Source organism: Kribbella flavida DSM 17836 (genome assembly GCF_000024345.1).
GTDB classification, from domain to species: domain Bacteria; phylum Actinomycetota; class Actinomycetes; order Propionibacteriales; family Kribbellaceae; genus Kribbella; species Kribbella flavida.
This window is the reverse complement of the sequence record NC_013729.1, coordinates 7060646-7117260: the sequence shown is the minus strand read 5'-3', so window position 1 is coordinate 7117260 and position 56615 is coordinate 7060646. Positions and strand designations below refer to the sequence as shown.

Genomic DNA, 56615 nt, shown 5'->3' with positions numbered 1-56615 from the left:
CGCCGTCCGTAGCAACCACTGGAACCAGCTCCGCGCCGACGTGCTCGGCGTACCGGTGGAGCTTCCGGCCGCGGCGGACCCGGCGTACGGGATGGCGGTGCTGGCCGCCTCAGGCGGTACGTCGGTGGCCGGGACCGCGCGCAGGATGGTCCGGATCGACCGGGTGATCGAGCCGCGGCCCGCCGGACGGCTCGACGACCTGTACGCCGAGTTCGTGGCCGAGCTGGATCGCCGGGGGTACCGCCGATGAGGACCGTCGTCGTCCTGGCGCGGCACGGCCGGACCGAGTGGCACCACGGCAACCGATACACCGGGTCCACGGATCTGCCGATCGACTCGGTCGGCCGGCAGCAGGCGGGGTACCTGCGGGCCTGGGCGGAGGAGTTCCGGCCCGACGCGCTCTGGTCGTCGACCATGCTCCGGGCCCGGCAGACCGTCGCGCCGACGGCCCAGTCGCTCGGTCTGGAGCCGATCCTGGACGCCCGGCTGCGCGAGGTCGACTTCGGTACGGCCGAAGGCAAGATGCTGAGCGAGCTGCCGCCGGCGGTGTCCCGCGCGTTCGAGCTGGATCCGGTGGCGAACCCGTTCCCGGGCGGCGAGAACGTCGCGCACGCCGCGGACCGGGTGCACGAGGTGTTCCACGAGCTCGCCCGGCAGCACCAGGGCGGCAAGGTGCTCGTGGTCGCGCACAACACGCTCATCCGGCTGCTCACCTGCCGGGTGCTCGGGCTCGAGCTGCGCGACTACCGCCGGCTGCTGCCGGCCCTCGGACCGGCCGCGTTGGTGCGCTTGCGGTGGCAGGACGGCACAGTGGGTCTCGAAGCATTCAACGTCCCCGCTGTACGAACGGAGATCCCGGCATGACCGAAGACGGCGACAGCGCCGAACTGAGCCGCCCGGCCCGCCGCCAGGCCGAGATCGCGGCGTACGTCGTCCAGCACGGCTCGGTGTCCGCGAACGACCTGGTCGAGGCGTTCGGGGTGAGCGTGATGACCGTGCACCGCGACCTGGACGAGCTGGAGCGCCAGGGCGTGGTCCGCAAGTATCGCGGCGGGGTGAGTGCCCAGCCGACCAGCGTGTTCGAGAGCAACGTCGCCTACCGGCTGACCACGGCGCAGGCCGAGAAGTCGGCGATCGCGCGGCACGCCCGGGCGATGATCGAGCCGGGCATGTCGGTGATGCTCGACGACTCGACCAGCGCGCTGGCCCTGGTCGAGCTGCTCGAGGACATCACTCCGTTGACAGTGGCAACGAACTTCCTGCCGGCCATCACCCGGCTGACGGCACTGCGCGACGTCACGCTGCTGGCGCTGGGCGGCATCTACTCCGCGACGCACGACTCGTTCGGCGGCATGCCGTGCGCGGAGGCGGTCGAGGCGTTGCACACCGATCTGCTGTTCTGCAGCGTGTCGGCGATCTCGGCGACGCACGCGTTCCACCAGGAGCAGGAGATCGTGCTGGTGAAGCAGGCGATGCTGCGCTCGGCGGGCACGAAGGTGCTGCTGGTCGACCACGGCAAGTTGCAGCGGACGGCGCTGCACCGGCTCGCACCGCTCACCGACTTCGACGTGGTCGTGGTGGACGAGAAGACGCCGGAAGACCTGGTGCGCGGACTGCGGGACCACGGCGTGACGGTGGAGGTCGCACCGCTGTAGCAGCGCGGGACAGTCAGTGGGGCACGGACGAGGAGGCGCCGGATGGACGTAGGGGTGGATGTCGGAACAACCGTCACCAAGGCCGTCGCCTTCGACGAGGCGGGCCGGCAGGTCGCGGAGGCGTCCCGGCCGACCCGGCTGGTCCGTCCGGGGCCCGGCCGGTTCGAGCACGACACCGACGAGATCGTTGCCTCGGTCAATGAGGTGGTCGCGGAACTGGTCGCCGCCACCGGAGTGAACGACGGTCTGCTGGCCGTCACCGCGCAAGGCGACGGCCTGTGGCTGGTCGACGCGGCCGGCAAGCCGGTCCGGCCGGCGATCTCCTGGCTGGACGCTCGCAGCGGCGGGATCCTGGAGCGGTGGACCGCCGACGGCGTGGCCGAGCAGGTCTTCCGCCGGTCCGGGAACCGGATGTTCCCCGGCGCCTCGGGACCGTTGCTGGCCGCAGTGCTCGCCGAGGAGCCCGACGTCCTCGGGCGGGCGGCGACAGCGGCGTACTGCAAGGACGTGGTGATGCAGCGGCTCACCGGCGTACGGGCGACCGACGTCTCCGACGCCTCCGCTCCCTTCCTCGATCCCCGCACCGGCCAGTACGACGCGGAGGCGCTCGCCGCCTGCGGGCTCACCGACTGGCAGCCCCTGCTCGCTCCGGTCGCACCGGATGGCCCGGTCGGTGAGCTGATCGACACCACGATCGGTCTTCCCGCGGGCACCCGCGTCTCGGCCGGCCCGTACGACTTGCCGGCCGCCGCGATCGGCGCCGGCGTGACCGAGGTCGGCGACGCCCTGCTGACCGTGGGCACGACGCTCGCCTGCCAGGTGGTCACCCGCGATCTCCCCGTGCACGGCGAACCGGCCGGCCTCTTGCTCAGCACCTGGACGCCCGGTGTCCGGCTCCGCGCGATGCCCGCGATGGTCGGCACGGCGGCGCTCGACCAAGTCCTCAAGCTGATCGGTGCGACCACCTCCCAGTTGCAGCAACTGCTGACCGACAGCCCGCCGGGCGCCAACGGCGTCACCGTGCTGCCCTACCTGTCCGAAGCCGGCGAGCGAGCACCCTTCGTCGACACCCGGGCGCGCGGGACCTTCGACGGCATCTCGGTCGCGACCACCCAGGGCGACCTCGTCCGCGCGACCTGCGAAGGCATCGCGTACGCCGCGCGGCACTGCCTCGACGCGGCCGGCTGGACCGGCAGGGTGACCGTGTGCGGCGGCGGAGCCCGCAGCAGCGAGTGGACGCAGATTCTCGCGGACGTGCTCAACGCCCCGCTGCACACGGCGGAGGCCTCGCAGGTCGCCGCCCGGGGTGCGGTGATCGCGGCGAAGCGCGTGCTCGGCCCGGTCGGCGACGAGTGGATCGCCGAGACCCGGCAGATCGATCCCGACCCGCACCGCGCGGCGCAGTACGCCGAGGGCTACGCGCACTACCTGCGCCGGATCGAGGCCGCCCGGCCGCGCTGGGCGGACCCGGCTCCCGTGCACCGCCCGCCGGTCGCACCTGGGCCGGCGACGACTCCGACGACTGCTCCCGTGCCCCGCCCGACGACGTCAGGAGTTCGATGAGAACCGTCAAGACCCTGCTGGCCGGTGACCACTTCGTCCGCAACGACCTGCTCGCCGACGCGTTGTCCGCGCTGCCGGACGTCACCTTCGACTTCCGGGAGGTGACGCTGCCGTGGCCGCTCACGCCGTTCGGGCCGGTGGCCGAGGTGGACGAGGCGAGCGACGCGGAGGACGCGCTGATCGAGGCGCTGCCGGGGGTCGAGCTCGCGATCACCCAGATGGGTCCGTTCACCGAGCGGGTGCTGCAGGCCGCGCCCGACCTGCGCTTCCTGGTCTGCTGCCGGGGCGGTCCGGTCAACGTGAACGTGCCCGCGGCCACCGAACGCGGCATCACCGTCGCCTCCACCCCGGGCCGCAACGCGGTCGCCGCCGCCGAGCACGCGGTCGCCCTGATGATGGGGGCCCTGCGCAAGCTTCCGCAGCTGCAGCGCACCCTCGAGCAGGGCGCGTGGCGCAGCGACCTCTACGCCTACGACGAGTGCGGGTCCGAGCTCGACGGCGCGACCGTCGGCCTGATCGGGTACGGCGCGATCGGCCAGCGGGTGTCGCGGGTGATGCTGGCCTTCGGCGCGAAGGTGCTGGTCGTCGACCCGGCGTACGACGCGGCCTCGCCGCCCGAGGGCACCGAGGTGGTCGGGCTCGACGAGCTGCTCGGCCGGTCCGACGTCGTCAGCCTGCACGCGCGGCTCACCGAGCAGACCCGCGGCATGATCGGTGCCGACCAGCTCGCCCGGATGCGGCGCGGCGCCGTCCTGGTGAACACCGCGCGGGGCGGCCTGCTCGACTACGAGGCGACCGTGGACGCGTTGGAGTCGGGCCAGTTGGGTGCGGCGGCGTTCGACGTGTTCCCGGCCGAGCCGTTGCCGGCCGGCTCGCGCCTGCTGACGGCCCCGAACGTGGTGATGACGCCGCACTTGGCCGGCGCCACCCGGCAGACCGCGCGCCGGGCCGGCTCGATCGCCGCCGAGGCCGTCGCCGCCTACCTGGCCGGCCGCGCGCCGGTCCGCGTGTGATCATCACCGGACACCGGGGCTCGCTCGGATCCGAACCGGAGAACACGCTGCGCTCGTTCCGGCGCGCGGTCGCCGACGGCTGCGACGAGATCGAGCTGGACCTGCGGGTGACGGCCGACGACGAGCTGGTGGTGCTGCACGACGCCACGGTGGACCGGACCACGAACGGCAGTGGGCCGGTCGAGGAGCTGACCTTCGACGAGCTGCGCCAGCTCGACGCGGGGCAGGGCGAGCAGGTACCGACCTGGGCGGAGACCGTCGAGGCGGTCGACGTCCGGCTGCAGGCGGAGGTCAAAGCCGCCCGGGCGGTGCCGTTGCTGGTCGCCTCGTTGCAGGCCGATCCGGCGCTCGCCGCGCGCACGATGGTGACCTCGTCGCACGCCGAGATCCTGCTGGCGGTCCGGCGAGCGCTGCCGGACGCGTCGACCGGCCTGATCTTCGGCCGGACCCCCGACGTCGCGGACGTGCTCGCGCTGACCCGCGCCGCCGAAGCCGGCACGGCGTTGTGCGGCAGCGCCGGACTCACCGTGGACGGCGTCGCCGAGCTGCACCGGGCCGGCCTCGACGTCACCGCCTGGCCGGTCCCGGATGCCGCGACGTTCGCCCGGGCGGTCGAGCTCGGCGTCGACGCAATCACCACCGACCACCCGGAACGACTCCGGTCCGTCGTGTCCTCCTAGGGGCGTGGCGTGCGTCACACATTTCAACGTGCGGATTTGTTCTTTCGTGGAACAAAAATGTGTGATTGCCTGGAGCCATGAGCATCAGCATCGGCGTGGTCGGAGCCGGCCAGTTCGCCCCTTCGTTCCTGCGGTTGTGGACCGCGCACCCGGACGTCTCAGCGGTCTCGCTGACCGACGTGCTGCCGGACCGGTTGGCCGAGATGGCCGAGCGGCAGGGCATCGCGGTCACCTACCAGTCGTTCGAGGACATGCTCGCCTCCGACGTGGACGCGGTCGCGATCTTCACCCAGCGCTGGCTGCACGGCGAGATGGCGATCCGTGCGTTGGAGGCGGGCAAGCACGTCTACTCGACGGTGCCGATGGCGATCGAGGCCGACCAGATCGCCCGGATCATCGAGCTGGTCAAGGAGACCGGCCTGACCTACATGATGGGGGAGACCAGCTACTACTACCCGTCCTCGGTGTACTGCCGAGACCGGCTGGCCAAGGGCGACTTCGGCCGGGTCTTCTACTGCGAGGGCGACTACGTCCACGACATGGATCTCGGCTTCTACGCGGCGTACCAGTACAGCGGTGGCGAGGACTGGAAGAAGACCGCGTCGTTCCCGCCCATGCTCTACCCGACGCATGCCGTCGGCAACGTCTTGTCGGTGACCGGCCAGCACGCCACCCACGTGTCCTGCGTCGGGGTCAAGGACGACCGGGGCGACGGGGTCTTCGACCGGGAGATCAGCCAGTTCGGCAACGACTTCTCGAACGCCACCGCGCTGTTCACGCTGGCCGACGGCGGGGTGATGCGGACCAACGAGATGCGCCGGGTCGGCTACCCGTCCCACATCCGGGAGTCCCGGCTGCGGGTGTTCGGCACCGAGGGCAGCTTCGAGCAGCTGGCCACGACCACGGTCTGGCAGACCAAGGAGGGCGTGCAGGACATCAGCCACCTGATGGAGACCACGCCGAGCGGTTCGCTGGAGGACGACGACCTGGCGAACGTCGACCCGGCGCTGCGGGACGCGTTCCTGTCCGGCCTGTCGCCGGTGCACGACCGCGGCCGGCTGCCCGCCGAGTTCGCCGGCCTGCACAACGGCCACGAGGGTTCGCACCACTTCCTCGCCGACGACTTCGTGCGCGCGGTCGCCGACAAGACCCTGCCCCCGATCAACGCCTGGGTCGCCGCCCGCTACACCCTGCCCGGCATCTACGCCCACCAGTCCGCCCTGCAAGGCGGCGTCCAGCTGGAGATCCCTGACCACGGCGACGCCCCGGCCTGACCCCCGAAACCGGGCGCAGCTCCGCCTTCCCTGAACACCTGAACGCCGTCCGGGCTCGGTCCGGACGGCGTTCGTTGGTTGTTCTCAGCTGGCGAGCACGTGCGGATTGGCAGCGAGTTGGTGCAGCCGCCGGATGCGCTCGTCCATCGGTGGGTGGGTGGAGAACAGCGCCCCGATCCCGTGCCCGCTGAGCGGGTTGGCGATCATCAGATGGCTCTGCGTCGCCACACCTGACTCGGCCGGCAGCGGCAGAGCCGTCGTACCGCGGCTGATCTTGGCCAGCGCACTCGCCAGCGCCAGCGGGTCGCCCGACAGTTCGGCGCCGTCGTGGTCCGCCTCGTACTCACGGTTGCGGCTGATCGCCAGCTGGATCAGGCTCGCCGCGATCGGCGCGAACAACACCGTCAGCAGGGTGACCAGCGGGTTGGGCGCGTCGTCGTCGTCCGAGCTGCCGAAGGGCAGGAAGATCGCCAGGTTCGCCAGCATGGTGACGATTCCGGCCAGACCGGCCGCCACGCTGGAGGTCAGGATGTCGCGGTTGTAGACGTGCGCGAGCTCGTGCCCCAGCACTGCCCGCAGCTCCCGCGGGGACAGCAGCTGCAGGATCCCGGCGGTCACCGCGACCGCGGCGTGCTCGGGGTTCCGGCCGGTCGCGAACGCGTTCGGCTGGGCGATCGGGCTCACGTAGATCCGCGGCATCGGCTGCCCGGCGCGTTGCGACAGCTCCGCGACGACGGCGTACAGCTCCGGCGCCTCCTGCGGACTGACCTGCCGGGCGGCCATCGAGCGCAGCGCGAGCTTGTCGGAGTTGAAGTAGAGGTAGGCGTTCAGGCCGAGCGACAGCACCGTCGCCACGACCACACCCGTGGACCCGGCGACCAGGCCGCCCACGACGATGATGAGGGCGGTCAGCAGGGCCAGCAAGGCGGTGGTCTTGACGGCGTTACGCCCGCGTCGAAGACCGGTCATGCGCGATCACTCTCCAAGAGCTATCGAAGGTACATCTGCGAAAACACCCCGCTGACCTGCGGAATTCCCGGAAAGTCGTTGGTCGTTCACCGCCAGGTTCTTGCGGCCGGTAGACCGCTGACATAGGAAGGTGGCCATGACCTTCCGCCTTCGCCGCTCCGCGTCCGCGCTCGCTGTGGTGTCGCTCGCGGCCTTGCCCGCGGTGGCCGCGCAAGCCCAGTCGCAGGTCGCTGCGCCGGGCCTCCCGCTCGGGCCCGCCCACCTGCCCGAGAAGCGCGAGACCACCACCCTGCAGCCCGGTGTCACGCTGACCAAGATCACCCGGGGCCAAACCGGTCCAGGGTCGGTCTGGACGGTGGAAGTGGCGATCCCCTCGAGCTCGCCGGATCCCGACGCGCCGGCGACCGCGCTGTCCGACCAGGCGGGAGCCGAGGCCGCGGCGGCCAAGCTGCGCGCCGCCGGCCTGGAGCCCCGGGTCGAGGACGTACTGACCCCTCGCCTCGCCGACGCCGGCGGTGGTCACCTCGGGTACCGCGTGCGCCTGGGATCCCTGCCGACGAAGGCGGAGGCTGACGCCCTGCGAGCCAAGGTGATCGCCGCCGGGCTCAACGGTTCCAGCATCTACACCGGCTGGGACGGCGAGCCCGACGACCTCAGCGGTTCCACCGGTCCGTGGCAGGTCCAGGTGCTGACGATCGACCCGAAGAAGTTCCGCGGCACGCTCGACGCGTCGTACGGGCTCGATCTGGAGGCGCGGGAGACGACCAGCACGCTGGCGACGCTGACCGGGGCGACCGCCGCGGTGAACGCCGGCTTCTTCGTGCTCGACCCGAAGGCCGGGGCACCGGGCGATCCGGCCGGCGTCGCGGTGTACGACGGCCGGCTGGTCAGCGAGCCGACGGCCGGACGGCCCGCGCTGGTGGTCGGTGAGAACGCCCGCGGTACGTCGGTCGAGCGGTTCCGCTGGCGCGGTGAGATCCGGGGGACCGGGCGGCCGCTGCCGCTGGACGGGCTGAACCGCGTCCCCGGCCTGATCCGCAACTGCGGCGGCACCACCGACGACCTCCCGACCGCCGCACCGCTGCACGACGTGACCTGCACGGACGCCGACGAGCTGATCGCGTTCGACGCGGCGTACGGGGTGAGTACGCCGAGTGGTCCGGGCGCCGAGGTGATTGTCGACCGGCGTGGTGTCGTCACCGCGATTCGCCCGGCCACCCGCGGCGGTGCGATTCCGGAGGGCGGCCGGACGGTCCAGGCCACCGGCTCGCAGGTCGCGGCGCTGCTCGCGGCGGCGCAGGTCGGCCGGCGGCTGGAGATTCGCGCCGTACTGACCGACGCGCGCGGCCGTGACGTCCGGCTGTCACCGCGGACCTCGGTCGTCAACGGCGGTCCGGAGCTGGTCCGCGACGGCCGGCTGATGGCGACCCCGAAGGCCGACGGAATGGCCCCGGCCGGCAACCCGAACTTCTACTACGGCTGGGTGCACAAGCGGAACCCGCGCACGATCGCGGGCGTCGACGCGCAGGGGCGCACGGTGCTGATCACCGCCGACGGCCGCAACGTCAGCAGCCTCGGCCTGGGCATCGCGGAGGCCGCCGCGGTCGCCAAGTCCCTCGGGTTGCGTGAGGCGGTCAACCTCGACGGTGGCGGCTCCACCACGATGGTTGCCAACGGCAAGGTCGTCAACCAGCCCTCGGACGCGGCCGGTGAACGCCCGGTCGGTGACGCCCTGGTGATCACCCGCTGAGACCGGCCCTCGCGGTGTGCGGCAGCTCAGCCGACGACCACCGCGGGGGCGACCCGGGCGGACCCGATCAAGCCTGGGTCGCCGCCCGCTACCCCCTGCGGCCAGCAGGGCGGCGGTCTGGAGCTCAGCGGGTCGTGTCGGGACCGATGACAACGACCGTGACCACGGGATCCGGGGTGCGCTCTCCAGGGCGCGAGCTCAGCCCCGGCCGCCGCTACGGCCGGACGGCTGCTCCCGATCGTGCCGATAGGACCGGGCGCCGTCTCCACCGGTCTGCTGCCCGGAGCTCCTGCCCTGCCCCGCGCCGGTCGCCGTGAACTTCTGCACGAACTCGCCGAAATCCTTGCCGTTGCTCCGGCCCGCAGTCTGCTGCAGCGGACGGACGGCCACTTTGCCGCCCTCACCACGAGTGACCAGGTGCAGCGGCTTCGTCACGGGAACCTCTCTGTACGGCGGCTGCATCGGCAGCCCCGACGGCACGTTTCCCGCCCACGCAGCCGGGTCCAGTCCACCGTTGCGAAGCACCAACTGCTCGACGACGGTCCTGGCGTACGCCGGGTCGCGCTCGATCGCAGTCTGCAGGCTCGCCGCGACCGACGCCGGTAGGACCGCCTCGACGGCCAGCAGGTTTCCGTGCCGCCCGCTGGCCGGATCACGGTAGCCCGGAAGGCCGTTCGGGCTGCCACCGTGCTGATGAGGGTCGAAGGCGTAGCCGAACCGAACACCTGGCTCCGGTCCCCGCGGACCGTCGACCATCTTCGCTCGCCTGCCGTCCTGCACCTGCCTGGTCGCCGTCTCGGCCGGTCCGAACAGCCGCCGCTTGGTGACGTACTCCTCGGACCGGTAGGCGGGTTCAGTGGCGGGCACGAAAGCCACCCCTTCGTACATCGTCGGTCCGGCCTCCGCCCAGGCGTCCTGCAACTCCTTGGACGGCCGACTCGACGGGTTGTCGACTCCGTCCCCGAAGTTCTGGAACCCCGAAAGCTCGGACTTCGCCGGCCCGGACCGGTACCGCAACGGGGTTCCCGGGGACTGGCTGGTGTGCACGACCACCGAGCCCGCCGCGCTGCCGGTCACCCGATCCACGAGGTCTGCTCTGGCACCGTCGCGCGCCGGCTGCGGCGTTGCGGCGGTGGGCCGGCCCTGCGCGGCCCGTGCGGCGCCCGCCTCGACGAACCGGCGCGCGCGGTCAGGATCGTCGACCACGGAATCGAGTTGGTTGACGACCTCCGACAAGGCACGAAGCTGCCCGGGGGACAGATTGTGTTCCAGCTTCCACCGGTTGCTCGCCAGCAAGTCGACCGTCGCTCGGCCGGAGAGTCCGGCATAGTCCGGACGCCGCAGATGTTGCCCGACGGCCAGCAGGACCGCTCGGCTGTCCTGATCCCGCGTCCGCTCCAGCCGGGCGCGCACGAAGCCGACGAGTTCGTCACGAGACAGCGGTTCGTTCGGTGCGGCCACGGCCTCGACTCCCCGATTCGTGGTGATGCGGGTCGATTGCAGCTTCAGTAGCTCACCACCGTACCGTCCGACTGGATCACCATGATGGTTGCGAACAGCAACGCCGTCGGTCGGCCGTTCGCCGGGAAACGACGAAGGACCGTAGACGCCGGTGACGGTCCCGACCATCGTCTACGGCCTGCCCCAGCTGACCCGGCCCGCACCGCCGGCGATCTGATCGGCTGTGAAGGACATCACTCATCCCAGGTCGAGGCGGGCCAGGTCGCGGCGCGAGCCGACGCCCAGTTTGGGGTAGGCCTTGTAGAGATGGTGCTCGACGGTCCGGCGACTGAGGAACAGCTGGGCGGCGATCTCCCGGCTGCTCTGTCCGGCCGCCGCCAATCGCACCACCTGCAACTCCTGTGGAGTCAGCCGGTCGACCAGGTTGTCGGCGGTGGGTTTCGCCGTTGCCAGCACCTCTCCGGTCGCCAGAAGTTCCGCGCGTGCCCGCTCGGCCCAAGGCGCGGCCCGGAGCTGCTCGAACACGGCCAAAGCCGCTCTGAGCGGCTCCCGGGCGTGGCTGCGCCGGCGGGATCGACGCAACCACTCGCCGTACGCCAGTTCGGTCCGGGCTTGTTCGAAGGGTCGGCCGGAACCCTCGTGCAGCCGCAATGCTCCGGCGTACAAGTTGTCCGGGTCAACGTTGTCAAGGGCATCGACCTCGGCGAGCAGCGCTCGGCACCGCAGGACCACCGCCCGGCCCCAGCTGGTGCCGGCGGCGTGGGCCCAAGCGCTGAAGCGTTGCAAGGGCTCGGCGGCACGTTCTGGCTCGCCCAGCCGGACGGCCGCCTCGACCTGGTCGGCAGCCGCGGCCAGTGGCATCAGCGTGGCCTGCGGCCACCCGGCCGGTACGGCCTCCAGGCGCTCGAGCACCTTCTCGGTCCGTCCCAGACCGAGGTCCAGCAGGGCCAGTACGGCGGTGTGGGGCGGACCTTCGGACCCGGGAAGCCCTGCGGCCAGTGCTCGATCCTCGTCGCCTTGGACCGCGGCGATCCGGGCGCGGACCGTCGCCAGCCGGGCCAGCCGTCGGCGCAGACCGATGTCCCGGGCAATCTCCTCGGCTTCGGCGACAGCTGCCTTGGCCTCGCGGTAGCGGCCGGTCACCACCAGCACCTCCGCCCAGGCTTCCAGCGCCTGCGGCAGGCTGCCGATCAGCGCCTCTTCCCGGCATCGCGTCAGCTCGGCCTCGGCGACCCTCAGTGCAGCTTCGTCGTCGCCGAGTGCTCCGGCCGCGACCAGCAGGCGCGGCGGCAGAGTCGGGCACGCCGGCTGCTCACGGCCGTCACCGCCGCGAGCGAGGACCCTCCGCAGCCGCGCCAGTGCGTCGTCGTACTTCTCCTCCGTCAGAGCGGCCCAAGCGGTCGCAACCGAGTCGTCGGCTCCGAGGGCGTGCAGCTGACGGGCGGCGTCCCGCACCACCCCGGCGTCGCCGGCCTGCCAGGCCTGGTCGGCCGCTGTCCGCAGCAGGGAGGCAGCGTCGTCGGGCGACGCCTCCGCTGCGCGATGCAGCAACAGCCCCGCAGCGTGCCCGTGATCGTCGACCTCGGCGGCGGCTGCCGCTCGCAGCGGCGCCAGCCCCACCCGGACAGCTGCGGTGCCGGTGCGAGCCTCTGCCCTGTCTGCCAGCTCCACCGCGAGCGGGGCGAGCCCGGCGACCAGGGCTTGCCTGGCCGCCTCTGCCAGCAGCTCGGCCTGGCGGTCGGGCTCCGGGGCGATGCGCGCCGCGTGCTCGAACAGCCGTGCCGCCGCGGCGTACGCAGTCCGGGCCCGAGCGCGTTCGGCCGCGGCGGCCAGCTCGGCGGCGATCGACTCGTCCGGCGAGGTGGCGGCCGCTGCCAGATGCCGGGCCCTGCAGTCGGGATCGTCGGCGGCCTCAGCCAGCGCCTGGTGCACAGCGAGCCGCCGGGCGAGCGGGGCGCCCTGGTACGCGGCGGACGCGATCAAGGGATGGCGGAAGGTCAACGTGCCGTGCATGACGTGCACCAGCTCGGCCAGCTCGGCCTGCTCGAGGTCGCCGAGCCCGATCCCCAGGAGCTTCGCGGCTTCGAGCACGAGCGGCAGTTCGCCGCGCCCCTCGGCGGCGGCAACGAGCACCAGCAAGCGGGTCCGCTCGGGGAGCTGAGCGATACGGGCGCGGAAGGCCGCCAGGACCCGGTCAGGGACCGACAAGGGCACCGGATGCCCGGCCTGCTGGCGGCGCGCTGCGGCGAACTCGAGCAAGGCCAGCGGGTTGCCGGCTGAGGCGGTCAGAACCTGCTGGTGGAGGATGGGCGCCACCCCTGCCTGGGCCAGCAACCTGCGCGCATCGACGTCCTGCAGCCGGTCGAGCGGCTGCTCGGGCAGGCCGGCCGCCGTGAAGCCGCCGTCGCGGGCGGCGAAAACCATCGCCACCCGCTCGGCCGCCAAGCGCCGTGCGGCGAACAGCATGGCCTCCGCGGTCGCCTGGTCGAGCCACTGCGCATCGTCGACCAGACAGAGCACCAAGCCGTCCTCGGCCAGTTCGGCCAGCAGCGTCAGGACGGCCAGTCCGGTCAGGAAGCGGTCGGAGCCGCGCTGCTCGCCGGAGCCGAGGACCGCGCCCAGCGCGGCGGCCTGCGGCCCGGGCAGCGACGCCAACCGCTCCTGCACCGGCCACAGCAGCTGGACGAGCCCCCCGAAGGCGATGTCGGCCTCCGGTTCGATCCCGGTCACCCGCAGCACACGGACCGGGTCCTCGCCGGCTGAGGACTTGGCCTCGGCGGCGAGCCAGTCGAGCAGCGCGGTCTTGCCGATGCCGGCCTCTCCGCGCAGCACGAGCGTCCCGCTGGCCCCGGCGCGTGCCCCGGCCAGCAGGTCGCTCAGCAGCTCCTGCTCGGCGGTCCTCCCGTACAGCCCCATCCCCACTCCTCGCACACCCCGGGTACGCCGACCGGCCTCGGTCAGTACGCGGCTCAGCGAATACGTAACCGGCGCAGAAAGCTTACGGATTCGCCGACCGCCACCGGCTCCTAGCGTCGACACCACCGAGATCGCCGAGCCACCGACCGGAGGTTTTCCATGCAGGAACTGTTCGAGCCGCTCCGGCTGGGAAAGCTGACGCTGCCCAACCGCCTGGTGATGGCGCCGATGACCCGCAGCCGCTGCACCGGCGGTTCGCCCACCGAGCTGACCGCGGAGTACTACGCCCAGCGGGCCGGAGCCGGGCTGATCGTGACGGAGGCCACCCAACCGAGCGCCATCGGCCAGGGCTACATCGACACTCCCGGCCTGCACTCGGCCGAGCAGATCGCGGGCTGGCGGCAGGTGACCGACGCGGTGCATGACCGGGACGGCCGGATCTTCGTCCAGCTGATGCACGCAGGCCGGGTCGGACATCCCTGCCTGTACCCGGACGGCGCTCTGCCCGTCGCCCCGTCGTCGATCGCGTGCGACGACCGGCTGTACACCGCCGACGGCCTGCTGGATCGGCCGGTGCCCCGGGAGATGACGCTGGACGACATCGCCTGGACGATCGACGACTTCGTTTTCGCCGCGCGCTGCGCGATGGACGCGGGCTTCGACGGGGTGGAGCTGCACGGTGCCAACGGGTACCTGATCCACCAGTTCCTCGCCGACAACACCAACCTGCGCACCGACGGCTACGGCGGCAGCATCCCCAACCGGATCCGGTTCGCCGAGGAGGTCGCCCGGGCGGTCGCTGACGCCATCGGTCCGGAACGGGTCGGCATCCGGCTGTCCCCCGGCAGCACCAGCAACGGGGTCTCGGAGAGCGACCCCGGCCGGCTGTACCAGGCGCTGATCCGGGCGCTGGCCCCGCTCGGCCTGGCGTACGTGCACGTCATGGAGTTCGGGCACCGCGAGGTGACCGAGCTGATCCGGCGGGAGTGGGCCGGTCCGCTGATTCTCAACCCGCACCGGACGGGTGACGAGGCGATGGTCAGGCCGGAGGTCGCGCACGAGGCCGTGCGGAGCGGCCTGGCTGATGCCGTCGGCATCGCGGCGCTGTGGCTGGCGAACCCCGACCTGCCCGCGCGGATCCTTGCCGGCGGCCCCTACAACGAGCCGGACCCAGCCACCTTCTACGGCGGTGACCACCGCGGCTACACCGACTACCCGACGCTGCAGCGCTGACCGCCCCGGCTCGATTGACCCTGGAGGAGAATATGCCTGATCGCCGAGCCGGTTCCGGCTCGCTGCGCACCGATCCCACCGCAACCCCCTCGTCGCCGGCAGTGATTCCGGCGCTCTGGCTCGCGCTGATCGCGGGACCGTTGTCGTTCGGCATCGCCGGGCCCAGCCTGGTGCTCGACGACATCGCCGGCGACCTGGGGACCGGGAGGGACACGGTGACCTGGGCGGTGACCGCCTTCGGTTGGGGCATCGCCGTCGGTACCCCGCTGCTGGCCGGGCTGACCCGCCACCGCGGTCTGCGGACCGGGCTGATCACGTGCGCGGCGTTGATTGCCCTGGGCGCGGCGCTCGTGGCGACGATTCCGGTGCTGACGGCGCTGATCATCGGCTGCGCCCTGCAGGCGCTCGGCACCGCCGGCCTGACCTCGATCGCGATGACCCTGGCCGGGTCACCGCGCCGGATGGGCCTCGTCACCGCGTCGCTGGCCGTGGTCGGCTCGACCTCGCCGTTGGTCGGCTCGCTGGTCAACGACGTGCTCGGCTGGCAGGCGACCCTCGCCCTGCCGGCGATCAGTCTGCTGGGAGTTCCGGTCGTGATGGCCCGCGCCGAGCTCGCTGCCTCGGCCGAGCGGTTCGACCTGATCGGCGCGGCGCTGCTGACCGGGCTGGTGACCGCGCTGGTCCTCGTCCCGCACCGACCACTGCCGGCCGCAGTGGCTTCGGGCCTGGTGCTGGCGGCCCTGGTCGCCCATGTCCGGTCCCGGCCGCGCGGCTTCCTGCCGGCGGCGGTGGTGGGCGACCCGCGCTTCCTGCTGCCCTCGCTGCTGGCGCTCGGACTCGCTGTAGTCAACTTCGGGTTGCTGTACGCCATCCCTGACCTACTGAACGACAGCGCCGGATGGTCGACCAGCCAGATCGGTGCCGCCATGGTCTGGCCGTTGCTGCTCGGCGGTGGGCTCTCCTGGTTCGTGGTCGCCGCTTCGGCGCGGATCGGTCGTTCCACGATCACCGTCGTCCTGGTGGCGATGGCGGTGACCGCCTCGATCGCGGCCCCGGTGAGCGGTTGGGTGCCGGTGCTGCTCGGGGCCCAGGCGCTCGCGTCCATCGCCGCCGCCTCCGGACAGGGCGTCTTCGCCGTGCACGCGACCGACCGGTTGCCGGACGACGACCGCACCGCCGGGATCGGGCTGTTCAACCTCTGCTACCTGCTCGGAGCGGCGTTCGGCCCGGCCATCGTCGCGCTCCTGGTCAGCTGACACCCGTCATCGAGGGCTAGGGCGTGTCGTAGATCTTGCGGAGGCGGACCGACATCGAGTTGACGATGTGCTGGGTCATCGCAGCTTCGGCGGCCGACGGGTCGCCGGAGCTGATCGCCGCCACCAGCCGGCGATGCTCGTCGAGCACTTCCGGGCCGATGTCGCGCTCGTAGTGGAGGCGGAAGATGTGCAGGTGGCAGTGGGTGCGCTCGAAGGCCGACCGGACCTGCTCGCTGCCGGACAGCTCGGCAATCAGCGTGTGGAACCGGTTGTCGTGCGCGGTCAGTGACTTGTAGCCGGCGTAGTCGACCGACGTCGGCTCGACAGCGGTCGACAGCTCCGCGGCCAGCCGTTCCCGCCCGGTGTCGTCGATCAGTTCGGCGGCCCGGCGCGCGGCCCACGGCTCGAGCAGCCGGCGGAACGCGTACAGGTCGTCGAACTCCTCCAGCGTCAGCAGCGGCGTCGCCCGGTACCCCTTGAGCGGCTCCTTGTCGGCCAGCCCCTCCGACTCCAGCCGGGCCAGCGCCTCCCGCACCGGCGTCGACGAGACCTGGAACTCGCGGGCCAGCCCGTCGATCGAGATCCGCCCGCCGGGCTGGATGGTGTGGTCCATCAGCATCGTCTTGATCGCCTCGTAGACGTCGTCGACGAGCATCTGCCGACGCAGCAGCCGCCGGTCCTGCGGCTCCAGGATGTCCGTCATCGGCCTCTCCAGCACCTGGTCTCGCCCTTGACCCAGCCGTCCGGATTCGGCAGGGTGACTCTGGTCATCATGCATCATGCACGATTCGCCGCCGCCCAGCCAGGGGCAAGCCAGGAGCTAGCCAGGATCCGGTGAAGAGCCGGCCAGAGTGGCCGGCAAGTGGCCGGTCGAGGGATCGGGAGAGGTGTCCACCACGATGCTGAGGTTCGATGAGGTCGCCGTACTGCCTGAGCCCGGGGACAACGCCGCGATCTGTTCCCGCCGGCTCGACGCCGGCACCGTGGTCGACTTCGCCGGTACGCCGGTGACGCTGCCGCACACCGTGCTCGAAGGCCACCGGATCGTGGTCCGGCCGGTGCGCACGGGTGAGGCGCTCACCTCCTGGCAGACCCCGTTCGCCCGCGCCCTGCGCGACCTCGCCGTCGGCGACTACGTCTGTACGCCGACCAGCCTGGCCGCCGTCTCCGCCCGCGGGGTGGATGGTCTCCCCGCGGCGCCGTCGGCGAGCAACGAACCGCTCGACCCGTACGAGCTCGACGAGAACGCGGTGCACCTGGGCCGTCAGGTCACCTCGGTCGAGCAGCCCGGCACGTTCCTCGGCTACCCCCGGGCCCAGGGGCCGGCCGGGACACGCAACCACGTCGTGCTGCTGGCGACCAGCTCACGCAGCAGCGGGTTCGTGACCGAGCTGGCCCGCCGCTTCGACGGCGCTGCGGCCGGCGACGGCGTCGTACCGGTCGCGCACACCGAGGGCGCCGAGCAAGGCACGCCGAACAACCTCACTCTGCTGCTCGCCACGTTGGCCGGCTTCGCGCTCAACCCGAACGTCGGGGCGGTGCTGGTCGTCGACACCGAAGAGGACCTGGTGTCCGGGCAGGCGATCCGGGACTTCATGGCCGAGCGCGGCTATCCGGAGCTCCAGGTCCCGCACGCCTTCTTCACCCGGCAGGCCGGGTTCGAGCAGGACCTGACCGCGGCCGGTGCGCTGATCGAGCCGTGGCTGCCGGTCGTCGACGCCCAGCAACGGACCGAGGTGCCGCTGGCCGATCTGTGGATCGCGCTGCAGTGCGGCGGGTCCGACGCGTTCTCCGGCGTCACCGCGAACCCGCTGTCCGGCGCGGTCGCCCGCGAGGTGATCCGGCACGGGGGCACCGCGGTCCTTGCCGAGACCGACGAGCTGATCGGCGCCGAGGGGTACGTGCTGAAGAACGTGCGCGACCTGCCGACCGCGCGCCGGTTCCTGCGGACCGTGCAGGCGTTCAAGGAACGCGTCGGCTGGCACGGGCACACCGCCGAGGGCAACCCGTCCGGCGGCAACGTGTACCGGGGCCTCTACAACATCGTGCTGAAGTCGGTCGGGGCGGCGCGCAAGCTGGACCGCGACGTCCGGCTCGACCACGTGATCGACTACGCCGAGCCGGTGCCCGGGCCCGGCTTCGTGTTCATGGACAGCCCCGGCAACGACCTGGAGTCGATCGCCGGGGAGGTCGCCAGCGGCTGCAACCTGATCTTCTTCACCACCGGCAACGGGTCGATCACCAACTTCCCGTTCGTGCCGACGATCAAGTTCGTCACCACTTCGGCGCGGTACGACCTGCTCGAGGCCGAGATGGACGTGGACGCCGGCCGCTACCTCACCGGTACGTCGATGGACGCGCTGACCGCGGAGACGCTCGACCTGACCGTCCGGGTGGCCTCCGGCGAACCCAGCGCGGGCGAACGTGCCGGCCACAGCCAGGTCTCCATCTGGCGGAACTGGCGCCAGAGCGGTCCCCGCGAAGGCATCTCCATCACCACCGACGGCCGCACCACCCGCAAACTCGAAGACCTCCCCACCGAAGACCGCGACGCGCTGCTCCCCGGCCTGCCACTGCAGGTGAACAGCGCCGCAGGCGCGGGCGTACCGGCTGTGCGGTTGCTGGAGGTCGACGGGCGGCAACTGCCTGAGGCGGTGGGGCTGATCCTTCCGACCAGCTTGTGCTCGGGACAGATCGCCTTGCGGTTGGCCGGTCGGGCGGAGTTGGAGAAGTGGGCCGGGGACGCGGTGACCCGGATGGTGGCGTTGCCGCACACGGAAGGCTGTGGCAGCAGCGGCGGGGCGTCCGAGGAGACGTTCGCGCGCACGTTGCTCGGTTACCTGCTGCACCCCAACACCCGGATGGCCCTTCTGCTCGAGCACGGCTGCGAGAAGACCCACAACGACTACTTCCGCGCCAAGCTGGTCGAGGCCGGCGCCGACCCGTCGCGCTTCGGCTGGGCCAGCATCCAGGCCGACGGGGGACTGGACGCCGTCACCGACCGGGTTCGCGACTGGTTCTCGAGCTTCGACCTGCCCGCACCCCAGCAGGTGGAAGGTGACGTCGGCGCACTGACCGTCGCGCTGGAGGCGCGCGGCCCGCTCAGCGACGACACCGCCGAGGCGATGGCCCTGATCGGCCACGAGCTCGTCGCCGCCGGCGGCTCGGTCGTCCTGTCGTCGCGCGGTGCCCTGCTCGCCCACGACTCGTTCCGCGTCGCCGCCTTCGGGACCACCCCCGGCCCCGTGGCGCCGACGCTGGCGCACGGGCAACGCCTGGCCGCGCCGGGGTGGCACGTGATGCGGATGCCGGGCACCGACTGGATGGAGACCGCGACCGGGTTCGGCGCCGGCGGGGTCCAGCAGATCCTGGCGCACGTTGCCGGCGGCACCTTGTCGGCCCAGCGCTTCGTCCCGGTGGTGGAGATCAGCAGTGACCCGGAGACGGTCGCGAAGTACGGCGACGACCTGGACGCGGTCGCGGCCGGCGACGCCGCCGACCAGGCCCGGACCGGGCTGGACACGATCGCCGCGGTGGCGAGCCGGCTGCAGGTCCCCAAGGCGGTTGCTTCGGGCAACGTCGGCTTCCAGATCACCCGCGGTTTGCTCGGTACCTCGATGTGAAAGGTGAACCCATGCACTTGGTCCGATACCAGCCTCCCGGTGGCCGTCCGCAGGCCGGAGTGCGCACCGGTGACACGGTGGCACCGGTGCTCGGCGTCACCGAGCTGGCGGAGCTGCTCCGGCTGACCGCCGAGGAGCTGCGCGCCGCCGTGGCGAAGACCGGGCCGGAGCTGCCGGTCGCCGACGTCCAGCTGCTGGCCCCGCTCGACGGCCGCGGCGAGGTCTGGTGCGCCGGCGTCACGTACGAGCGGTCCCGCGGCGCCCGGATGGAGGAGAGCAGCCAGCAGGACGTCTACGACCGGGTGTACTCCGCCGAGCGGCCGGAGCTGTTCCTCAAGGCGCCGGCCTGGCGGGTGGTGACCGAGGGTGAGCCGATCGGCATCCGGGTCGACTCCGGCCACGACGTGCCCGAGCCGGAGCTGGCCGTGGTCGCCAACGCGCACGGCGAGATCGTCGGCTTCACCATCTGCAACGACCTCAGCTCCCGCTCGATCGAGGGTGAGAACCCGCTCTACATCCCGCAGGCGAAGGTGTTCGCCGGCGGCTGCGCGCTGGCCGCCGGGATCCGCCCGGCCTGGGAGGTGCCGAACCCCAAGGACCTGACCATCGAGCTGGTCATCCGGCGCGGCGACGAGCAGGTCTTCACCGGCACCACCTCGACCGCCAAGCTGGTCCGTGAGCTGCAGAACCTGATCGACGTGCTGTTCGTACCGAACGACTTCCCCGACGGTGTGGTGCTGGCCACCGGGACCGGCATCGTGCCCGAGCTCGACTTCGCCCTGCAGGCCGGTGACGTGGTCGAGATCGCGATCAGCGAGGTCGGCACGCTGACGAATACGGTGGCAGTGGGCCGGGAGCCGTTCACCTTCCTGGCCCACCGAGACAGTCCGGCCGAGAGCAGCAGGCCGGCCGCCGAGTCCTTGGAGGAGAACCGATGACCCCCGACACCACTCCCGCTGAACTGGAGCAGGTCCTCACCGACGCGGCCGAGGCGGCGGCACCGCTGGCGGCGTCCGAGCCCGCCGTACGGGCCGGCTGGATCCGCGCGGTGGCGGATGCGCTGGACGCGGCCGCCGACGAGCTGGTGCCGATCGCCATGCGCGAGTCGTCGCTGCCCGAGCCGCGGTTGCGCGGCGAGGTCGCCCGCAGTACCGGCCAGCTGCGGATGTTCGCCGACGTACTGGCGGAGGGCTCGCTGCTCGAGGTCGTCATCGACACCGCCGACCCCGACGCCAAGCCGGTACCGCGGCCGGACCTGCGGCGGGTGCTGGTGCCGCTCGGGCCGGTGCTGGTGTTCGCGGCCAGCAACTTCCCGTTCGCGTTCAGCGTGCCCGGCGGCGACACCGCGTCCGCGCTGGCCGCCGGCTGCCCGGTTGTCGTCAAGGCGCACCCCGGTCACCCGGAGCTGTCGGTGAAAACCGCCGAGGTGATGATGGAGGCGCTGCGCGCGGCCGGTGCGCCGGCCGGTACGTTCGGACTGATCCAGGGCTTCGACGTCGGCGTCGCCGCGCTGAAGGATCCACGGATCACCGCCGCCGGGTTCACCGGCTCGGTCCCGGCCGGCAAGGCGCTGCACGAGATCGCGGCCACCCGGCCGGAGCCGATCCCGTTCTACGGCGAGCTCGGCAGCCTCAACCCCGTCTTCGTCACCCAGGCCGCGATCGACGCCCGGGGCAACGACCTCGCCGGCGGGTTCGTCGCGTCGTTCACGCTCGGCGTCGGCCAGTTCTGCACCAAGCCGGGCCTGCTGTTCCTGCCCGCGGGCCACGGCCTGGAGGACCGGTTGACCGAGGCCACCGGTGGCGTGGCGGCGGCGAAGATGCTGAGCGACAAGATCTCCGAGGGCTTCTCCTCGGGGCTGGACCGGCTGCGCAAGGTGGAGGGCGTCCGGGTGCTCAGCGAGGGCCCGGCGACGCTGCTGCAGACGACCGTGCCGGAGCTGCTCGCCCGGCCGGACGAGATTCTCGAGGAGTGCTTCGGGCCGGTCTCGATCGTCGTCGAGTACGGGTCGGTGGACGAGCTGGTGGCCGGCGTCGAGGCGTTCGGCGGCAACCTGACCGCCACCCTGCAGGCCGAGGAGAGCGCCGACGCCGAGCTGGCGGCCCGGCTGCTGCCGTTGCTGACGGCAAGGGCCGGACGGGTGCTGTGGAACGGCTGGCCGACCGGCGTCGCGGTCTCCTGGGCCCAGCACCACGGCGGCCCGTTCCCCTCGACCGTAGGCTCGATCCACACCAGCGTCGGCGTCACCGCGGCCCGGCGGTTCCAGCGCCCGGTGGCCTACCAGGACACTCCGGACGCCGTACTGCCCGCCGTACTCCGGGACGCCAACCCGGCCGGCATCAGCCGCCGGATCAACGGAGCCATCACCACCGCGGAGGTATCTCGATGACGGACCTGCCCCCGACCAACGACCCCAACGACCGCCCCGCGCCGGGAGCGGTGGATCCTGGGGGCGAGCCGACGCCGGAGAAGACCGGACGGCCGGTCGGGGACGAGCCGGGCCGGCCGAGCGAGCACATCGGCCGGCGCAGCTTCGACCACTGGTTCGGCGAGAAGGACCGCAACGGCTTCATCCACCGGTCCTGGATGCGGGCGCAAGGGTTCTCCGACGAGGTCTTCGACGGCCGCCCGGTGATCGGCATCTGCAACACCTGGTCCGAGCTGACCCCGTGCAACGCCCACCTGCGCCGGCTGGCCGAGTCGGTCAAGCGCGGCGTCTGGCAGGCCGGCGGCTTCCCGCTGGAGTTCCCGGTGATGTCGCTCGGCGAGACGATGCTGCGGCCGACCGCGATGCTGTTCCGCAACCTGCTCAGCATGGATGTCGAGGAGTCGCTGCGCGGCAACCCGATCGACGGCGCGGTGCTGCTCACCGGCTGCGACAAGACCACGCCCGGCTCGATCATGGGCGCCGCCTCGGTCGACCTGCCGACGCTGGTGGTGACCGGCGGCCCGATGCTGAACGGCAAGTTCCGCGGCTGCGACATCGGCTCCGGTACGGCGGTCTGGCGGTTCACCCAGGACCGCAACGCCGGACGGATGTCCGAGGCCGACTACGCGGCGGCCGAGTCCGGCATGTCCCGCAGCAACGGCCACTGCATGACGATGGGCACGGCGTCCACGATGGCGTGCATGGCGGAGGCGCTCGGCCTGCAGCTGACCGGGTCCGCGGCGATCCCGGCCGTCGACTCCCGGCGGTACTCGATCGCCCAGCAGGCCGGTCAGCGGATCGTGCAGATGGTGCACGAGGACCTCAAGCCGAGCGACATCCTGACCCGTGACGCGTTCGCGAACGCGGTCCGGGCGAACGCGGCGATCGGCGGGTCGACCAACGCCGTCATCCACCTGCTGGCCATCGCGGGGCGGGTGGGCGTCGACCTGACGCTGGACGACATGGACGAGTGGGCCCGCGGGGTGCCGTGGCTGGTGGACCTGCAGCCGTCCGGCAAGTACCTGATGGAGGACTTCTACTACGCCGGTGGCCTGCCGGCCGTGCTGCGGGAGATCCTCCCGCTGCTCAAGGCGGACGCGGTCACGGTGACCGGAAAGACCATCGGGGAGAACGTCGCCAACGCCGAGCGCACCGACTGGAGCGGTCAGGAAGGCGAGCCCGCGCACCCGGTGATCCGTCCCGTCGGCAACCCGCTCGGCAGCGGTGCCGGAACGGCCGTGCTGAAGGGCAATCTCGCGCCGGACGGTGCCGTGGTGAAGCAGTCGGCGGCGTCGGAGCGACTGCTGCAGCACCGGGGCAGGGCGTTGGTGTTCAGCAGCATCGAGGAGTACGACAAGGCGGTCGACGACCCGGACCTGGACGTCGACGAGGACACCGTGCTGGTGCTGCAGAACGCGGGACCGCGCGGTTACCCGGGCATGCCCGAGGTCGGCAACATGACGATCCCGCGCAAGCTCGCCGAGCAGGGCGTCGAGGACATGGTGCGGATCTCCGACGCGCGGATGAGCGGTACGGCGTACGGGACCGTGGTGCTGCACGTCGCCCCCGAGGCGGCGGTCGGCGGGCCGCTCGCGCTGGTCCGCACCGGCGACTGGATCGAGCTCGACGTGCCCGCGCGGCGGCTGCACCTGGACGTCTCGGACGAGGAGCTGGCCAAGCGTCGCGCAGACTGGCAACCCACCGTCGCCCCGACCGACCGCGGCTGGGCCCGCCTCTACGTCGAGCACGTCACCCAGGCCAACCAGGGCTGCGACCTCGACTTCCTGATCGGGCGCACGGGCTCCGCCGTCGCGAGACAGAGCCACTGATGACCGGCGAAGAGCGGGGCGCGGGGGAAGGCGGGGACGCCGGAGCCTCGCGACCTGCCGTCTCGTCGACGCCGGGCTCCGTCGCCGCGGGCGCGAGTTCGGCGCCCGCCGGCTGGGGCCCGTTCGAGGCTGTCCGTGGGCTGCGGCCTGCGGGCACCTTGCCTCAGGTCACGCCGGTTCGCCGGTTGATGCCTGACCTTCCGGCCGAGAGCGACCCGTACGGCGCGGCGCGCGCCGCGCTGGGCGCGTCGTCCGCGATGATCCAGCCGGGTGCCAGAATCGCCGTGACCGCGGGGAGCCGCGGGATCCGGGACCTGGTGCCGGTGGTGAAGGCGGCCGTGGACTGGCTTCGCGAGGCCGGGGCCGAGCCGTTCGTCGTACCGGCGATGGGATCGCACGGCGGCTCGACCGCCGACGGCCAGCGGGAGATGCTGGCCGGGCTCGGCGTGACGCCGGAGTCGGTCGGCTGCCCGATCGAGGCGACGATGGAGACCGTTGTCGTCGGCAAGCTGGACGACGGCACCCCGGTGCACCACGACGCGATCGCGGCCGCGGCGGACGGCGTCCTGCTGGTCAACCGGGTCAAGCCGCACACCGACTTCCACGGACCGGTGGAGAGCGGGCTGGCCAAGATCCTGGCGATCGGCCTCGGCAACCACCGCGGCGCCGCGACGCTGCACGCCGGCGGCATCCCGTCGCTCGGCGCCGCGATCGAGGCGGCCGCCCGGACCATCGTTGCCGAGGGCAAGATCGTCGGCGGCCTGGCGATCCTGGAGAACGCCGTCGACCGGACCGCGACCGTCGAGTTCGTGCCACCCGACGGGATCGGTGCCGCCGCCGAGAACGCCCTGCTGCAACGGGCCGGCAGCCTGATGGGCCGGCTGCCGTTCGACGAGCTGGACGTGCTCGTGGTGGACGAAATGGGCAAGGACAAGTCCGGCACCGGGATGGACACCAACGTGATCGGCCGGTGCTGGGTGCACGGCATCCCCGAGTTCGAGCTGCCGTCGATCGCCGCGATCACCGTGCACCGGCTGTCGGAGGCGTCGCACGGCAACGCCTCCGGCCTCGGCCTGGCCGACGTGATCCCGGCCCGGATCCTCGAGCAGATCGACCTGCGCGCCAGCTACGTGAACGCGTTGACGTCGGGCGCCGGCGGGGCACGCCGGTCGCGGCTGCCGATGGTGCTGGAGAACGACGCGGCCGCCGTCCTGGCCGCGGCTGCGATGAGTGGACGGCGGGACTGGTCGGAGCTGCGGCTGGCCCGGATCCGGGACACCCTGTCGCCGCACGAGCTGCTGGTGTCGCCTGCGCTGCTGGTGGAGGCAGGGGACCGGTTCGACCTGGAAATCAGCGGGACAGCGCGGGACCTGACCGACGCGTCGGGCTCGCTCGGAACCTGGGGAGAGGTATGAGGCTGCAGGAAGCGCGCGCGTTGCTGGCCGAGCGGGGATTCGCCGCCGGGGGAGACGCGACCGGCCGGTTCGGCGACGGTTCGGCGTACAAGGTGGAGATCCCGAGCTGCGAGGGCCCGGCGGTGATGCGGGCGGTGCTGGACGAGGCGTCCGCGCGCGGCGTGACCGTGCACCGGATCTCGCAGGGCAGCGGCGTGATGATGCTGACCGACAGCGAGATCCGGGAGATGGTCGAGCTCGGCGCGGCGCACGACGTCGAGGTCTGCCTGTTTCTCGGGCCGCGCGGTTCCTGGGACGTCGGCGGTCAGGCGAAGGTCTCGGCCGCGGTCGGTGGGGTTGCGCGGGGCAACGAGATGGTGGCCGCCTCGCTGTGTGACGCCTACCGGGCGGTCGAGCTCGGGGTGCGCAGCCTGCTGGTCGGCGACCTCGGCGTGCTGGAACTGCTCGGCGACCTGAAGAAGTCCGGCGAGCTGCCGGCCGAGCTGGTGCTGAAGACGTCCGTGCTGATGCCGTTGCCCAACGCACCGACTGCCGCGCTGTACGAGCGGCTGGGCGCGACCAGCCTGAACGTGTCGACCGACCTGCCGGTGCCGGTGCTGGCCGAGATCCGGTCGGTGACCTCGGTGCCGATCGACATGTACATCGAGGTGCCGGACGACCAGGGCGGGCATGTGCGCTTCTACGACGTACCGGAGGTGGTGCGGGTGGCGGCGCCGGTCTACCTGAAGATGGGTCTGCGGAACGCGCCGAACATCTACCCGGTCGGTCTCCACCTGGCCGCGACGGCCGAGGCGCTCGGCCGCGAACGCGTCCGCCGCGCCGAGCTGATCCTGCGCCTGCTGGCCGAGCAGGACCAGGCATGAGTGCCGATCAACTGCTCGCCAAGCTCCGCTCGACGCTCGGCGAGAAGGCGGTGGTCACCGATCCCGACGTGCTCGATGCCAACCGCAACGACGAGGCGACCTTCTGCGCGGCGGGCGTGCCGCTGGTGCTGGTGCGTCCCGGCACGACCGCCGAGGTGCAGGAGGTTGTCCGCGCGGCCGGCGAGTACGGCGTACCGATCGTGACGCAGGGGGCGCGCAGCGGGTTGTCGGGCGGCGCCAACGCGATCGACGGCTGCATCCTGCTGTCGACGGCCCGGATGAACCGGGTGCTGGAGATCTCGGTCGAGGACCAGGTCGCCGTGGTCCAGCCGGGCGTGGTCAACGCCGACCTGTCCCGGGCCGTGCTCGGGCAGGGACTGTTCTACCCGCCGGACCCGTCGTCGTGGGAGATGTCCACGGTCGGCGGCAACATCGCCACCAACGCGGGCGGCCTGTGCTGCGTGAAGTACGGCGTGACCGGCGACTTCGTCCGCGGGCTGGAGGTCGTGCTCGCGTCGGGGGAGGTCGTGCGGACCGGACGCCGCTCGGTGAAGGGTGTCGCCGGCTACGACCTGACGCAGCTGATCGTCGGGTCCGAAGGCACGCTGGGCATCGTCACCGAGGCCACGCTCGCGCTGCGCCCGGCGCCGGAAGCGGCGCTGACGGCGGCCGCGACGTTCCTGTCGGTCGAGGAGGGCGTCGCTGCCGCGGCGGCGGTGATGGCCTCCGGGCTGCGTCCCTCACTGCTCGAGTTCCTGGACGGGCCGACCGCCCGGGCGATTCAGAACTACCGGGACATGGGCCTGCCGGAGAACGTCGGCTCGTTGCTGATGGCGCAGTCGGACCGTGGCCCCCGGGCCGCCGAGGACGTCGCCGCGATTGCCGAGATCTGCACCGCGCACGGTGCCGCCGAGGTCGCCGTCGCGTCCGACGCGGAGGAGTCCGCGATGCTGCTGGAGGCCCGCCGGCTGGTGCACTACGCGCTCGAACCGCTCGGCACCACGCTCATCGACGACGTCGCCGTGCCGCGGTCGAAGCTGGTCGCCCTGCTGACCGGAATCACCGAGATCGGCACGAAGTACGACGTACTGATCTGCTGCCCGGGCCACATCGGCGACGGCAACATGCACCCGACGGTCGTCTTCGACCGGTCCGACCCGGCCGCCGAGGCGCGGGCGTTGGAGGCGTTCGGCGCGGTGATGGAGCTCGGGCTGGCGCTCGGCGGCACGATCACCGGCGAGCACGGCATCGGCAAGCTGAAGCGCCAGTGGCTCGCCCAGGAGCTCGGCCCGGTCGGCCTCCGCCTCCAGCGCGACGTCAAGGCAGCGTTCGACCCGCAGAGTCTGCTCAACCCGGACAAGCTGTTCCTCTGACGTCGTTGGGCAGGTCAGCGGAGGTAGTCGGCGGTGGCGGCGATCAACTCCGGCGTGATCGCGTGACCGAGCTCTTCGAAGGCCAGCTCGGTCAGGGTCGTGCGGGCCCGTAGCCAGGCCGAGGTGTAGTCGGCGAGGTCGGCCGGAATCGCAGTGTCCTGTCCGCAGCGGATGTTCAGAACCGGAGGGCGAACTGCGCGCAGTTCGTCGTCGGGGCCCGCCATTTCGGGCGCCATGAAGCCGCACAGCTGCACAACGGCAGCGAACTGTCGCGGCGCCGCCTGCAGCATGAGCAGCGAGGTCGCTCCCCCTTGGGAGAACCCGACCAGCGAGATCGAACCGAAGCCGCGCAGCCCGGTGACCCAGGCAAGCAGTTCGTCGACGACCGCGCGGATCTGGTGCGCGGCTGCACCGTCGGCGGTCCACTCCGGGGCCCAGGCCCAGCGATCACCCCAGGGGACCGGACCGCGCAGCGACACCGCTACGGCATCGGCCGGCAGCGCGGGGAAGAACTGGGTCATGTCGTGCTCGGTCCCGTAGCGCCCGTGCAGCAGAACCACCAGCGGGCGACCGTCCCGCTGGTCCTCGGGGGCCGACCACACCATCGCGTCCTTGTCGAGCATGCCGGTCAGTCTCGCAGCCGACAAGCCCGCCGTCTCCCTGCCTGGAGTCGAACCAGGGACCCGGCCTTCGGAGGGCCGGGCGTGCATCCGTCACCAGGGAGCTGGGTTGCTCCACCACTCGCCAACCCCGGCGCGCTTCGGTCTCGGCGAGGTGCGTCGCTCCACCACTCACCAATCTCTGGCGCGCTCGGCAAGATGCGCTGCTCCACCACTCATCAACCCCGCATCGGCCGGTCGGCCCACGCGGGGCGCGCCGCCGACTGGTGCTTTCGGCGAAGGTTGCTGAGTGGTGGAGGTTCGCCCTACTCGTCGACCGCGACCACGCGCACCCAGTCGGCGCAGTCGGCCTCGCACCAGACGTGGTCGCCCGCCCGCGCGATCCGATCTCGCTGAACGTGTCCGCAGGCGAGGTGGACGCGCCGCATCGCGTGACCCTGCCGGACCGGAGCACCGGTCCTGCCGCCGGGAACCCGCTTGTTCCGTGCTGTTCTGAGGTCGGCCATGGCCGGTCCTCCTCTCGTGTTGCTTTGGTGGTGTCGCCTTGCTGGTTGGTAGCGTCCTGAAGGACCACCCCAGCAGGCTGTGGATAACCATCGTCCGCCGGGCGGCTCGCTTGTACGCTTAGTGAAATGGAAGAGGACGCACGTGAGGCAGCCCACGCAAACGTCCGCTCCCACCTCAGCTCTTGACCTCAGCCCTTGACGCAGATGACCTGCTTGAGATGCGCGACGACCTCGACCAGGTCGGACTGCGCCGCGATCACCGACTCGATGTCCTTGTACGCCGCCGGCAGCTCGTCGAGCACCCCGGCGTCCTTGCGCGACTCGACCCCGGCCGTCTGCTCGATCAGGTCGCCGACCGTGTACCGGCGCTTCGCCTCGTTGCGGCTCATCCGCCGGCCTGCCCCGTGCGAGGCCGAGTAGAACGACCGCTCCGAGCCGAGCCCGCGCACGACGTACGAGCCGGTCCCCATCGACCCCGGGATCAGGCCCAGGTCACCGAGCCCGGCCCGGATCGCGCCCTTGCGGGTGACGAGCAGGTCGAGCCCGTCGATCGTCTCCTCCGCCACGTAGTTGTGGTGGCACGAGATCGGCTTCTCGAACCGGACCGGCTGCTCGAACGACTCCCGGACCGCCTGCATCACCAGCGCGAGCATCACCGCGCGGTTGCGCGACGCGTACTCCTGCGCCCAGGTCAGGTCACGCCGGTAGGCGTCCATCTCGCGCGTGCCCGCCAGGAAGACGGCCAGGTCGCGGTCCGGCAGGTCGGCGTTGTGCGGCAGCGACTTCGCGATCCGCATGTGCCGCTCGGCCAGCTCCTTGCCGATGTTCCGGCTGCCGGAGTGCAGCATCAGCCAGACCCGGTCCTCGTCGTCCAGGCAGACCTCGATGAAGTGGTTGCCGCCACCGAGCGAGCCCATCTGCTGCTGCGCCTTCTTCTCCCGGTCCTGCACCCCGTCGTGCAGGCTGGAGAACGACCCCCAGAAGGTGTCCCAGCCCCGGTCGAGCCCCAGCTTGCGGACACTCACCGGGTACTCGTGCGCCCGGAACCCGACCGGTACGGCGGCCTCGATCCGGCTGCGGATCTTCGACAGGTCGTCGGGCAGGTCGGCCGCCGTCAGCGACGTCAGCACGCCCTCCATGCCGCAGCCGATGTCGACCCCGACCGCGGCCGGCGACACCGCCTGCTTCATCGCAATCACCGAGCCGACCGTCGCGCCCTTGCCGAGGTGGACGTCCGGCATCACCCGGACGCCGTGCACCCACGGCAGCGCGGCGATGTTGCGCAGTTGCTGCAGAGCCTGGGCGCCGACCTCGTGCTCCTGGGCCCACATCAGAGTGGAGCTCTTCGCCCCACTCAGCGGGACCGGGTACTGAACGTTCATCTCCCCACTCCTGTTCGCTTCGTCGTCTGCAAGCTGCCAGGGCAGGACTCGAACCTGCGGGACCTCGGGTCAGAACCGAGGGTGGGTCACCGTCGCCCACCTGGCACCACTCCGACCGCGGCACCAGAGGGCTGAGATCAGAGGGCTATCTCCGCACGGGAAGGTACCCAGGGCTGCCACAGCAGCGGCATCCCGGCTTCCTCGGGGGTACGGCACCCCTTCTTCTCGTTGCAGCGTGCGTGCGCGGCGACGGCGTTCAGCCACTCGCCCCGGCCGCCGCGCGACCGTGGAACCACGTGGTCCATCGTGGTCGCGCCGGGCTTGCCGCAGTACGCGCAGGTGTACTTGTCCCGCTTCAGCACACCGGCCCGGGTGTACTGCAACCGGCCGGAGGCGTAGCGCCACTTGGTCACGACGTACCGGACCAGGCGCAGCACCCGCGGCAGCGGGAACGGGCCGAAGCTGGCGCCGTCGTCGGCTTCCTCGACGACCGCGACCTCCCGGACGAGCATCCGGATGGCATGGGGAATCGACACGACATGGAGCTGCTCGTACGAGGCGTTGAGCACGATGACACCGCTCATGGTGGTTCCTCCTCTCATCCAGTGTGCCCGACAGGCTGTTGCCGGGTCGTCCGATCCGGTGCGGCTCCAGGGACTCGAACCCCGAACCTTCTGGTCCTGAACCAGACGCCTCTACCAGTTGGGCCAGAGCCGCTCGGTGGTGCAGCACGCCCGGCAGGATTCGAACCTGCACCCTCCTGCTTCGTAGGCAGGCGCTCTGTCCGGTTGAGCCACGGGCGTTCGGTCCTGCGCCGGACGGGTTGCGAACGTCCGGCGCAGGTGGTTTGTGGCGCCCGCTCGGCCGGTAGCTGAGCATCCTGCGGGCGCCTGGCCGAGCTGGGGAGACTCGAACTCCCGATCTCCTCGTCCCATTCTTGAACGAGGCGGCCACGCCGCTGGCCCACAGCTCGAATTTGTTTTACGGCAGGTGAAGTTGTCAATTCTGCGATTCACCGTTCGTGAACGGTGAAATGTTGTTCTGCATGGGCGCAAACGAAAGAGCCGCCCTGGTCGGGTCGTTCCCGACGGGCGGCTCCTGGATGATCCTGGAGATCACGCAGGCGGGCCGCCGGTGCTCAGACGCCGCTCGGAGCTGAGCGCGTAGCCGTCTTCGGTGAGCGGACGCAGGCATGCCAACGAGCCGCCGAAGCGCAGTGCGCTTCCCGCCCGCTGAATTTTCTGCGTCCTGCCGAACACGGTGTCTCCCTGATCGTCGTGGTCCAAGCTGTCGGGCATTAGTTTCGCCTACCGTCGCGACCGGCGTCAATGCATTTGTGGAATTCGCTATTGCGGTTGGTCTTTCCTGCGGTCGGACGCTGCCGGCGCGGGCGGGGTTCCCGGGATTGTCGGCGCGATGTGCTGTGCTGGCGCGATGACTGTTCTCGTTCTCGGCTCCACTGGTTCCACCGGCCGTCGGGTCACCGAGCAGCTGCGGGACCGCAGCGTCGCCGTACGGGCTGCTTCCCGCCGGGGCGAGACCGTGTTCGACTGGGCCCGCCCGGAGACCTGGTCGCCCGCGCTCGACGGCGTCACCGCGGTGTACGTGATGGCGCCGGACGGCGTACCGGTCGAGCCCGCGTTCGTCGCTCAGGCCGTCGCGGCCGGCGTCGAGCGCCTCGTGCTGCTGTCCACCATGCACCCCGAGGAGATCGGCGACGACCGCCTGGTCGCCGCCGAACGCGTCGTACGGGAGTCCGGGACGTCCTGGACCGTCGTCCGCGCCCACTGGTTCAACCAGAACTTCGACGAGGGCTTCTTCCGCCCCGCCATCCTCGCCGGCGAGCTGGTCCTGCCTCTCGCCGACCAGCGCCAGGCCTTCGTCGACGCCACCGACATCGCCGCCGTCGCCGTCGAGGCCCTCGTCGGCGACGGCCACCACGCCCAGACGTACGAAGTGACTGGCCCCGACGCCCTCACCTTCGGCGAAGCGGTCGAGATCATCGCCGATGTCACCCACCGTGACATCCACTACCGGGGGACACCGGAGGACTACCTGTCCACCCCCGAGGCCGACCCCGCCATGCTCGCCTACTTCACCAACCAACTCTCCCTGGGTGACGCCGTCCCCACCACCACCGTCACCCGCCTCACCGGCCGCTCACCCGTCCCCTTCTCCACCTACGCCACCACCGCCGCCCAATCCGGCGTCTGGACCCCCTGATCCACCTCCGCACCGGGCCGCTCCGGATTCCGATTCGGAATCCACCCACCCTTCCCGCTACACTCTTGCCGCGGCCCCCGGGCCACCGCCGCCTTAGCTCAGTCGGCAGAGCGTCTCACTCGTAATGAGAAGGTCGTCGGTTCGATTCCGACAGGCGGCTCCACCCAAACCCCAGGTCAGAGGCCACTCTGAGCCCGGGGTTTCCTTCGTTTGGAGCACTTCGTGGTGCGGGTCGTGCGAACCGGTCTTATGATCCCGACCATGGCGAAGGAGTCGGCCAAGTCGCAGCGATCCAAAGGGCAGATCGAGAGGTTGCCGTCCGGCTCTCTACCGGGCTACTGCGAACGGATTTGCTAAAGCACCCGTGGTCGACTGCAGACGGCCCCGGCGGTGTGGGCGGGCTATGCGCTCAACGACCACCTTGGTGAACGCCTCTGTGGACCCACGTCGACGGCGGATCAGCCACTTTGAACCTCCCGCACGTGTTGCGCGTCAGAGCCCCACGCGCCTGGTAGCGCATCAGTACCGGGAGGTGAGTCGGCCTTGACGACGAGGGTCGCTCTGGGACCGCGGCTCGCCTGGATGAGGTGTTCGGCCTTCAAGAGGACATCAGCGACGGGTGCCGACGGAGACACGGCGCGATGGGGCAGCCCAGCTCCCGCGCATCGACGAGATGACGATCAATGCGACCGAACGCCTCGCCGAGGCACAAGGCAGGGCCTGGCTCGGTGAAGTCGCCGCATTGGAGGACTCCCTGAAGCATCTGCGGCAACGCCGCGCCGAAGCCGAGCAACAGTTGAACACAACGGGCAGACCTGCAGGACCTGAATCAGCCGACCAAGCGCCACTATGGCCTGCTCGGCCGCCAGGATAAGCAGATGATCTTGGAAACGACCCGCCTAAGACTGTTGCCGCTCGGACCGGAGTACGCACAAGATCTGTGGACCGTCTACTCCGATGCTGAAGTCGCCCGCTACGTCGGCGGAGACTCACTGACCGCGGAGTCCACCCGCGAGCAGACCGAAAGATGCGCACGCGCGTGGGCCGAGCGCGGCTACGGCCAGAGCGCAGTGATCTGGAAGGAGACCGGCCAACTGGTCGGACGCATCGGGCTCAGCGACTGGCCGGAATGGCGCGAGGTCGAGCTCGGCTACGCCCTCAGCCGATCCGCTCAAGGCCGAGGACTAGCCAGAGAGGGCGCGAGAGCATGGATTGACTGGGCGACCGCCAACATCACCCACGACTATCTGACCGCAGTCATCCACCCCAACAACGCCCCGAGCGCCCGCTTGGCCGAACACCTCGGCTTCACCCTAGGCCGCCAAGACACGACCAACGGCACAGACGTCAACGTCTTCTACCTCCATCTCCGCAGCTGACGACCGAACCCCCACTGAGCAAAGCACAGCGCCCGGTGCCACGCCTGAAGAGCCCGAACTCGGGTTCGCGGCGGACGGGCGGCTGTCCTCGCCAAGCGCCTCCAGGCGAACCTCGTGGTGCGAGCCGGTCCTGTGGTCCCGAGCATGGCGAAGGAATCGCCTGGCCTGGGGGTCGCCACCCGACGCCACGCTGTCGGCCGCGAGCACCTTCAGCCGGCCACGCCCGGACCGCCCAGCGCATTGGGCGGACGTCGACGGTGTCGCCCGCGAGGACGTCGAAGGCGACAAGCGACGCCGGGGTGAGTCGGCGCCGCACCGTCGCGGTGGTGGTGGCCATCCGTTGCTGCAGCGCGTCGAAGTCAGCAGTTCCCCGGTCCACGCCACCGGCCAGTTGACTGAACTCTTCCGAGCAGCAGTTGGTGCTACAGCCGGTCTTGGAGTCGCTGCGCGCGACCTGGCGGTACGGGTGCGGTACGGGCAGAGACACGTCGGCGACAACTCGTACTGTCGCGGCACATTCAGCGGGCGGGTGCAAGCCAGCTCGAGACATCTCTTTCTCGGAGGACCAATGAAGGCACGTGTACTGGGGGCACTGGTAGGAGTCGCAGCGATGCTGAGCGGGTTGTTGGTGGCAAGTCCTGCGCAGGCTACCGACGGATCGGTCTCCGCTCGCGTGTACTACCCGAACACCTCCGGCAGTGGTGGGGAGGCGCGCGCGTACCTCGACTTCACCGGTCGGTCAGATGTCACGGTGCGGAACCTCACAGTGCGCGACATCTGTCCCGGTGACGGCCGCCCGGTGCGGGCCGTCCTGGTCGTGCTCGACACCGACGGAAAGCGTACGACCATCCCGCCGTACTACTCGGACCGCAACGGCTGCGGCTCCGACGGCACCAACTTCGGGACGTACAGTCTCGGCCTCAGCGACGGCTGGCGCATCAAATCGATCAGCCTCAAGGTGTGCGTCTACAACTCGAGCGGCAACCTGAAGTGCGCGACCAGCGCGGGACGGGACAACCCCTACACCTGAGTCTTCTGACAGAAGACGAGTGACTCGAACCAACCCTCAAACAGCTGTAACAGCGCCATCTTCGTCGCCGTGCCTGGCCGGGGCCGGTCGTCGACGGGTCCCGGCCCGACTGCTGGGACCTCTTCGGCGGAGCAGTTCGCCGATCGGCGTGGCCGTGATCACGTTCGGGCCCGAGGAGCGCCTTAAGACTCACCCCAACGACAGCACCGGCTGGTTTCGGGCGACCAATAGGTCGCCGCAGAAGGAGCGGATGGCGCGGTTGACCGTATCGGGCCGCTCCCAGGGCATGAAGTGACCGGCGCCCTTGACCCAGAACGGACCGACCGCTTCGGGAAAGGCGATCGCACACCGCTCCTCGATGTGGTCGCCTACGGTCACCTGGTCTTCGCCGATCAGCACCAGCGTCGACTGCCGGACCGGCCGGTCGGTCATTTCCGGGGCCGACAGCGGCCGGGTGCCCATGACGATCTCGTAGTCGACGAAGGAGGCGCGCAGTCGGGCGGCGTCCCCGTACGGCTCGGTCAGGAAGGCCAAGTCCTCCTCGCCGAAGGCATCGGGCGGACACCACAGGCGGTGCCCGTAGAACTCGGCCACGTAACGCCGCCGCCGCTCAGGTGTGTCCAGCTCGGCGACCAGGGCGTCGGCGTGGTGGCCTTGACGGCGTTGGTAGTCGTACACGGCGGGCTTGAGGTCGAGAGGCGGAATCCCCGCCGCCGCGAACGCGTCTTTCAGGTCGGGCATGGAGTCGTCCAGGATCACCAGGCGGTCAACCCGGTCCGGGTGGCGGTTGGCCAGGTCGATGGCGATCATCGCGCCCAGATCATGCCCGGCGACGACCGCGCGGTCCCAGCCGAGCGTGTCGAACAGGCCGGTCAGGTCGGTGGTGAACGCGTTGAAGTCGTAGAAGTCGTCCGGCGCGAAATCGGAGTCACCGTAGCCGCGCAGGTCCGGCGCGACGACGTCGAACCCCGCCTCAGCCAAGGGGACGAGATTGTGCGACCAGATGCGGCTCGTGCAGGGAAACCCGTGGATGAGCAGCAGCGGCACACCACCGGCTCCCTGACGGCGCACCGCCAGGCGGTGCCCCTCACGAACCTCGATCCACACCGGCGCAATGACCTCAGCAGGAAGAACCATGCACCCTGCCTACGCCACTTTCCGGACGAAGGACTTCCGGAATCTGGTACTCGACGAGTTCAGTGCAGGCCAGTGACGAACTTTTCGGCACAGAGGCCGTTCGGGGAGAGCGGCTAGTGAGGCTGTGGGCAGGAGCGCGCGATGGCGCGAGCGAGCTGTGCGACGTCGACAGCGACGGCGGCGGCGAGCGATGGAGTGGAGCGCCTTCCACTCGCTACGCGAAACTTGCGGGCATGTTTCGCCACACGACTCGACACACTCGGCTCGTGGCGGACAGGTACGAATCATGAGCAACCATTCACGCGCTCCCGACCGCGAGGCTCGATTCACCGCGCTCTACGAGGCTGCGTACGCGGACCTGATCCGGTTCGCGCGGCGTCGGGCGGATCGTAGCCGCGCCGAGGACATCGTCGCGGAGGCGTTCCTGGTCGCCTGGCGCCGACTGGACGACGTACCACGACATCCGGCGGATGCACGCGCGTGGCTGTTCGGGATCACCCGGCACACCCTCCTGAACGCACGCCGCGGCGCCGACCGCCAGCAAGCGGTCGCCGTCCGGCTCGCAGAGGCGGCTCCGACCCCGCAGCACGACGGCGACGCCGAGCTGGTGGCCAGCCAGGTCGATCTTGCGGCGGCCTGGAACCGGCTCTCAGCCATCCACCAGGAAGCACTCGCCCTTGCGGTTCTAGAGGGTCTCGCGGCACCTCAAGCCGCGGTGGTGCTCGGGATCTCACCTGTGGCGTTCCGACTTCGCCTCAGTCGCGCTCGGCGTGCCCTGCGGTTCCACCTCGATCACTTCCCCCGCACTGCGCCCGCCGAAGCGGGCATCGGCGAAAGGAACGGCTCATGACCCGCGTCAACGAACTCGACCTCCTCAAGACCCTCGACCCTGCCGTCGGCGACATCGACCCGCGCGGACTCCGCGCCCGCGCCGATCTCGAGCGGATCCTTGCGACGGACACCACGCCGCCCGGCGTCGGGCCTCGCCGCAACCGCCGGTTCGCCCCACGGCTGGCACTGGCCACCGGCCTGGTTGCCGCCACGGCCGCAGCTGCGATCGCCCTGCCGTCCGTATTCGGCGGCGACAAGGCCTTCGCCACCTGGACCGCAGCCCCCGCCGCGATGTCAGAACAAGACAGTGCGAGCGCATCTGCGGCCTGCCGCACCAAGTCCGCGGAGTACAGCCCCGGCCACCGTGAAGAACTGGCAACCGCTACGACCGCGCTCTCGGAGCGACGCGGCACCTGGACGCTGGTGCTCCTTGCCGGACGCAACGCCTTTGCGGCGCTGTGTATCAACGACGGCTCGAAGCCTTCCTTCCAGTCGTTCCACGGCTCCATCGGGTCGACACTGCGCGCAGATCGACCGGCCCGCCGAGAGATTCACCCGACCACCTTCGGAGCCGGCTCGATCGACGGTGAATTCCTGTCAGTCGCGGTAGGCGTAGCGGGAGCAGATGTCACCGGCATCACCTACACCAGTCCCAGCCGCGGCAAGGTCACAGCCACCGTCAGCAAAGGCCAGTTCGCCCTCTGGCTTCCCGGCAACGACTTCGAGCACGCTGCTCCTCGACGCGGTGTCCCCATCCAGCTCACCTACCGCGACGGAAGCACCACCGCAACCACCCTCAGACTCTGAAAGCCGCAAGAACACCACCGACGTCGCTGAGCCATTCTGTACGGGGGTCGGCTGGTTCAGTCAGGAGCGACTGGGGGGTTGAGACACAGATCGTCCGGCCCACCGGCGGGCTACGGCGCGGCTCGGACGCTGCGGGGTGCGGGGGATGCTCGACTGATGGGTCAGCGACCGGATCGCACGGTGAACGTTGCACCGGCGGGCCCAGTCGATGAACGGACCGGACTCGGAGACGGGCTTGGTGCTGGGGGTCATCGGTGCGGATGAAAGTGATCCGAAGTTCTTCTTGGTCTTCTCGAGATCCGCGCATGAATCCTGAGAGCTAGGAGCGACCCTTGAAGACTTTCGGACGACTGGTCACCAGCGGAGTATCGGCACTGCTCGTCGGGTCGGTGCTCACCGTTTCCGCGGAGACCCCCCCAGCGACAGCCCCGCCGGCAGCGACAACTGCCGCCGCAACACCGAGCAAGCACTTCGACCCATCGGGCGACAAGCAGACTGATGCCGCACCTGCGACTCGGGGTGGGGGTACCGGCCGGGAATCACAGCCGGTGGCCAGCGGTACGGCGACACTGGGCCGACCGGGCCCATATCGCATTCAGAGCAACGCGACGGGTCGACACTGCCTGGACAGCAATGGCGCTTACTACGACGGTGTCTACCTCGGCAAGTGCGTTGATGGAGACGCCGGTCAGAAATGGGTCATCTGGAACGGCGGGTTCATTCAGCGGTACAGCAACGCGAACCAGTGCATCGCGGGATATACCGGCTTCGACATCAAAACGGAAACCTGCGATGCACAGAAGCCCTATCAGTACTGGCGACATTGGGGCACGACCACCGGTGGGTTCGTCAAGAACCTCGGCTCTGGCCTGTGCCTCATCTCCTCGTCCCCACCGAGCATGTACTCGTGCGCGGGTCAGGATCAATCCCGGCTGGCTGTGGCAGGTACGACTGCGCGGCTGAACTCGACCAATGCGTCGGCGATCGTGCTGTGGTTGCTCGGGACGACCAGTCCCCGGTCGGCGGGCACTCGTCCGCGGTGATGGTCGGATCAGCGAATGTCCGGCAGGGACGTTCTGCGTCCAGGTAGGTCTTCGACCATTCGCTCAGGCCGTAGAGAAGCACCGCTCCCAGCCCGCCGGCCAGCGCGATCGCCATCGGCCTGGCCGGTCCCGGCGGCTGCGCCCAGAACATCAGCGCCCACAGCGCTGCGAGCAGCACGATGCCCAACTCGATGAAGTGCTCCATGAACGATTGAACGGCGTGCGGAGTACTGCCGGGACCATCCGGCGATGTACCGGTACCACTCACCGGTGACGTCCGGCACGTGCCCCCTGAACGTGGCCGGTCTGGCCCACGTTCAGGACCGCGAACGTGACGGCCAAGCCGAAGCCGATCGAGCTCGGAGTCGTGCCATGACTTCCTCTCGGACGGGTGGTCTTCGAGGGCTACCTGTCCGGGCCGGGCCGATTCGTCCAGTGAATTTCGAACCGGCCTGGACAAATCGGCGGGTGCCGGACAGGTAGGGATGACAGCATGACCATCCGGAGGAATCGCATGGATCTCGACCATTTGCTCGACAGCTCGGCCCCGCCGATCGCACGTCGCACCGCGGACCTGGAGCGTGAACTGCATCGGTTGGTTCTCGATGCCGAGTCCGCCGCCCGTCCACGCCGGCGAAGCCTTCGGATCGGTCTCGCCGGCGCGCTGGCCACTGTGGTGATCGGGGCAGGTACCGCCGGTGGGATGGCAGTGGGGCTGGTGCCGGCACCGCACTGGGTGCCCTGGACGACACCGGCGGGCAGCCAGTGTTCCATCGAGTTCACCGTGAGCCCGGTCGTCGACCTGCCGCCGGGCGACGGCGATGCTCGCTCGCGCGGGCACAGTGCGGCCGAGAAGCAGGCGGCGGTCGCTGAAGCGAACCGGTTCCTCAAGTCCTTCGACTACTCTTCGATCGACCAGGCTGCCGCCATCCGAGAGTTCCAAAAGGCAGAGGATGCCGCGATTGCAGGGCAGCCCGACCCGGCGGAGCGTCAGCCGCGGACGACGGGAGACGACCTTGTTCTGTCGGCAGTCGGCGTCGAGATCTGGGAACGTCTGGCAGCAGACTTGACCGCCAAGAAGCTCGAGCCGTACGCGTTGAACTACTCCACCGCGTACAGGTGCGGCGGATGACGCCTGAGCACACTGCTGAGTTTCGCGGTGCTCTGCGGCAGGCGGCCGACGACCTGCTTGCCTATTTCGAGCGGCGGGTAAGCATCCGCGACGACGCCGCGGACCTGCTCGGCGAAACCATGCTTCAGGCGTGGCGCCGGGCAGGCGACCTGCCACCTACGGCGGAGCGGCGCCGGATGTGGTTGTTCACGATCGCCGCGAACGTGCTCGGAAATCACCGTCGCTCCGCGCGGCGGCGCACCGCACTGGCCGGCCGGGTCCGCCAGCAGCTGGCAACGAGCAACGAACCGGACCACGCCGAGGCAGACGCGGTCCGGGACGCGGTGCTCCGGCTGGGGTCCGCTCAACGGGACCTGGTGCTGTTGGTCCACTGGGACGGCTTCAGCATCGTCGAGGCCGCGGAAATCCTCGGCCTGAACCCATCCACCGCCAGAGGCCGATACGCCGCGGCGCGTGACGCGCTCCGCACCGCTCTCAGCCCGACTGCAGCCAGCACCTGAATGCCCGCCGACTGCGGATCGCCTACACCACAGGGCCCGGGTGCAAGCGCTACCGCACCCCGGACTGGACCTACGCCACCCGACCCGGAACGCAGCGCGTACCGGCCCCGAGGGCCTGCGTTCGTCCGGGCCGCGTCAAGGCGTGGTGGGTGGGCGACGTACTGGGTGCTGGGGTGCGTGCTGGTGGTCCTGGGTGCGATGTGGCAGCTAGTGACGTGGGAGCGGGGCTGCGACCCCGCGCCGGTGGATTCAACGCGGCCGGCAGACGCCGCGATCGTCGTCGCGCCGGCATCCGCGTCGCCGGGAGGACTGGTCGCGGTCAGACTCACGACCGGTGCGAAGCGAACTGGTTTCCTCACGCTCGGTCGCGACGGGAAGGTGCTCTATTACCTCACCGCTGGCACCTCGACCGCCGAGCCGAGGTGGTACGCCGCGACCGACGTTGAGCCTCGCCACCTCGCCCGGCCGACACTCCATGGCATTGGCCCCCACCAACTGATCGTTCCGAACACGGCTCTCGACGGCACGTACCGCCTCTGCGCCGACCGGATCTGTACTTCGTTGACCGTCTCCCGCTGACGGACCTATGGCCCAGCACGAGCTTGGTCCCAAGGCTGATGAGTGGGACAGCGCTGGTCAGGCCGGCCGTAATCGCCGTGCCATCCCGCGAGCCGGGAGCTAAAGCCAGTACCCCAGCGAACACACCCGAGTAGGCCGGTTCGACGCGCAGACCGGTCGCAGTGGTGATTCCGGGGATCCACCAGCGGAACTGGAAGGTCCGGCGGATTCCACGGGAATGCGACCAGGCCGCGGCCGGCGTACAGGGTCTTGGAGGTGAGGCGCTGCCACGCGCCGGAGGTGTTCTTGAACTGGAGCGCGGCCTTCTGGATGTGCCTGGTCCGGATGGGCTACGCCGTGCAGTGCCACCCGAGAGTTGAGGGGACGAACCGTCGACCAGACTTCCTGGCCGAGAAGGACGGGAGTTCGATCGACCTCGAAGCGCGCTCGCCGGCGTCCAGCGACGTTGCCGTCGGCGCGGCAGCGCGGCTGAACACTGTGTACGAATCCCTCGACAGGTTGAAGAGCCCTGACTTCTTTCTCTGGATCGACGTCATAGAACAGGGAGACGGCCCACTCAGAGCGACCACAGTCGCACCTCGCCCCCGCGGCAGACCGCGCCGACGTGGTAGCCGTCCCACTTCAACCCGTAGCGGCAGCCGCCCGGCAGCGCCCGCTCACCAGGCAGTTGCTCGACCGCTTGGGCGAGGCCAACTCGACCGGGCCGAGCAGGTCGCTCGCCAATGAGGGCATGCCGCCATTCGTCGCTGAGCCCGTATCTGGAGCGGTCGGCGTAGCCGGTCAGCCGTGGTCGGACAGCGTGCGGAGAAGGTCCGCGGCCTCCTGCCGAACGGCCTGCACAGCTTGCGGATCGGCCGGCGACAGATCACGTTGCCTCTGCGCCCAGGCGATCTTGGCCTGGCGCCAGGCGGCGATCTTGGTGGCGTTCGGGCTCGGCGATGCTTCTTCGCGCCCGATCAGACCGGAGTAGGCGCCGACGACCTCGTTGATGACGTTCAGCGCCACCTCGTAGGACACACCCTCCTCTTCGGACCACGTAGCCTTCCCGAGCCCGCCGAGGATGCTCTCACTGTTCGGTGAGTCGCCTTCATTGGAGATGCCAGCGGTAGGTCGCGGCCGTGGCTCTCCGGTGTTGAACGAGTCTTTCATCAGCAGTCCTCCTGCATGGGCAAACCTCGGTCATGGCTCGGTGTGGGCCCCGCCCCGAGGCCCACAGACAGGATGCCAGGAGAGGGCCCATCCAGCTGTTCGTCATCCACAGGTGCCCGGCTGCTGATTCGCCAGCGTCGGACATCAACGCGCATGAGCCGCAGGTCGATCGCATGTTCAACCAGGTGGGCACAACGCGCGACCTATACGGGATCTGGCTTGCCGTCGGGGTAGCCGCGTGCCAGGCCGGTTCGGTAGGCGATGGCGACGAGTTGCGCGCGGTCTCGTGCTTCCAGCTTCGTCATGGCGCGCTGCACGTGAGCGCGAACGGTGAAAGGGCTGACGTACATCCGATCTGCGATCTCGAGGTTCGACAGCCCCGTCGCGACGAGAGCAACCATCTCGCGCTCGCGTGGAGTGAGCGCGACCAGCCGTTCGACGTCGCGCGGCGCGGTGTCGACGGGGGTGGCGAGGAAACGGGCGACCAGCGATCGGGTCGCGGCTGGGGACAGGAGGGCGTCGCCGTCGGCGATCGTGCGGACGGCATCGATCAGTCCGTCGGCGTCTATCCCCTTGCCGATGAATCCGCTCGCCCCTGCCCGCAGCGCTTGCGCGACGTACTCGTCGGTCTCGTAGGTGGTGAGGATCAGCACGCGGCTGGCGCGTAGGTCCGGGTCGGCGCAGATCTGCGCGGTGGCGGTGAGTCCGTCCATGCCAGGCATCTGGATGTCCATGACGACCACGTCCGGGTGTGTGCGGCGGGTCAGCGCCACGGCCTCCTCGCCATCGCCGGCCTCGCCGACGACGGCGATGTCGTCGGTGCTGTCCAGCAGAGTACGGAAGGCACCCCGCAGCAATGCCTGGTCGTCGGCGAGGACAACCCGCAGCCGGCGTCCGGCGTCTGGGTCGTCGTACTGTCCGTGATCGGCCACGTCTCGGATTATCGGCCCTCCCTGTCAGGTGCTCTGCCGGTCGTCCGTGCTCTGGACCCGGCGACGGGCAGAGGCAGCTGGGCGGCGACGATGAAGCCCCCATCGGGTCGAGGGCCCGCTGTGAAGCTGCCGCCGACGGCGGTGGTCCGTTCGCGCAACCCGATCAGACCGTAGCCGGGCGAATGCTCCAGCGGCGTGTGGGAACCGACGCCGTCGTCGATGATCCTGATGCCCACCCGCTCACGCTCCCACGTCAGGCGGACGTCGGCGCTACGAGCAGTGGCGTGCTTCGTCACGTTGGTCAGAGCCTCTTGGATGATGCGGTAGGCGGTGAGATCGACCGCCGGCGGCAGCGGTGTAGCAGTGCCGTCGTGGTGCACCGACACCTCCAGTCCCGCGAGGCGGAAGGACTCCAGGAGCATCGGCACGTCTGCCAGCCCGGGCGCCGGCTCACGTGGCGCAGGTGCGTCGTCGCGCTGACGCAGGAGTCCGACGGTGGCTCGCAGTTCGTCGAGGGCATGGCGCGTGGTCTCGACCACTTCGTCCAGGCTGGTGCGGGCCTTGTCCGGGCTCGTGCTGAAGAGATGAGCCGCCACGTTCGCCTGGGCGTTCGCCAGCGTGATCTGGTGGGCGACCAGGTCGTGCAGCTCGCGCGCAATGCGAAGTCGTTCCTCGCCAACCTTCCGGCGTGCTTCGCTGTCCCGGCTCATCTCGGCTTGCAGTGCCCGCTCCTCGACGTACGCCAGATGGGCCTGCCGGTGCTTCGCCAAACGCCCGAGCGCGGCCGCGACGAGCGGCGAGGAGGCCACGGTCACCAACCTGCTCGTGTCTTCCCACGAGAGGTCGTCCTCGAAGAACAATGTCGAGACCACGAGCAGCGCCGACGACGTCACGAGGGCCGCGACGGCGGTACGCCGCTCGGCGCGCATCGCCAGCGTGTAGGCGCTGATGACGACTGGGGCCATGGTGAGCGGAGTCGGCAGCAGTCCGAGCGGCGCGACGAGCATGCCGCACACCGTCGTGGCCGCCAGTGTGGGGACCGGTGCCCGGTGGCGCGCGAGCGTCACCGCCGCCGACGTTGCGGCCAGCAGATAGGCCGCTGCGGATGGCGGTGCCACCGTGTCATCGACCTGCAGCACGCTTCCCAGCAGGCACAGCAGGAATGCCGTGGCCACGATCGCCCCCTCGCCCCAGGACGATCCACCTCTGGGCACGAGGCGGCTACCTCCGTACGGCACGGTCGGCGAGCCTCACCGGCGGGCACTGCGGGCACTGCGGGCCGATGGTCCGCCACGTCCCGTGATGGGTGGAATGCCATCGCGCCGCTCCGCCCTCGACGTTCACCCGCGGCAGCATCTGTTCAGGGTAGGGCATGGCCCCCGCCGGCCAAGCGGCGTAGTGCGTCTGCACCAGACGCTGTCGGACCTGGTCCGGTGGCACCAGGACCAGGTTGGTGTTGACGAACGATGTGCACGAAGCGCGTCAGCGACAGGGTTGGTGACGAACGTCCGGCACCGGTCGGACAGCAATCGCAAGGAAATCTCTGATGAACACAGGCGACGCCATGGATGCAGTCGGGCTGACGAACGTGCGCAAGGTCTATGGCAAACGGGACAACGAGGTGGTCGCCCTCGATGGTGTGACGACGCAGTTCCGTCGAGGGACCTTCACCGCGATCATGGGCCCGTCGGGGTCCGGCAAGAGCACTCTGATGCAGTGTGCGGCAGGGCTCGATCAGCCGACGTCAGGTTCGGTCCTGCTGGAGGGTCACGAGATCAGCGAGCTGGACGAGACCGAGCTGACGAAGCTGCGGCGCGACCGCATCGGGTTCGTCTTCCAGTCGTTCAACCTGTTGCCGGTGCTGACGGTGCGTCAGAACGTCACTCTGCCGCTCCGGCTCGCCGGGCGACCGCCGTCCCGGAGCAGGGTGTCGACCGTGCTGGACCAGGTCGGTCTGGCTCAGCGAAGCAACCACCGTCCGTCGGAGCTGTCCGGCGGCCAGCAGCAGCGGGTCGCCATCGCTCGGGCGCTGATCAGCGAACCCGCCGTCCTCTTCGCCGACGAACCGACCGGTGCCTTGGACACCAGAACGGCGCAGGACATCCTTTCGCTGCTGCGGCACTCGGCGCAGACGGCCCACCAGACGATCGTGATGGTGACTCACGACCCGGTCGCAGCGTCGTACGCCGATCGTGTCCTGTTCCTCGCCGATGGTCGGCTGGCCGGGGCGCTGCACGCGCCGACAGCCGAGTCCGTCGCCGAGCGCATGACCCACCTGGGCGCCTTCGCCGACGATCGGGCCCTGCCGCTGCCTCGCCTGGAGAAGACGCGGGGAGGGCAGCACCGATGATGCAGCTTGCGCTCCGCACCCTGCGCTTCCGAGCGGGGATGTTCGCCGCCGCCTTCTTGGCCATGTTCTTCGCGGCGGCCATGATGATGGCCACCGGGCGGCCTCATCGAGACCGGGACCCGCTCGGCGGTAACCCCGCAGAAGATGGCGTCGGCAGACGTCGTCGTCGCCGGCAACCAGGAGTACCGCGCCTCCGGCGGCGATCCGGACGAACCACCCATCCTGCCCGAGCGCGTCCGCATCGACGCCGGCCTCGAGAACACGCTCTCGGCGCTGCCGGGGGTGCGAGAGACCACGAGCTACGTCTTCGAGGGCGAGGCGCCGACGGGGACCGTCGATGCGATCGGCGTGGTGGCCGCGCCGGGAACAGACGTGGATGAGCTGCAGAAGCGGATCGACGCTGAGCTCGACGACAGGGCCGTGACCCTCGTCGGAGACCAACGGGGACAGGCGGAGCTGCGCGACGCCAAGGCGAGTGGGGTCACCGTGATGGCCCTTGCCGGCGTCTTCACCGCCTTCGCGCTCCTGGTGTCGGTCTTCGGGGTGTCGTCCATGCTCGCCCTGTCGATCACCCAACGGCAGAGGGACCTGGCACTGCTACGGGCCATCGGTGCGACCTCTCGCCAGCTGCGTCGGCTCATCTTCCGCGAGACGCTGATGCTTTCGCTGATCGCCACCGCACTGGCAGTGCTGCCCGGTCAGCTCCTCGGCAGGTTCATGTTCGATCTGCTGGTCGATCGTGGTATCGCCGCTGAGGGCGTCGTCTTCCACCAGGGTTGGATCCCCACCGCGGCCGCCATGGCGGTGGCGGTCGTCGCCGCTCTGGCCGGTGCGTTGGGCGCAGGTCGGCGGGTCTCTCGCATCAAGCCGACGCAGGCACTGGCGGAGGTCTCCGTCGACGGGAGACTGATCGGTGCGGGACGCCTGCTCCTCGCAGTCATCGTTCTCGGCGGCGGCATCGGACTGACCATCGTCACCATCGCCGTGATGAGCGGACCACTCACTCCGGCCACTGGCGCGCCGGCCGTGATTCTCCTCGCCATCGGAGCCGCCCTCCTGGCTCCGGTCCTGACCAAGATCACCACCTTCGTCTGGCAGTGGCCTGTCCGTGCGGTCGGCGGCGTGACCGGCCAGCTCGCCGTCCTCAACGCCAGGGGCCGAAGTGGCCGCCTGGCAGCCGTGATGGCCCCGGTCATCCTGCTGACCGCGGTGTCGACAGGGTTGCTGTACCTGCAGACGACGAGTGATGAGGCGGACCGACGGGCTTTCGCGGACAACCTGGTCGCGGATGCCGTGTTGACCACCGAAGCCGGATTCGATGCGGGCGTGGTCGAGCGGGTCAACGACTTGCCCGGCGTCGCCGGCGCCTCGGAGTACATCGACAGCCTGGGGTTCATCGAGGATCCGGAGGACAGCTCTCCGTCGAACGAGGGTTGGAACCTGCAGGGCGTGTCCTCCGTGGGCGCTGAGGCCACCACGCCGGTGAAGATCACGGCCGGCTCGTTCGCGGACCTGCGGGACGACACCATCGCGATCGACGAACAGCATGCCGAGAGGTTGGGCGTCGACCTCGGCGACACGATCACCCTCAGGCTGGGAGACAACAGGGCTCTCGACGTCCAGGTGGCCGCGTTGTTCTCCGCTCCGGACGACTACGACACGCTGTTGCTTCCTGCGGACACCCTCGCTGCCCACACGACGGCGGGCGTCGCGACCCGAATGCTCGTCTCGTTCGACGAGGACACCGACCCGGCGCGGATGGAGACCGAGCTGACCGACTGGGCTTCTGCCCAGGACGGCCTCACCGTGAGCGGCCGCGACGTTCTCCTCGGCGAGTTCGACGATCAGAAGAGGACCGCGAACTTCGCGATCTACATCATGGTGGTCATGATCGCGGGGTACTCAGCCATCACGGTGATCAACACCCTTGCGTCGAGCATGACAGCTCGACGGCGGGAGTTCGGCATGCAGCGGCTCGCGGGCTCCACCCGTGGCCAGGTGATGCACATGGTGGGTCTGGAGGGAGTGATCGTGGCTCTCAGCGGCGTCGTCCTGGGCACCGCTGCGGCTGTCGCGATCCTGGTGCCCGTCAGCGTCAAGCGGCTCGACTCCCTGCTCCCTGTCGGATCGCCGTGGATCTACGTGACGACGGTCGCCCTGACCGTGTTGCTGACCTTGTTGGCGATGCTGCTGCCCGCATGGCGTGCGACGCGAGGCCGACCGGCGGAAGCGGCGCTCGCTGTCGAGTAGCCGGCACCGCGCCTCGGGCGGCCTGTCGGTGTGACAGGTCGCCCGAGCTCGGTGGGGGCCGGCGGATCCGTGACGTACGGACCCTCGCCCGCATCAGGATCGAACGGTCCCTGAGCCACCGCTCAGGCGGCGCCGTCCGTGGAGGTGCTGTCCGGTCGCGCGGTCAGTCCACCCACCTCCAGGTCAGGCCTGCCCGGTCAGTTGTGGCTAGGCCGGGCGTCAGCGCTGCGAGCGGCTCGGAATGCGGTCGACGAGGCGCTCGAACAGGCCGTAGCCGGCCAGGCCGAAACCGCCGAGCGCAAGCAGGAACGCACCCACCGCGACGTCGATGTTCACCGGCCGCAGCACGAGGCCGATGACGGTGAAGATCACGCCGATCACGGTGAACCAGGCAATCGTTCGGCGGCCCATGGGCGTGTACCTCATGGCGGCGATGCTAACGGTCCGCCGAGTCATCAGAATGCTCAGTACGCCGTACCGGAACGTGGTCGGTTCGATCAGGACGTCGTGCGTTGGTCAGGGACGATCCGTTCCTTGAGCAGGGACTTCGATCATCACCTTGGCCGGCCGGCGCTGTGCCGGCCGATCTCGGCGAAGGCGTGGGCGAGTTGGCTGCCGGTCACGACGTGGTCGGGGTCGATCAGGCTTTGGGCCATCAGGCCGGTGAGAAGGGCCTGGTAGAGCGAGCCGACGGCCCAGGTGGACTCCGCGTTGTCGGCATCGAGGGGATGGCCGAGGTTCTGCAGCAAACCGTCGCGTGCTTGGCCGAGCCCGGCGAGGATGCGTTCGCGCACGGCGGGAACCTGATCCGCGCTGGCGATGACCTCGAACGTGACTGCCCACAGTCGCCGGTTGGCGAGCGCCGACTGGAGCAAGCGGTCCCAGGCGACGGCGAACCGCGCCGCCGGTTCCAGTTGCTCATCGGAGGCGCTCAACGCATCCTCGACCTGCCGGCCCCACTCCTCGGTCAGTTGCACCAGGGCCTCGGTGAGCAAGGCTTCCTTGGAGCCGAAGTGGTAGCCGATGGCGGCCATGCTCACGCCGCCGGCTGCCTCGGTGATGTCGCGGACCGTCGTCTGGGCGAAGCCCTTGGTCTGGAGGCATTTCCTCGCGCCGGCCAGCAGTGATTCCCGGTTGCCCATGGCGCCTACCCTAGAGCGGCGGCGTGTCCGCGCTCGCCGACGGACCTGTCTCCGCCGGCTGCCGGCCGTTGCCGCGGCAGGTGACATCCGCAGCCGCCGTGGTACCCGGCGTTCGCGTCGGCGGCCCCGGCGGCGCGCTTGGCGTCGGCCAGGAGTTGCTGCCGCATCGTCGGCGTGATCAGCCGGCCGCCGGCCACCACCGAGTCGATGCGGCGGAGGTTGGCCGTGGTGGCGAGGGGATCGGCACCGAGCAGGACCAGGTCGGCGAACTTGCCGCGCTCGACCGTGCCCAGGTCGTCCGCCCGGCCCAGCGCCTCGGCGGGCGTCAGGGTCGCGGCCCGCAACGCCTGCCACGGCGTCAACCCGGCCCGCTCCAGCTCGACGAGTTCGTCGTGCATGCCGAAACCGGGGTACGAATAGATGAAGCCCGCCTCGGTCCCCGCGAGCAGACGTACGCCGGTCGCCTGCATCCGGGCGACGAGGTCGAGGCGCAGATCGTAGAGGCGGCGCTGTTCGGAAATCTCCCGCGGCGTCCGTCCGGCTAGGTAGATCTCCTCGAGACCGTACGTCCAGAAGTCCCGCGTCTCCTGAGGGATGTACACAAGCCGCGGGTCGTCGGTGTCGACGTCCTCCGGCCGATCCGCCGTCAGGTGCATCGTGAGGGTCGGATCGACGAACGTGCCGGCTTCCGCGAGCAGGTCCAGCAGTCGCGACCGCCGCGACGGGTCCTGCTGGGTCATCGCGGCGTACTCGATCGGGTGCAACTGGCGGAACCAGCTCGCGTAGTCTCCGGCGGCGATGCGGACGGCGGCCAACCGGGCCCACACGGCGTCGGTGGAGATCGCGCAGCCGAGCGCCTGGAGGTGCTCGATCGTGCTCAGGCCGGAGCGAACCGCCTCGGTGACGGTGACGCCGTCCGGCAGGTGCCCGGCGACGGAGAGGCCGGTACGCCGGGCCTCGGTCATGAGCGCGCGGAACGCGGCCGGGGAGACGCGGGAGTAGATCTTCACGAAATCCGCACCGCTGCGCCGGATGCGGTGCAGCGCCGCGCGAACGTCGCCTGCGTCCTTGACCACGATCGCGCCCTCGGTCTCGCCGGGCCCGAGCAGCAGGGACGGGTAGCCGTCGACGATCTCGCTGCCCACGGTCCATCGCGGGCCCAGGAGTTCGCCGCGCTCGATTGCCTTGCGCCAGCGGTGGATCTCGGGCGTCCCGGCCATCTCGCGGACCGACGTCACGCCGTTCGCCAGGTGGAGTGACGGGGTGATCCGCACCGACGCCGCGGGGCTGTGCACATGCATGTCCGCCAGCCCCGGAATCAGGAACTTGCCGCGTCCCCCGACAACGGTGAACCCAGACGGCACCGGAAGCGCGCCGCTGCGGTCCACGGCGCAGATGCGCCCTCGGTCGATCAGGACCGTCATGTCGCGGCGAGGACGTGGCTGCGTGCAGTCGATCACGTCGACGTGAGTGATCGCCAGCGAACGATCGCCCGAGCCGGACTCACCGGGACGGGGCTCCTTCGACCGCCACGGGCCGGCGATGCCCGCTGCCATTCCGCCGATCAGTACTGCGCGTCGCGGCAACTGCTGGGACATCGTCGCTCCTGGGTGCTCGGGGCCATCCCGCTCGACCCTAAGGCCAATTTGCGCAAGTGTCTAATGCAATTGTCCAACCCATCGATACCTGTGCCGCGAATCTGGCTGAACAGCTGCGGCATGGCCACCGGCGGGCAGGCAGAGCGTCCGCGCAAAAAGGGCCAGCGGCGCCGAGGATCTCGGTGGCGCCGCTGGCCGTCGTCCGGTCTCGGTGCGACGGTTACGACACCGTCAGCGAGAACACACCCGAGTACGCCGGTTCGACCCGCAGGCCGGTCGGGGTGGTGCTCCCGGGGATCCACCAGCGGAACTGGAACGTTCCGCGGATGTTCCACGGGAACGCGACCAGGCCGCGGCCGGCGTACAGGGTCTTGGAGGTGAGGCCCTGCCATGCGCCGGAGGCGTTCTTGAACTGGAGCGCGGCCTTCTGGGTGCCGGCGGGGTCGACCCAGAGGTAGGCCTGGGGCTGGGTGCCTACCTTGACGGCCGGTTGGATGAACCTGGCCGAGACGACCCGGGTGGAGGAGCGGACGGTGCGGGCCGGGCTGGTGGCGGGCTGCATCGAGGAGGTGCCGCCGACCGTAACCCGGTACTCGCGTGTGCCCGGCGTACGCAGCGAGAACTTGTAGTTGCCTGCAGCATCGGTCTTGCCGGGGCCGACGGCGTACCAGGGACCGGTGGCGGAGTTCCGCGCCTGCAGGGTGATCGCCGTGTTCGCGCGGACACCGCCGTCGGCGTCGAAGCAGATCGGCGGGACGTCACCGGGCGGCTTCGGGTTCTCGTAGATCGCCCGGGCGCCGACCTTGCCGGTCAGCGTGGTCGTCGCGCCGTACGGCGAAGTGCTCGAGGCGTTCAGCGCGACGCTGCTGCTCCCGATCAGCCGCCAGTCCAGCTCCGCGGTGCCCCACTCGTTGTACGCCAGGGTCCTGATTTCCATCGCCCGCTGCTTGCTCAGCACGCCGTTCGGCGCGGTGCTGGGCGTGGTGTACTCGATCCGGCACCGGTCGTAGGCCCACGGCTGCTCCCCGCTCATCAGCCGCAACCCGTACGTCGTCGGCTTGGCCGAGTCGAGCGGGTCGTTCGGCGTCGTGTCGGTGACCTGGTCCGGCGGGACCGACCAGGCCAGGTCCCCGTTCGCGAGGTAGCTGATCCGTGGTACGACGCGGTCGCGCTGGTAGCGGTCGAAGTACGCCGAGCGGGCGATGTCGCCGCTCGGTTCGGACACCACGATCCGCGCGGCGCTGGTGCCGGCCGTCGAGGGCTCCAGCGCGGCTGGTTCGAGGACGAGCTCGTTCAGCTGGGCCGCCGATGGGCTCCCCAGCAACAGGTCGTCGGCGCCGTCACGTTCGAGCGAGACGGTGTTGGGCGCGGCAGAGGTCTCGCTCCAGCTGATTCGGACCTTGCCGTCGGTGGTCCAGGCGAGCCGGACGTCCGCGGCGAGCACGGACGGCGGCGCGGTCAGCGTGGTGGAGAGCAGAGTCGCAGCGAGCAAGGAAGTCATCATCAGTGGCACCTACCGAACTGTGAGAGTGAAGACGGGGCTGTACACGGCGTCGACCGTCGGACCGGTCGAGCCGGGGACCCACCAGCGGAACTGGAACGTGCCGCGCGCGTTCCAGCTGAAGGCAACCAGCCCTCGACCGGCGGACAAGGTCTGGTAGGTCAGGCCCTGCCAAACCCCGGAAGCGTTCTTGAACTGGAGCGCAGCCTTCTGCGTGCCGGCCGGGTCGACCCACAGGTAGGCCTGCGGCCGGGTGCCGGCGGTGATGGCCGGCTGGATGAACTTGGCCGAGACGACCCGCGTCGTGGTGCGGACCGCGCGCACCGCTGAGGCCGCGCCGAGATCGACGTAGCGCGAGTAGAGGATCTCGGGTTGGTGCAGCCGGAACTCTCGAGCGCCGCGATTCACCAAGGTGGCGGTGACGTTCCCGTCGCCGCGCTGCTGGGGAAGGGTCCCGACCAGGTACCACGGACCGGTGCTGGAGTCGCGCGCCTCCAGACGGGTGCCGTCCAGCGGCCGGTCGGCGATGCTGCAGCTCCCGGTCGTCGGCGTGAAAGTGATCCGCTTCTCCATCGACCGGCCGGTCAGCACCAGCGGTGCGCCGTACGGCGTGCTGGTGGGCGCGGTGAGCGACATCGTCGCCGTCGTCACCGGCAGGCTGAACCCGTAGCGGCCGTTGCGTCCCCACTCGTTCACCGACCTGACCACCAGCGCGGCGGCCTGATCGGCGGCGGGCACGGGGCCGGTCGTCGTACTGGTGTTCGGTCCTTCGATCACGCCGCAGCCGGCGAGCACCCGCGGCTCCTGGTCGACGAGCAGCCGCGGCGTGTACCGGGCGATCAGGTCGAGGTCGAGGGGATCGTCCGGTGTGGTGTCGGCCGGCAGGAAGTGTGCGTCGCGCCAGGTCCACCGCCCGTCGGCCGCGAAGTTCAGCGCCGGCTCGATGCCCGGCAGGAACCGGTCGAACGCCGGTGAGCTCGCCTCGCCGCCGCCGGTGGAGCTGACGACGATGCGGCCTTCGTCGTACTGCGCGGACGAGCCGAGGTGAGAGGTGTTGATCAGGACCTCGTTCGGCTGGGCCGCGGTCGTGGCGCCGAGGTCGAGCTGGTGCGCGCCGCTCTGGAAGCGCAGCGTGTTCGCGACTGGCGTCGATTCGGTCCAGGTGATCCGGATCTTGGTGTGTGTGGTGTCGCTCCAGGCGATCGTCACGCCGTCCACGGTCGCGGCGGCCGCCGCGGGCAGTGGATGGGTGACGAGCGCCAGACCCGCCGCGGTGGCGAGGATTCCTTGCAGCATTCGATCTCCCCAGTAGTCGTCTACGGGGCTCGATGCAAGGCTGCGCGGAAAAGTTGTACTCCGTCCGATGGGCACCCAGACGAACGAGTTGGTCGGCGTACTGGCCGACGACGGCCGGTGCGTGCGCCACGGGCCTTCGTGATCCGGGAAGGGTGACCGGTGCGGCCCACCACGGTGGTCACGCATTCCTGTATCTGAGCCGTCAGTTTTCCGCTAGATTGACGCCTCCGTCGTTGAGAGGGTGGGGACAGATGGTGTGGTCGATGCGCGGTGTTCGATGCTTGCCGCAGCTTGCCGGTCTGGTCGCGGGTGTCGCGGCAACCGTGATGCTGATGCCGCCTCCGGCGGCGGCGGCGCCAAGCGTCCGGGACAAGACAGGCGGCTGCACCTGGGTGGTCAACGAGCTCCCGCTACCGGCAGGGTGGAGTTCCGGGCACGTGCGCAACAGCGACCGCCACCACTCGTTTGCCGGCTACGGCGTCGATGCGGACGGCAGGACACGCCCGTTGGTGTGGCACGACGGCGAGGTGACCGTGCTCGATGCTCCGGGCGGCACGGACGCCACCGCGCAGGACGTGAATAGCCATGGGGACGTCATCGGCGTTACCCAGGGTGAGGACACCCCGTCGCGCGGAGTCCTCTGGCGTGGTGGCCAGGTCATCGACCTTCCGTTGCTGCCCGGCGGCTACGCCGTGCCGACGGCGATCAACGACGCCGGCCTGATCGTTGGCTACGCAGTAGCCGGGGGCGCCAGCCACGCCGTCGCCTGGACTGCGGACTCCCCCCACTCGATTCAGGATCTCGGCGTGATGGCGGGCAATGCCTACCTCACCGACGTCACCCAGCACGGCGCCGTCGTGGGGTGGGTCGAGGCGGTCGGAGAGTTCAGGCAGCAGGCCATCAAGGGCACGGTCAGCGAAGGACTGACGACGCTGCCCGGCCCTGTGTCCGGCTCCAGTTCGGTCGCACGCGCCGCCGCAGGTCCCTACATCGTCGGTACTGCCGTACTGACCGGTGGACCCGAGGACTTGGGCCAGGCGGTGGTGTGGGCACCGACCGGCCCCCGTGCCCTGCCGGGGAACCATCCCACCGCGGCCGGGGTGAACGACCACGGAACGGTGGTGGGATTCGATGCCCACCTCGGTCCGGTGATCTGGGTTGGAGACCAGCAGCAACCGCTCCCCGCACTCGCCGCCGGCGACCCCTTCTCCACTGCTGCCTCCGTAGTCACCAACAACAACACAGCCGCGGGCAACAGCGCAGACGCACAGGGCCGTACCCGTCCGGTGACCTGGTCCTGCACAGCCTGATCGCGGCAACGAGCCGTCAAGTGAACCGCCTCCCCGTCGATGTGCGTCCCGCGGTGCGGCTCGGCAGCCCGTGCTAGCTGCCCGATCCTGAGTGGCCCGTGCCTGTGCAAAATTTCTGCCAGTGCGCGGGTCGGCTCAGGTGTGAGCGACTCCGCGCCATCGCGCTCGGGAGCGCCGCCGTGGTGCCGACATCGGCCAGCGCCGCCGACCTGATCGCCAACCGGACGAAGCCCTCGGCGCCGCGCGACGACAACGACGGCTCCGCCAAGATGACCACCTACCTGCGCTACACCGGTGCCTCCACGATCAGGCTCCGCGACACCAACGTCATCGACTACTGCCGCTACACCGCCAGCGGTCGGGGTGACGGTGAGGGCGCTTACGTGCTGCTCCGGATCCAGTTCCGCGACGGAACCCGGACCGACCGCGCCGTCGTCGCCGACACCAACGGCTGCGGCAACGGCGTGACCCACCGCTCCTCGTACGCCGTCACCACCACAAAGCGCATCGACCGCGTCTGGGTGATGCTGCGCGAGCGTGACGGCGGTGGAGGCGACGCGGACGGCGTGACAGCAGGCGAGTTCGTCGGCGGCGGCATGGCGTTCTTCGACAACCCGTACACATAGGACCTAATCTCGTGGCGGCCGGCGCCGCTGCACTGAGCGCGCGCCGGCAGATCCCCGCCGTTCGATCCCCTCGCCGGAGCTACACCGGAGAGGACAAATTCACTCGCACTCGTGCGGTGACCCAGAGGTCAGCTGGGTCCATCTGGGTCACTGCCTGCAGCGTGACGGACGCCGGCTCGGTGCGCAGCGTGTGCGCCTCGCGGTACTGGTATCGGAGGTGCTGCGTCCAGGCCGTGGACAGAGCTGCCTCGACTTGTGCGGCGGTGACGCCGGGCTTTGCCGTTGCCGCGGCGTCGATCAGCCACTCGCCTCGTTCGTTTCGCTGGACGACGGCGTCATCCCACAGTTCGTGTGGCTGGTCGGCGTAGGTCGTATCACTCAGCAGAGCCAGAAAGTCGACCTCCATACCCAAGAGATTGTCACCGTCACTGGGCGGTCCGGACTCACAGATCTCTCGTTTTTGTTCGTCGAAGACCGTCGGGCTCAGCATGTGCAACAGTCTGTCGGGTCCGCGGAGCAGGTGGGCTGCTGGGGGCGCCGTCCACCTGCGGGTCGGCTCAGGTCAGCCAGGAGGCGTAGAAGATCCCGAGCCCGGCGGCGACGCAGATCCCGGCGACGATCCAGAACCTGATCACTACGGTGACCTCGTCCCAGCCCAGGTGTTCGAAGTGATGGTGGATGGGGGCGATGCGGAAGATGCGACGCCCCGTGCCGGTGAGTCGCTTGGTCAGCTGGAAGTAGCTCATCTGCAGGAGCACGGACAGGGTCTCGAGCACGAACAGTCCGGCGACGACGGCCATCAGGAGCTCGGTGCGCGACATGATGGCCAGTCCGGCCAAGGCGCCGCCGATGGCCAGGGAGCCGACGTCGCCCATGATGATCCGTGCGGGCTTGGCGTTCCACCAGAGGAAGCCGACGCACGCCGCGGCGATGGCGGCGGCGAAGACCGCGAGGTCGAGAGGGTCGCGCACCTGGTAGCACTGTGCCTGCACCACGGTGGGCCGCGAGGAGTCGCACAGCTGGTTGTTCTGCCAGACGTTCACGATGGTGTACGCGCCGAAGATCAACGCCGAGGAGCCCGCGAGCAGCCCGTCGGCGCCGTCGGTGAGGTTGGCGCCGTTGGAGGTCGCGGTGACGATGAACCAGATCACCAGCAGGATCACGACCAGGGGCAGCTTGATCCCCCAGTCGTGGGTGGTGGAGATGTACTGCGACGCCGGCCGGACGCCTCGCTCGTCGGCGAAGAACTGGGTGGCCAGGATCCCGAAGGAGAGCGCGACCAGGGTCTGACCCGCCATCTTGGCCCGACTGCTCAGACCCTGGTTGTTCTGCGTGTAGACCTTGATGAAGTCGTCGAGGAACCCCACCACTCCGCAGCCGAAGAACAGCAGCATCAGGAGCCAGGCGCTGGCACTCGGGGACCCGCCGGTCACGATCGTTGCCGTCAGATAGCCCGCCGCGGCACTCAGCAGGATGAGCAGACCGCCCATCGTCGGCGTACCCCGCTTGACATGATGCGTCGTCGGCCCGTCCTGCCTGATCGGCTGGCCGAAGCCACGACGGGTGAACCAGCCGACGGCGACCCGGGTCCCCAGCAGGGAGCAGATCGCCGCCAGCCCGCCGCTCAGCAGTATCGCCCGCACAAAACCCAGCCCCCTCGGCCGTCCGGCCCGCCGCCCGTTCTGGAGTACGAGCATCGGCAAAGTCGGTCAAACATAGCGAAGGTCCAGGCCCCAGCCGGCGCCGACGTGGATTCAACTGGTCAACCCGGCGCACAGGGCGCTTCGGGTTCGCGTCGATCACAGGGCGTGCTTGACAGGTCAGCTCGAGGCGGTGAAGCCCTCAGAGAGGTCCAGTGGGAATGGCGAGCCGGGGCGGTCTGGACTCCATCCGCGTCGACGGCCGAGCTGGATGGCGTGAGCAACCAGACCGGCGGCGAGGACGTCCGCTGCGGCAAGGCCTTCGCGCCCACCCGCACCGCCGAGCATAAT

Annotated in this window: 50 protein-coding genes, 5 tRNA genes and 1 pseudogene (1 of these 56 cut by a window edge); 31 read left to right on the top strand and 25 right to left on the bottom strand. The window is 70.1% G+C overall.

All coding sequences use genetic code 11. From position 1 onward, the window contains the following. From KFLA_RS33030 to KFLA_RS33000, 7 genes are all read left to right on the top strand, one after another. Positions 1 to 250, top strand: partial view of an FGGY-family carbohydrate kinase gene (locus tag KFLA_RS33030; RefSeq protein WP_012924192.1) — the 3' portion only. The gene continues 1178 nt to the left of window position 1, outside the view; 250 of the gene's 1428 nt are visible here — the last part of the coding sequence; its start codon lies off the left edge, out of view; it ends in the stop codon at positions 248 to 250. Next, entirely contained in the window at positions 247 to 864 is a 618-nt protein-coding gene (locus KFLA_RS33025) for a histidine phosphatase family protein (protein WP_012924191.1), read from the top strand. Before KFLA_RS33030 ends, KFLA_RS33025 begins: the two co-directional genes overlap by 4 nt. Continuing rightward, positions 861 to 1655 (top strand): DeoR/GlpR family DNA-binding transcription regulator, encoded by a 795-nt coding sequence (locus KFLA_RS33020; protein WP_012924190.1) that lies wholly within the window; start codon positions 861 to 863, stop codon positions 1653 to 1655. Before KFLA_RS33025 ends, KFLA_RS33020 begins: the two co-directional genes overlap by 4 nt. Before the next feature lie 42 nt (positions 1656 to 1697). Further along, entirely contained in the window at positions 1698 to 3218 is a 1521-nt protein-coding gene (locus KFLA_RS33015) for an FGGY-family carbohydrate kinase (RefSeq protein WP_012924189.1), read from the top strand. After that, a complete protein-coding gene (locus KFLA_RS33010) occupies positions 3215 to 4231 on the top strand; it encodes a 2-hydroxyacid dehydrogenase (RefSeq protein ID WP_012924188.1) in 1017 nt (338 codons plus the stop codon). Before KFLA_RS33015 ends, KFLA_RS33010 begins: the two co-directional genes overlap by 4 nt. Continuing rightward, a complete protein-coding gene (locus KFLA_RS33005) occupies positions 4228 to 4911 on the top strand; it encodes a glycerophosphodiester phosphodiesterase (protein ID WP_012924187.1) in 684 nt (227 codons plus the stop codon). The genes KFLA_RS33010 and KFLA_RS33005 overlap by 4 nt, the downstream gene beginning before the upstream one ends. Before the next feature lie 77 nt (positions 4912 to 4988). Continuing rightward, positions 4989 to 6185, top strand: a complete 1197-nt coding sequence (locus KFLA_RS33000; RefSeq protein WP_012924186.1) for a Gfo/Idh/MocA family protein — start codon at positions 4989 to 4991, stop codon at positions 6183 to 6185. Positions 6186 to 6269: 84 nt separating this feature from the next. On the opposite strand, the gene htpX is transcribed toward KFLA_RS33000, so the two are convergent. Then, complete coding sequence (gene htpX / locus KFLA_RS32995; protein WP_012924185.1) at positions 6270 to 7154, bottom strand: zinc metalloprotease HtpX; 885 nt, start codon at positions 7152 to 7154, stop codon at positions 6270 to 6272. Positions 7155 to 7290: 136 nt separating this feature from the next. On the opposite strand from htpX, the gene KFLA_RS32990 reads away from it, so the two are divergent. After that, positions 7291 to 8904 carry a phosphodiester glycosidase family protein gene (locus tag KFLA_RS32990; protein ID WP_012924184.1) on the top strand — a complete coding sequence of 538 codons (1614 nt, stop codon included), beginning with the start codon at positions 7291 to 7293 and terminating at the stop codon, positions 8902 to 8904. A gap of 198 nt (positions 8905 to 9102) precedes the next feature. On the opposite strand, the gene KFLA_RS32985 is transcribed toward KFLA_RS32990, so the two are convergent. Beyond that, a complete protein-coding gene (locus KFLA_RS32985; RefSeq protein ID WP_148256798.1) occupies positions 9103 to 10365 on the bottom strand; it encodes a hypothetical protein in 1263 nt (420 codons plus the stop codon). A 237-nt stretch (positions 10366 to 10602) separates the two neighbouring features. Next, the gene (locus KFLA_RS32980; protein WP_012924182.1) at positions 10603 to 13281 is read right to left on the bottom strand and encodes an ATP-binding protein; all 2679 of its coding nucleotides are present in this window, start codon (positions 13279 to 13281) and stop codon (positions 10603 to 10605) included. Between the two features lie 159 nt (positions 13282 to 13440). Here KFLA_RS32980 and KFLA_RS32975 point away from each other — a divergent pair, with 159 nt between their 5' ends. Both KFLA_RS32975 and KFLA_RS32970 read left to right on the top strand, forming a co-directional pair. Next, a complete protein-coding gene (locus KFLA_RS32975; protein ID WP_012924181.1) occupies positions 13441 to 14514 on the top strand; it encodes an alkene reductase in 1074 nt (357 codons plus the stop codon). A 32-nt stretch (positions 14515 to 14546) separates the two neighbouring features. Then, entirely contained in the window at positions 14547 to 15770 is a 1224-nt protein-coding gene (locus KFLA_RS32970) for an MFS transporter (protein ID WP_012924180.1), read from the top strand. Between the two features lie 16 nt (positions 15771 to 15786). Here the strand turns inward: KFLA_RS32970 and KFLA_RS32965 are convergent, their stop codons facing one another. Further along, entirely contained in the window at positions 15787 to 16473 is a 687-nt protein-coding gene (locus tag KFLA_RS32965; RefSeq protein WP_012924179.1) for a GntR family transcriptional regulator, read from the bottom strand. Positions 16474 to 16669: 196 nt separating this feature from the next. Between KFLA_RS32965 and KFLA_RS32960 the strand changes: the two genes are divergently transcribed. Genes KFLA_RS32960 through KFLA_RS32930 form a run of 7 tightly spaced genes read left to right on the top strand, consistent with a single transcriptional unit; the run spans position 16670 to position 27301 of the window. Further along, positions 16670 to 19393 carry a UxaA family hydrolase gene (locus KFLA_RS32960; protein ID WP_049797659.1) on the top strand — a complete coding sequence of 908 codons (2724 nt, stop codon included), beginning with the start codon at positions 16670 to 16672 and terminating at the stop codon, positions 19391 to 19393. A gap of 11 nt (positions 19394 to 19404) precedes the next feature. Beyond that, entirely contained in the window at positions 19405 to 20331 is a 927-nt protein-coding gene (locus KFLA_RS32955; RefSeq protein WP_012924177.1) for a fumarylacetoacetate hydrolase family protein, read from the top strand. Beyond that, a complete protein-coding gene (locus KFLA_RS32950) occupies positions 20328 to 21782 on the top strand; it encodes an aldehyde dehydrogenase (NADP(+)) (protein ID WP_012924176.1) in 1455 nt (484 codons plus the stop codon). Before KFLA_RS32955 ends, KFLA_RS32950 begins: the two co-directional genes overlap by 4 nt. Continuing rightward, a complete protein-coding gene (locus KFLA_RS32945; RefSeq protein WP_012924175.1) occupies positions 21779 to 23650 on the top strand; it encodes an IlvD/Edd family dehydratase in 1872 nt (623 codons plus the stop codon). Before KFLA_RS32950 ends, KFLA_RS32945 begins: the two co-directional genes overlap by 4 nt. Continuing rightward, positions 23650 to 25065, top strand: coding sequence for a nickel pincer cofactor-dependent isomerase, group 22 (locus tag KFLA_RS32940; RefSeq protein ID WP_012924174.1), 1416 nt, complete (start codon positions 23650 to 23652; stop codon positions 25063 to 25065). Before KFLA_RS32945 ends, KFLA_RS32940 begins: the two co-directional genes overlap by 1 nt. Then, positions 25062 to 25928 (top strand): hypothetical protein, encoded by an 867-nt coding sequence (locus KFLA_RS32935; RefSeq protein ID WP_012924173.1) that lies wholly within the window; start codon positions 25062 to 25064, stop codon positions 25926 to 25928. Before KFLA_RS32940 ends, KFLA_RS32935 begins: the two co-directional genes overlap by 4 nt. Continuing rightward, positions 25925 to 27301, top strand: coding sequence for an FAD-binding oxidoreductase (locus KFLA_RS32930; RefSeq protein WP_012924172.1), 1377 nt, complete (start codon positions 25925 to 25927; stop codon positions 27299 to 27301). The genes KFLA_RS32935 and KFLA_RS32930 overlap by 4 nt, the downstream gene beginning before the upstream one ends. A 14-nt stretch (positions 27302 to 27315) precedes the next feature. On the opposite strand, the gene KFLA_RS32925 is transcribed toward KFLA_RS32930, so the two are convergent. The 9 genes from KFLA_RS32925 to KFLA_RS32890 all read right to left on the bottom strand — a co-directional run bounded on the left by KFLA_RS32925 (position 27316) and on the right by KFLA_RS32890 (position 31107). Beyond that, positions 27316 to 27948: an alpha/beta hydrolase gene (locus tag KFLA_RS32925; protein WP_158307307.1), complete on the bottom strand. Its 633-nt coding sequence runs from the start codon at positions 27946 to 27948 to the stop codon at positions 27316 to 27318. Positions 27949 to 28226: 278 nt separating this feature from the next. Beyond that, a complete protein-coding gene (locus KFLA_RS39505; RefSeq protein WP_272941270.1) occupies positions 28227 to 28349 on the bottom strand; it encodes a hypothetical protein in 123 nt (40 codons plus the stop codon). A 266-nt stretch (positions 28350 to 28615) separates the two neighbouring features. Beyond that, positions 28616 to 29809 carry an RtcB family protein gene (locus tag KFLA_RS32915; RefSeq protein WP_012924169.1) on the bottom strand — a complete coding sequence of 398 codons (1194 nt, stop codon included), beginning with the start codon at positions 29807 to 29809 and terminating at the stop codon, positions 28616 to 28618. A gap of 33 nt (positions 29810 to 29842) precedes the next feature. Continuing rightward, positions 29843 to 29915: transfer RNA gene (locus tag KFLA_RS37705), tRNA-Gln, on the bottom strand. A gap of 31 nt (positions 29916 to 29946) precedes the next feature. Continuing rightward, complete coding sequence (locus tag KFLA_RS32910; protein ID WP_012924168.1) at positions 29947 to 30393, bottom strand: HNH endonuclease; 447 nt, start codon at positions 30391 to 30393, stop codon at positions 29947 to 29949. A 59-nt stretch (positions 30394 to 30452) separates the two neighbouring features. Then, positions 30453 to 30526 (bottom strand) — tRNA-Leu (locus KFLA_RS32905). Positions 30527 to 30538: 12 nt separating this feature from the next. Further along, positions 30539 to 30612: transfer RNA gene (locus KFLA_RS32900), tRNA-Arg, on the bottom strand. 88 nt (positions 30613 to 30700) lie between these two features. Further along, positions 30701 to 30782, bottom strand: a tRNA-OTHER gene (locus tag KFLA_RS32895). Between the two features lie 142 nt (positions 30783 to 30924). Continuing rightward, entirely contained in the window at positions 30925 to 31107 is a 183-nt protein-coding gene (locus KFLA_RS32890) for a hypothetical protein (RefSeq protein ID WP_012924167.1), read from the bottom strand. A 136-nt stretch (positions 31108 to 31243) separates the two neighbouring features. On the opposite strand from KFLA_RS32890, the gene KFLA_RS32885 reads away from it, so the two are divergent. The 4 genes from KFLA_RS32885 (at position 31244) to KFLA_RS39185 (ending at position 34441) form a co-directional block, all read left to right on the top strand. Next, positions 31244 to 32032, top strand: a complete 789-nt coding sequence (locus KFLA_RS32885) for an SDR family oxidoreductase (protein ID WP_012924166.1) — start codon at positions 31244 to 31246, stop codon at positions 32030 to 32032. Positions 32033 to 32119: 87 nt separating this feature from the next. After that, positions 32120 to 32195: transfer RNA gene (locus KFLA_RS32880), tRNA-Thr, on the top strand. Between the two features lie 715 nt (positions 32196 to 32910). Beyond that, positions 32911 to 33411: a GNAT family N-acetyltransferase gene (locus tag KFLA_RS32875; protein WP_012924165.1), complete on the top strand. Its 501-nt coding sequence runs from the start codon at positions 32911 to 32913 to the stop codon at positions 33409 to 33411. A gap of 751 nt (positions 33412 to 34162) precedes the next feature. Next, on the top strand, positions 34163 to 34441 hold the full coding sequence (locus tag KFLA_RS39185; RefSeq protein WP_237706650.1) for a hypothetical protein: 279 nt from the start codon (positions 34163 to 34165) through the stop codon (positions 34439 to 34441). Positions 34442 to 34630: 189 nt separating this feature from the next. Here KFLA_RS39185 and KFLA_RS32865 read toward each other — a convergent pair whose 3' ends face one another. Then, entirely contained in the window at positions 34631 to 35578 is a 948-nt protein-coding gene (locus KFLA_RS32865; protein WP_012924163.1) for an alpha/beta fold hydrolase, read from the bottom strand. A gap of 286 nt (positions 35579 to 35864) precedes the next feature. Here KFLA_RS32865 and KFLA_RS32860 point away from each other — a divergent pair, with 286 nt between their 5' ends. The 3 genes and pseudogenes from KFLA_RS32860 to KFLA_RS39755 all read left to right on the top strand — a co-directional run. Beyond that, a complete protein-coding gene (locus tag KFLA_RS32860) occupies positions 35865 to 36428 on the top strand; it encodes an RNA polymerase sigma factor (protein WP_012924162.1) in 564 nt (187 codons plus the stop codon). Next, positions 36425 to 37216, top strand: coding sequence for a hypothetical protein (locus KFLA_RS32855; RefSeq protein ID WP_012924161.1), 792 nt, complete (start codon positions 36425 to 36427; stop codon positions 37214 to 37216). Before KFLA_RS32860 ends, KFLA_RS32855 begins: the two co-directional genes overlap by 4 nt. A 389-nt stretch (positions 37217 to 37605) precedes the next feature. Then, positions 37606 to 38043: pseudogene (locus KFLA_RS39755) on the top strand (ricin-type beta-trefoil lectin domain protein); the annotation flags it as partial. A 49-nt stretch (positions 38044 to 38092) separates the two neighbouring features. Here the strand turns inward: KFLA_RS39755 and KFLA_RS39180 are convergent. After that, positions 38093 to 38464, bottom strand: coding sequence for a hypothetical protein (locus KFLA_RS39180; RefSeq protein ID WP_237706649.1), 372 nt, complete (start codon positions 38462 to 38464; stop codon positions 38093 to 38095). Positions 38465 to 38752: 288 nt separating this feature from the next. Here KFLA_RS39180 and KFLA_RS32850 point away from each other — a divergent pair, with 288 nt between their 5' ends. The 3 genes from KFLA_RS32850 (at position 38753) to KFLA_RS32840 (ending at position 40470) form a co-directional block, all read left to right on the top strand. Continuing rightward, positions 38753 to 39391 (top strand): hypothetical protein, encoded by a 639-nt coding sequence (locus KFLA_RS32850; protein ID WP_148256797.1) that lies wholly within the window; start codon positions 38753 to 38755, stop codon positions 39389 to 39391. Continuing rightward, positions 39388 to 39891: an RNA polymerase sigma factor gene (locus tag KFLA_RS32845; protein ID WP_012924158.1), complete on the top strand. Its 504-nt coding sequence runs from the start codon at positions 39388 to 39390 to the stop codon at positions 39889 to 39891. Before KFLA_RS32850 ends, KFLA_RS32845 begins: the two co-directional genes overlap by 4 nt. Before the next feature lie 177 nt (positions 39892 to 40068). Further along, positions 40069 to 40470 carry a hypothetical protein gene (locus KFLA_RS32840; protein ID WP_148256796.1) on the top strand — a complete coding sequence of 134 codons (402 nt, stop codon included), beginning with the start codon at positions 40069 to 40071 and terminating at the stop codon, positions 40468 to 40470. A 780-nt stretch (positions 40471 to 41250) separates the two neighbouring features. On the opposite strand, the gene KFLA_RS37695 is transcribed toward KFLA_RS32840, so the two are convergent. From KFLA_RS37695 to KFLA_RS32825, 3 genes are all read right to left on the bottom strand, one after another. Beyond that, positions 41251 to 41619, bottom strand: a complete 369-nt coding sequence (locus KFLA_RS37695) for a hypothetical protein (RefSeq protein ID WP_012924156.1) — start codon at positions 41617 to 41619, stop codon at positions 41251 to 41253. 203 nt (positions 41620 to 41822) lie between these two features. Then, on the bottom strand, positions 41823 to 42551 hold the full coding sequence (locus KFLA_RS32830) for a response regulator transcription factor (RefSeq protein ID WP_012924155.1): 729 nt from the start codon (positions 42549 to 42551) through the stop codon (positions 41823 to 41825). A gap of 8 nt (positions 42552 to 42559) precedes the next feature. Continuing rightward, positions 42560 to 43726 (bottom strand): sensor histidine kinase, encoded by a 1167-nt coding sequence (locus KFLA_RS32825; RefSeq protein ID WP_202797052.1) that lies wholly within the window; start codon positions 43724 to 43726, stop codon positions 42560 to 42562. A 371-nt stretch (positions 43727 to 44097) separates the two neighbouring features. Between KFLA_RS32825 and KFLA_RS32820 the strand changes: the two genes are divergently transcribed. Together KFLA_RS32820 and KFLA_RS32815 are read left to right on the top strand one after the other, a co-directional pair. Then, positions 44098 to 44901 (top strand): ABC transporter ATP-binding protein, encoded by an 804-nt coding sequence (locus tag KFLA_RS32820; RefSeq protein WP_012924153.1) that lies wholly within the window; start codon positions 44098 to 44100, stop codon positions 44899 to 44901. Positions 44902 to 45045: 144 nt separating this feature from the next. Further along, positions 45046 to 47151 carry an FtsX-like permease family protein gene (locus KFLA_RS32815; protein ID WP_012924152.1) on the top strand — a complete coding sequence of 702 codons (2106 nt, stop codon included), beginning with the start codon at positions 45046 to 45048 and terminating at the stop codon, positions 47149 to 47151. Between the two features lie 219 nt (positions 47152 to 47370). Here KFLA_RS32815 and KFLA_RS32810 read toward each other — a convergent pair whose 3' ends face one another. From KFLA_RS32810 to KFLA_RS32790, 5 genes are all read right to left on the bottom strand, one after another. Next, positions 47371 to 47577: a hypothetical protein gene (locus tag KFLA_RS32810; protein WP_148256794.1), complete on the bottom strand. Its 207-nt coding sequence runs from the start codon at positions 47575 to 47577 to the stop codon at positions 47371 to 47373. A 128-nt stretch (positions 47578 to 47705) separates the two neighbouring features. Next, a complete protein-coding gene (locus KFLA_RS39500) occupies positions 47706 to 48293 on the bottom strand; it encodes a TetR/AcrR family transcriptional regulator (RefSeq protein ID WP_012924150.1) in 588 nt (195 codons plus the stop codon). 5 nt (positions 48294 to 48298) lie between these two features. After that, positions 48299 to 49891 (bottom strand): amidohydrolase family protein, encoded by a 1593-nt coding sequence (locus tag KFLA_RS32800; protein ID WP_012924149.1) that lies wholly within the window; start codon positions 49889 to 49891, stop codon positions 48299 to 48301. Positions 49892 to 50111: 220 nt separating this feature from the next. Further along, the gene (locus KFLA_RS32795; RefSeq protein ID WP_012924148.1) at positions 50112 to 51395 is read right to left on the bottom strand and encodes a hypothetical protein; all 1284 of its coding nucleotides are present in this window, start codon (positions 51393 to 51395) and stop codon (positions 50112 to 50114) included. A gap of 9 nt (positions 51396 to 51404) precedes the next feature. Next, a complete protein-coding gene (locus KFLA_RS32790) occupies positions 51405 to 52688 on the bottom strand; it encodes a hypothetical protein (protein ID WP_012924147.1) in 1284 nt (427 codons plus the stop codon). Between the two features lie 251 nt (positions 52689 to 52939). Here KFLA_RS32790 and KFLA_RS32785 point away from each other — a divergent pair, with 251 nt between their 5' ends. Next, positions 52940 to 53998 (top strand): hypothetical protein, encoded by a 1059-nt coding sequence (locus KFLA_RS32785; RefSeq protein WP_012924146.1) that lies wholly within the window; start codon positions 52940 to 52942, stop codon positions 53996 to 53998. 179 nt (positions 53999 to 54177) lie between these two features. Continuing rightward, positions 54178 to 54624 (top strand): hypothetical protein, encoded by a 447-nt coding sequence (locus tag KFLA_RS32780; protein ID WP_012924145.1) that lies wholly within the window; start codon positions 54178 to 54180, stop codon positions 54622 to 54624. 79 nt (positions 54625 to 54703) lie between these two features. Here the strand turns inward: KFLA_RS32780 and KFLA_RS32775 are convergent, their stop codons facing one another. Continuing rightward, positions 54704 to 55114: a hypothetical protein gene (locus KFLA_RS32775; RefSeq protein ID WP_012924144.1), complete on the bottom strand. Its 411-nt coding sequence runs from the start codon at positions 55112 to 55114 to the stop codon at positions 54704 to 54706. A gap of 67 nt (positions 55115 to 55181) precedes the next feature. Continuing rightward, a complete protein-coding gene (gene mraY, locus KFLA_RS32770; RefSeq protein WP_012924143.1) occupies positions 55182 to 56267 on the bottom strand; it encodes a phospho-N-acetylmuramoyl-pentapeptide-transferase in 1086 nt (361 codons plus the stop codon). Between the last annotated feature and the right edge of the window lie 348 nt (positions 56268 to 56615).

Excerpts from the sequence above, each read along its gene's own strand:
- KFLA_RS33025 (WP_012924191.1), top strand. The coding sequence starts at position 247 with ATGAGGACCGTCGTCGTCCTGGCGCGGCACGGCCGGACCGAGTGGCAC.
- KFLA_RS32875 (WP_012924165.1), top strand. The coding sequence starts at position 32,911 with ATGATCTTGGAAACGACCCGCCTAAGACTGTTGCCGCTCGGACCGGAG.
- htpX (WP_012924185.1), bottom strand. The coding sequence starts at position 7,154 with ATGACCGGTCTTCGACGCGGGCGTAACGCCGTCAAGACCACCGCCTTG.
- KFLA_RS33000 (WP_012924186.1), top strand. The coding sequence starts at position 4,989 with ATGAGCATCAGCATCGGCGTGGTCGGAGCCGGCCAGTTCGCCCCTTCG.
- KFLA_RS32945 (WP_012924175.1), top strand. The coding sequence starts at position 21,779 with ATGACGGACCTGCCCCCGACCAACGACCCCAACGACCGCCCCGCGCCG.
- KFLA_RS32790 (WP_012924147.1), bottom strand. The coding sequence starts at position 52,688 with ATGCTGCAAGGAATCCTCGCCACCGCGGCGGGTCTGGCGCTCGTCACC.
- KFLA_RS39505 (WP_272941270.1), bottom strand. The coding sequence starts at position 28,349 with ATGCGGCGCGTCCACCTCGCCTGCGGACACGTTCAGCGAGATCGGATC.
- KFLA_RS32815 (WP_012924152.1), top strand. The coding sequence starts at position 45,046 with ATGGCGTCGGCAGACGTCGTCGTCGCCGGCAACCAGGAGTACCGCGCC.
- KFLA_RS32975 (WP_012924181.1), top strand. The coding sequence starts at position 13,441 with ATGCAGGAACTGTTCGAGCCGCTCCGGCTGGGAAAGCTGACGCTGCCC.
- KFLA_RS32800 (WP_012924149.1), bottom strand. The coding sequence starts at position 49,891 with ATGTCCCAGCAGTTGCCGCGACGCGCAGTACTGATCGGCGGAATGGCA.
- KFLA_RS32960 (WP_049797659.1), top strand. The coding sequence starts at position 16,670 with ATGCTGAGGTTCGATGAGGTCGCCGTACTGCCTGAGCCCGGGGACAAC.
- KFLA_RS32810 (WP_148256794.1), bottom strand. The coding sequence starts at position 47,577 with ATGAGGTACACGCCCATGGGCCGCCGAACGATTGCCTGGTTCACCGTG.
- KFLA_RS39500 (WP_012924150.1), bottom strand. The coding sequence starts at position 48,293 with ATGGGCAACCGGGAATCACTGCTGGCCGGCGCGAGGAAATGCCTCCAG.
- KFLA_RS32970 (WP_012924180.1), top strand. The coding sequence starts at position 14,547 with ATGCCTGATCGCCGAGCCGGTTCCGGCTCGCTGCGCACCGATCCCACC.
- KFLA_RS32885 (WP_012924166.1), top strand. The coding sequence starts at position 31,244 with ATGACTGTTCTCGTTCTCGGCTCCACTGGTTCCACCGGCCGTCGGGTC.
- KFLA_RS32980 (WP_012924182.1), bottom strand. The coding sequence starts at position 13,281 with ATGGGGCTGTACGGGAGGACCGCCGAGCAGGAGCTGCTGAGCGACCTG.
- KFLA_RS32845 (WP_012924158.1), top strand. The coding sequence starts at position 39,388 with ATGACGCCTGAGCACACTGCTGAGTTTCGCGGTGCTCTGCGGCAGGCG.
- KFLA_RS32855 (WP_012924161.1), top strand. The coding sequence starts at position 36,425 with ATGACCCGCGTCAACGAACTCGACCTCCTCAAGACCCTCGACCCTGCC.
- KFLA_RS32775 (WP_012924144.1), bottom strand. The coding sequence starts at position 55,114 with ATGCTGAGCCCGACGGTCTTCGACGAACAAAAACGAGAGATCTGTGAG.
- KFLA_RS32990 (WP_012924184.1), top strand. The coding sequence starts at position 7,291 with ATGACCTTCCGCCTTCGCCGCTCCGCGTCCGCGCTCGCTGTGGTGTCG.
- KFLA_RS32795 (WP_012924148.1), bottom strand. The coding sequence starts at position 51,395 with ATGATGACTTCCTTGCTCGCTGCGACTCTGCTCTCCACCACGCTGACC.
- KFLA_RS39180 (WP_237706649.1), bottom strand. The coding sequence starts at position 38,464 with ATGGAGCACTTCATCGAGTTGGGCATCGTGCTGCTCGCAGCGCTGTGG.
- KFLA_RS32965 (WP_012924179.1), bottom strand. The coding sequence starts at position 16,473 with ATGACGGACATCCTGGAGCCGCAGGACCGGCGGCTGCTGCGTCGGCAG.
- KFLA_RS33010 (WP_012924188.1), top strand. The coding sequence starts at position 3,215 with ATGAGAACCGTCAAGACCCTGCTGGCCGGTGACCACTTCGTCCGCAAC.
- KFLA_RS32955 (WP_012924177.1), top strand. The coding sequence starts at position 19,405 with ATGCACTTGGTCCGATACCAGCCTCCCGGTGGCCGTCCGCAGGCCGGA.
- KFLA_RS32915 (WP_012924169.1), bottom strand. The coding sequence starts at position 29,809 with ATGAACGTTCAGTACCCGGTCCCGCTGAGTGGGGCGAAGAGCTCCACT.
- KFLA_RS32850 (WP_148256797.1), top strand. The coding sequence starts at position 38,753 with ATGACCATCCGGAGGAATCGCATGGATCTCGACCATTTGCTCGACAGC.
- KFLA_RS32820 (WP_012924153.1), top strand. The coding sequence starts at position 44,098 with ATGAACACAGGCGACGCCATGGATGCAGTCGGGCTGACGAACGTGCGC.
- KFLA_RS32890 (WP_012924167.1), bottom strand. The coding sequence starts at position 31,107 with ATGCCCGACAGCTTGGACCACGACGATCAGGGAGACACCGTGTTCGGC.
- KFLA_RS33015 (WP_012924189.1), top strand. The coding sequence starts at position 1,698 with ATGGACGTAGGGGTGGATGTCGGAACAACCGTCACCAAGGCCGTCGCC.
- KFLA_RS32910 (WP_012924168.1), bottom strand. The coding sequence starts at position 30,393 with ATGAGCGGTGTCATCGTGCTCAACGCCTCGTACGAGCAGCTCCATGTC.
- KFLA_RS32950 (WP_012924176.1), top strand. The coding sequence starts at position 20,328 with ATGACCCCCGACACCACTCCCGCTGAACTGGAGCAGGTCCTCACCGAC.
- KFLA_RS32935 (WP_012924173.1), top strand. The coding sequence starts at position 25,062 with ATGAGGCTGCAGGAAGCGCGCGCGTTGCTGGCCGAGCGGGGATTCGCC.
- KFLA_RS37695 (WP_012924156.1), bottom strand. The coding sequence starts at position 41,619 with ATGAAAGACTCGTTCAACACCGGAGAGCCACGGCCGCGACCTACCGCT.
- KFLA_RS32860 (WP_012924162.1), top strand. The coding sequence starts at position 35,865 with ATGAGCAACCATTCACGCGCTCCCGACCGCGAGGCTCGATTCACCGCG.
- KFLA_RS32940 (WP_012924174.1), top strand. The coding sequence starts at position 23,650 with ATGACCGGCGAAGAGCGGGGCGCGGGGGAAGGCGGGGACGCCGGAGCC.
- KFLA_RS32785 (WP_012924146.1), top strand. The coding sequence starts at position 52,940 with ATGGTGTGGTCGATGCGCGGTGTTCGATGCTTGCCGCAGCTTGCCGGT.
- KFLA_RS32865 (WP_012924163.1), bottom strand. The coding sequence starts at position 35,578 with ATGGTTCTTCCTGCTGAGGTCATTGCGCCGGTGTGGATCGAGGTTCGT.
- KFLA_RS33020 (WP_012924190.1), top strand. The coding sequence starts at position 861 with ATGACCGAAGACGGCGACAGCGCCGAACTGAGCCGCCCGGCCCGCCGC.
- KFLA_RS32930 (WP_012924172.1), top strand. The coding sequence starts at position 25,925 with ATGAGTGCCGATCAACTGCTCGCCAAGCTCCGCTCGACGCTCGGCGAG.